Annotated in this window: 45 protein-coding genes (1 of these 45 running past the window's edge); 14 read left to right on the top strand and 31 right to left on the bottom strand. The window is 57.7% G+C overall.

Annotated elements, in window-relative coordinates; genetic code table 11:
• A protein-coding gene (locus BBB56_RS18400; RefSeq protein WP_233593065.1) for an AAA family ATPase crosses the window boundary here: on the top strand, nt 1-850 show its 3' end. It extends 908 nt beyond the left edge of the window; the window shows 850 of its 1,758 coding nt (coding positions 909-1,758); the start codon falls outside the window, past its left edge; it ends in the stop codon at nt 848-850.
• Between the two features lie 67 nt (nt 851-917).
• Complete coding sequence (fabA, locus tag BBB56_RS18395) at nt 918-1,436, top strand: bifunctional 3-hydroxydecanoyl-ACP dehydratase/trans-2-decenoyl-ACP isomerase (protein WP_123802390.1); 519 nt, start codon at nt 918-920, stop codon at nt 1,434-1,436.
• A 57-nt stretch (nt 1,437-1,493) separates the two neighbouring features.
• On the opposite strand, the gene rmf is transcribed toward fabA, so the two are convergent.
• The 6 genes from rmf to rlmKL form a co-directional block, all read right to left on the bottom strand.
• Nucleotides 1,494-1,661 carry a ribosome modulation factor gene (gene rmf, locus BBB56_RS18390; protein ID WP_120451870.1) on the bottom strand — a complete coding sequence of 56 codons (168 nt, stop codon included), beginning with the start codon at nt 1,659-1,661 and terminating at the stop codon, nt 1,494-1,496.
• A gap of 276 nt (nt 1,662-1,937) precedes the next feature.
• Nucleotides 1,938-2,504, bottom strand: coding sequence for a membrane integrity-associated transporter subunit PqiC (gene pqiC, locus BBB56_RS18385; protein WP_123802389.1), 567 nt, complete (start codon nt 2,502-2,504; stop codon nt 1,938-1,940).
• Entirely contained in the window at nt 2,501-4,144 is a 1,644-nt protein-coding gene (gene pqiB / locus BBB56_RS18380) for an intermembrane transport protein PqiB (protein ID WP_123802388.1), read from the bottom strand. The genes pqiC and pqiB overlap by 4 nt, the downstream gene beginning before the upstream one ends.
• Complete coding sequence (gene pqiA, locus BBB56_RS18375; protein WP_123802387.1) at nt 4,131-5,399, bottom strand: membrane integrity-associated transporter subunit PqiA; 1,269 nt, start codon at nt 5,397-5,399, stop codon at nt 4,131-4,133. Before pqiA ends, pqiB begins: the two co-directional genes overlap by 14 nt.
• Before the next feature lie 17 nt (nt 5,400-5,416).
• On the bottom strand, nt 5,417-7,333 hold the full coding sequence (locus BBB56_RS18370; protein ID WP_123802386.1) for an ABC transporter ATP-binding protein: 1,917 nt from the start codon (nt 7,331-7,333) through the stop codon (nt 5,417-5,419).
• Nucleotides 7,334-7,339: 6 nt separating this feature from the next.
• On the bottom strand, nt 7,340-9,454 hold the full coding sequence (gene rlmKL, locus BBB56_RS18365) for a bifunctional 23S rRNA (guanine(2069)-N(7))-methyltransferase RlmK/23S rRNA (guanine(2445)-N(2))-methyltransferase RlmL (protein ID WP_123802385.1): 2,115 nt from the start codon (nt 9,452-9,454) through the stop codon (nt 7,340-7,342).
• Between the two features lie 177 nt (nt 9,455-9,631).
• Here rlmKL and BBB56_RS18360 point away from each other — a divergent pair, with 177 nt between their 5' ends.
• Nucleotides 9,632-10,741, top strand: a complete 1,110-nt coding sequence (locus BBB56_RS18360; protein WP_123802384.1) for a YcbX family protein — start codon at nt 9,632-9,634, stop codon at nt 10,739-10,741.
• Nucleotides 10,742-10,743: 2 nt separating this feature from the next.
• On the opposite strand, the gene BBB56_RS18355 is transcribed toward BBB56_RS18360, so the two are convergent.
• The 5 genes from BBB56_RS18355 to BBB56_RS18335 form a co-directional block, all read right to left on the bottom strand.
• Complete coding sequence (locus tag BBB56_RS18355) at nt 10,744-11,286, bottom strand: cell division protein ZapC (protein ID WP_123802383.1); 543 nt, start codon at nt 11,284-11,286, stop codon at nt 10,744-10,746.
• A 158-nt stretch (nt 11,287-11,444) separates the two neighbouring features.
• The gene (gene pyrD, locus BBB56_RS18350) at nt 11,445-12,455 is read right to left on the bottom strand and encodes a quinone-dependent dihydroorotate dehydrogenase (protein WP_123802382.1); all 1,011 of its coding nucleotides are present in this window, start codon (nt 12,453-12,455) and stop codon (nt 11,445-11,447) included.
• A 120-nt stretch (nt 12,456-12,575) separates the two neighbouring features.
• Entirely contained in the window at nt 12,576-13,580 is a 1,005-nt protein-coding gene (locus BBB56_RS18345; protein ID WP_123802381.1) for a glycosyltransferase family 2 protein, read from the bottom strand.
• Complete coding sequence (locus BBB56_RS18340) at nt 13,577-15,103, bottom strand: lipopolysaccharide biosynthesis protein (protein WP_123802380.1); 1,527 nt, start codon at nt 15,101-15,103, stop codon at nt 13,577-13,579. Before BBB56_RS18340 ends, BBB56_RS18345 begins: the two co-directional genes overlap by 4 nt.
• A gap of 213 nt (nt 15,104-15,316) precedes the next feature.
• Nucleotides 15,317-16,297 carry a glycosyltransferase family 2 protein gene (locus BBB56_RS18335; protein ID WP_123802379.1) on the bottom strand — a complete coding sequence of 327 codons (981 nt, stop codon included), beginning with the start codon at nt 16,295-16,297 and terminating at the stop codon, nt 15,317-15,319.
• Between the two features lie 770 nt (nt 16,298-17,067).
• On the opposite strand from BBB56_RS18335, the gene ssuE reads away from it, so the two are divergent.
• From ssuE to ssuB, 5 genes are read left to right on the top strand one after another with little or no spacing between them, the layout of a single operon-like run.
• A complete protein-coding gene (gene ssuE, locus BBB56_RS18330) occupies nt 17,068-17,619 on the top strand; it encodes an NADPH-dependent FMN reductase (RefSeq protein ID WP_123802378.1) in 552 nt (183 codons plus the stop codon).
• Between the two features lie 13 nt (nt 17,620-17,632).
• Nucleotides 17,633-18,580 (top strand): sulfonate ABC transporter substrate-binding protein, encoded by a 948-nt coding sequence (locus BBB56_RS18325; RefSeq protein ID WP_123802377.1) that lies wholly within the window; start codon nt 17,633-17,635, stop codon nt 18,578-18,580.
• 10 nt (nt 18,581-18,590) lie between these two features.
• A complete protein-coding gene (gene ssuD, locus BBB56_RS18320) occupies nt 18,591-19,736 on the top strand; it encodes an FMNH2-dependent alkanesulfonate monooxygenase (RefSeq protein WP_123802376.1) in 1,146 nt (381 codons plus the stop codon).
• A 10-nt stretch (nt 19,737-19,746) separates the two neighbouring features.
• On the top strand, nt 19,747-20,538 hold the full coding sequence (ssuC, locus tag BBB56_RS18315) for an aliphatic sulfonate ABC transporter permease SsuC (protein WP_123802375.1): 792 nt from the start codon (nt 19,747-19,749) through the stop codon (nt 20,536-20,538).
• Nucleotides 20,535-21,323, top strand: a complete 789-nt coding sequence (gene ssuB, locus BBB56_RS18310; RefSeq protein WP_123802374.1) for an aliphatic sulfonates ABC transporter ATP-binding protein — start codon at nt 20,535-20,537, stop codon at nt 21,321-21,323. Before ssuC ends, ssuB begins: the two co-directional genes overlap by 4 nt.
• 38 nt (nt 21,324-21,361) lie before the next feature.
• On the opposite strand, the gene pepN is transcribed toward ssuB, so the two are convergent.
• Nucleotides 21,362-23,977, bottom strand: a complete 2,616-nt coding sequence (gene pepN, locus BBB56_RS18305; protein ID WP_123802373.1) for an aminopeptidase N — start codon at nt 23,975-23,977, stop codon at nt 21,362-21,364.
• Between the two features lie 226 nt (nt 23,978-24,203).
• On the opposite strand from pepN, the gene pncB reads away from it, so the two are divergent.
• From pncB to BBB56_RS18280, 4 genes are all read left to right on the top strand, one after another.
• Nucleotides 24,204-25,424, top strand: a complete 1,221-nt coding sequence (pncB, locus tag BBB56_RS18300) for a nicotinate phosphoribosyltransferase (protein ID WP_123802372.1) — start codon at nt 24,204-24,206, stop codon at nt 25,422-25,424.
• Nucleotides 25,425-25,583: 159 nt separating this feature from the next.
• Nucleotides 25,584-26,984 carry an asparagine--tRNA ligase gene (gene asnS / locus BBB56_RS18295; RefSeq protein ID WP_123802371.1) on the top strand — a complete coding sequence of 467 codons (1,401 nt, stop codon included), beginning with the start codon at nt 25,584-25,586 and terminating at the stop codon, nt 26,982-26,984.
• A gap of 301 nt (nt 26,985-27,285) precedes the next feature.
• Entirely contained in the window at nt 27,286-28,392 is a 1,107-nt protein-coding gene (ompF, locus tag BBB56_RS18285) for a porin OmpF (RefSeq protein ID WP_305036977.1), read from the top strand.
• Between the two features lie 206 nt (nt 28,393-28,598).
• Nucleotides 28,599-29,789 carry an amino acid aminotransferase gene (locus BBB56_RS18280; protein WP_123802369.1) on the top strand — a complete coding sequence of 397 codons (1,191 nt, stop codon included), beginning with the start codon at nt 28,599-28,601 and terminating at the stop codon, nt 29,787-29,789.
• Between the two features lie 43 nt (nt 29,790-29,832).
• Here BBB56_RS18280 and BBB56_RS18275 read toward each other — a convergent pair whose 3' ends face one another.
• The 7 genes from BBB56_RS18275 to cmoM all read right to left on the bottom strand — a co-directional run bounded on the left by BBB56_RS18275 (nt 29,833) and on the right by cmoM (nt 40,475).
• Nucleotides 29,833-30,462 (bottom strand): MBL fold metallo-hydrolase, encoded by a 630-nt coding sequence (locus BBB56_RS18275; RefSeq protein ID WP_123802368.1) that lies wholly within the window; start codon nt 30,460-30,462, stop codon nt 29,833-29,835.
• 39 nt (nt 30,463-30,501) lie between these two features.
• The gene (mepK, locus tag BBB56_RS18270) at nt 30,502-31,050 is read right to left on the bottom strand and encodes a peptidoglycan L,D-endopeptidase MepK (protein ID WP_123802367.1); all 549 of its coding nucleotides are present in this window, start codon (nt 31,048-31,050) and stop codon (nt 30,502-30,504) included.
• A gap of 188 nt (nt 31,051-31,238) precedes the next feature.
• Nucleotides 31,239-33,047 carry a L,D-transpeptidase gene (gene ldtD, locus BBB56_RS18265; protein WP_123802366.1) on the bottom strand — a complete coding sequence of 603 codons (1,809 nt, stop codon included), beginning with the start codon at nt 33,045-33,047 and terminating at the stop codon, nt 31,239-31,241.
• Nucleotides 33,048-33,201: 154 nt separating this feature from the next.
• Nucleotides 33,202-37,677 carry a chromosome partition protein MukB gene (gene mukB, locus BBB56_RS18260; RefSeq protein WP_123802365.1) on the bottom strand — a complete coding sequence of 1,492 codons (4,476 nt, stop codon included), beginning with the start codon at nt 37,675-37,677 and terminating at the stop codon, nt 33,202-33,204.
• The gene (gene mukE / locus BBB56_RS18255) at nt 37,674-38,390 is read right to left on the bottom strand and encodes a chromosome partition protein MukE (protein ID WP_123802364.1); all 717 of its coding nucleotides are present in this window, start codon (nt 38,388-38,390) and stop codon (nt 37,674-37,676) included. The genes mukB and mukE overlap by 4 nt, the downstream gene beginning before the upstream one ends.
• Nucleotides 38,371-39,693 carry a chromosome partition protein MukF gene (gene mukF / locus BBB56_RS18250; RefSeq protein WP_123802363.1) on the bottom strand — a complete coding sequence of 441 codons (1,323 nt, stop codon included), beginning with the start codon at nt 39,691-39,693 and terminating at the stop codon, nt 38,371-38,373. The genes mukE and mukF overlap by 20 nt, the downstream gene beginning before the upstream one ends.
• Nucleotides 39,690-40,475 (bottom strand): tRNA uridine 5-oxyacetic acid(34) methyltransferase CmoM, encoded by a 786-nt coding sequence (gene cmoM / locus BBB56_RS18245; RefSeq protein WP_123802362.1) that lies wholly within the window; start codon nt 40,473-40,475, stop codon nt 39,690-39,692. Before cmoM ends, mukF begins: the two co-directional genes overlap by 4 nt.
• A gap of 125 nt (nt 40,476-40,600) precedes the next feature.
• Here cmoM and elyC point away from each other — a divergent pair, with 125 nt between their 5' ends.
• Nucleotides 40,601-41,386 (top strand): envelope biogenesis factor ElyC, encoded by a 786-nt coding sequence (gene elyC, locus BBB56_RS18240; protein WP_123802361.1) that lies wholly within the window; start codon nt 40,601-40,603, stop codon nt 41,384-41,386.
• Here the strand turns inward: elyC and BBB56_RS18235 are convergent.
• From BBB56_RS18235 to serC, 12 genes are all read right to left on the bottom strand, one after another.
• The gene (locus BBB56_RS18235; RefSeq protein WP_123802360.1) at nt 41,366-42,259 is read right to left on the bottom strand and encodes a phosphotransferase; all 894 of its coding nucleotides are present in this window, start codon (nt 42,257-42,259) and stop codon (nt 41,366-41,368) included. The genes elyC and BBB56_RS18235 overlap by 21 nt on opposite strands.
• Before the next feature lie 100 nt (nt 42,260-42,359).
• Nucleotides 42,360-43,109, bottom strand: coding sequence for a 3-deoxy-manno-octulosonate cytidylyltransferase (gene kdsB / locus BBB56_RS18230; protein WP_123802359.1), 750 nt, complete (start codon nt 43,107-43,109; stop codon nt 42,360-42,362).
• Nucleotides 43,106-43,288 (bottom strand): Trm112 family protein, encoded by a 183-nt coding sequence (locus BBB56_RS18225; RefSeq protein WP_081135850.1) that lies wholly within the window; start codon nt 43,286-43,288, stop codon nt 43,106-43,108. Before BBB56_RS18225 ends, kdsB begins: the two co-directional genes overlap by 4 nt.
• 106 nt (nt 43,289-43,394) lie before the next feature.
• On the bottom strand, nt 43,395-44,612 hold the full coding sequence (locus BBB56_RS18220) for a winged helix-turn-helix domain-containing protein (RefSeq protein ID WP_123802358.1): 1,218 nt from the start codon (nt 44,610-44,612) through the stop codon (nt 43,395-43,397).
• A gap of 27 nt (nt 44,613-44,639) precedes the next feature.
• The gene (gene lpxK, locus BBB56_RS18215; protein ID WP_123802357.1) at nt 44,640-45,641 is read right to left on the bottom strand and encodes a tetraacyldisaccharide 4'-kinase; all 1,002 of its coding nucleotides are present in this window, start codon (nt 45,639-45,641) and stop codon (nt 44,640-44,642) included.
• Nucleotides 45,638-47,386, bottom strand: coding sequence for a lipid A ABC transporter ATP-binding protein/permease MsbA (gene msbA / locus BBB56_RS18210; protein ID WP_123802356.1), 1,749 nt, complete (start codon nt 47,384-47,386; stop codon nt 45,638-45,640). Before msbA ends, lpxK begins: the two co-directional genes overlap by 4 nt.
• Before the next feature lie 34 nt (nt 47,387-47,420).
• Nucleotides 47,421-49,676, bottom strand: coding sequence for a DNA internalization-related competence protein ComEC/Rec2 (locus tag BBB56_RS18205; RefSeq protein WP_123802355.1), 2,256 nt, complete (start codon nt 49,674-49,676; stop codon nt 47,421-47,423).
• A gap of 198 nt (nt 49,677-49,874) precedes the next feature.
• On the bottom strand, nt 49,875-50,159 hold the full coding sequence (gene ihfB / locus BBB56_RS18200) for an integration host factor subunit beta (RefSeq protein WP_033751281.1): 285 nt from the start codon (nt 50,157-50,159) through the stop codon (nt 49,875-49,877).
• Nucleotides 50,160-50,246: 87 nt separating this feature from the next.
• Nucleotides 50,247-51,920 carry a 30S ribosomal protein S1 gene (rpsA, locus tag BBB56_RS18195; RefSeq protein ID WP_123802443.1) on the bottom strand — a complete coding sequence of 558 codons (1,674 nt, stop codon included), beginning with the start codon at nt 51,918-51,920 and terminating at the stop codon, nt 50,247-50,249.
• 123 nt (nt 51,921-52,043) lie between these two features.
• A complete protein-coding gene (gene cmk, locus BBB56_RS18190) occupies nt 52,044-52,724 on the bottom strand; it encodes a (d)CMP kinase (RefSeq protein ID WP_123802354.1) in 681 nt (226 codons plus the stop codon).
• A gap of 200 nt (nt 52,725-52,924) precedes the next feature.
• Nucleotides 52,925-54,211: a 3-phosphoshikimate 1-carboxyvinyltransferase gene (gene aroA, locus BBB56_RS18185; protein WP_123802353.1), complete on the bottom strand. Its 1,287-nt coding sequence runs from the start codon at nt 54,209-54,211 to the stop codon at nt 52,925-52,927.
• Nucleotides 54,212-54,297: 86 nt separating this feature from the next.
• Nucleotides 54,298-55,383: a 3-phosphoserine/phosphohydroxythreonine transaminase gene (gene serC, locus BBB56_RS18180; protein WP_123802352.1), complete on the bottom strand. Its 1,086-nt coding sequence runs from the start codon at nt 55,381-55,383 to the stop codon at nt 54,298-54,300.
• A gap of 313 nt (nt 55,384-55,696) precedes the next feature.
• Here serC and ycaO point away from each other — a divergent pair, with 313 nt between their 5' ends.
• A complete protein-coding gene (gene ycaO / locus BBB56_RS18175; RefSeq protein WP_123802351.1) occupies nt 55,697-57,457 on the top strand; it encodes a 30S ribosomal protein S12 methylthiotransferase accessory factor YcaO in 1,761 nt (586 codons plus the stop codon).
• The last annotated feature ends 214 nt before the right edge of the window (nt 57,458-57,671 follow it).

The raw sequence follows: 57,671 nt of genomic DNA, 5'->3' as shown, positions 1-57,671 counted from the left end.
CGATGCCCTGAGCGAAGCGACATTGCTTAGCGCGTTCGAGGAGCGTAACTGGCGCGAAGCCTTCCTGGCGGAAAGAATGCGCGATGAGATCCTGCTCAATCAGATTCTGATTGAAACCGAGGGCGAAGTGGTAGGCCAGATTAATGGTCTCTCCGTAGTGGAGTTTCCCGGCCATCCGCGTCCCTGGGGCGAGCCTTCCCGCATTACCTGCGTGGTGCATCCCGGCGACGGCGAATTTAACGACGTAGAGCGCAAAGCCGAGCTGGGCGGAAACATCCATGCCAAAGGCATGATGATTATGCAGGCGTATCTGATTGCTGAACTGGAACTGGATCAGCAGCTGCCCTTCTCTGCCTCGCTGGTATTTGAACAATCCTATTCTGAAGTAGACGGCGACAGCGCCTCGCTGGCGGAGTTATGCGCCTTGATCAGCGCGCTGGCCAACCAGCCTGTCAACCAACAGATAGCCGTCACTGGCTCGGTCGATCAGTTTGGCAATGCGCAGCCGGTAGGCGGATTAAACGAGAAGATCGAAGGATTCTTCACGATTTGCAACGAGCGCGAGCTAACCGGCGAACAGGGCGTCATTATTCCGGCCGCCAACAAACGCCACCTGAGCCTGAGCCAGGAGGTGGTAGACGCCGTTGAGCAGGGTCGTTTCCATATCTGGGCTATCGATCGTGCCGATGAGGCGCTGCCGCTGTTAACCGGCGTTGTCTGGCGCAGCGATGATGATAACGGCGATTCGCTGTTGCGCCGGATTCAGGATCGTATTACCCAGTTCAATCAGCAGGAAGCGAGTCATCGCCCCTGGCCTTTACGCTGGCTAAACTGGTTTAACCAGCGCTGATTGAATTGCCCGGCGTACAGCTGTTCGCTAAACTTCGTGATTCACTAAAACAAGGCTTATTGAAAACATGGTTGATAAACGCGAATCCTATAGCAAAGAGGACCTGATTGCGTCAGGTCGCGGTGAACTGTTTGGCGAGAACGGTCCGCCGCTTCCGTCTGGCAACATGTTGATGATGGACCGCGTAGTCAAGATGACTGAAGACGGCGGTAAATATGACAAGGGCTTCGTGGAAGCCGAGCTGGATATTAATCCTGACCTGTGGTTCTTCGCCTGTCACTTTATCGGCGACCCGGTAATGCCTGGCTGCCTGGGGCTTGATGCGATGTGGCAGCTGGTTGGTTTCTATCTGGGCTGGCTGGGCGCGGAAGGCAAAGGCCGCGCGCTGGGCGTAGGCGAGGTCAAATTTACCGGTCAGGTGCTGCCGACGGCGAAAAAAGTCACCTACAAAATTCACTTTAAGCGCGTGATTAATCGCAAGCTGGTCATGGGCGTTGCCGATGGCGAAGTGTTCGTTGACGGCAACCTGATTTACTCCGCCAGCGATCTGAAAGTGGGTCTGTTTAAAGACACCAACGCGTTCTGATAGTGCATATGAAAACCTCCGCCTGTGCGGAGGTTTCTTCCTTTTCCTGACGGTCGATTACACCGTAACCGCCCTGTCCTCCATGGCTTGTCGCCAACCTCCCAACCAGTGAGACTTAGCCTCAATCATCTGATACGGACACATCTCTTTTGAGCGTCCTGTAATACCGGCCTGGTAGCCACGAGAATGGGCGCGTTCAAGGCGGTCTCGTTTCTGTCTCTTCATACCTCGTATCCCTCATATCAGGTCTGTGGAATCTGGTGGAAAGAAATAGAGTGGCGAAAATATGCTCAGCCACAGTTAAGTTTTACCCGCCGTACCTTAAAAGGTCAATGCGCAAATTTCACGCCAGTGTCATCATTCTGCCGTTAAATCGCCATTATTTTGCCTGCCCGCTCTCAGCTGGCCTCGCTTATCGCCTTGAAGCCAAATAAAAAAGCCCTCGATAGCGCCAGCATATTGCTGAGGCGATCGAGGGCGAAATTTAAGGCTTAGTAAATTTTATTCTGTAGTTATCGCGGCATTGGCAATCTGCTGTGCCGTTTGCTGCCAGCCGATAGCCAGCGTGCGCACCAGCGCGTCATAGCCATCCTCGTTCTGCGGCAGCGCCACATCGAAGCCCTGCTTTATGACGCGGTCGTTATGCTGGAGCACCCATTCGCCGCTGACGACGGCGCGCCCGTCATAGCGTCCCTGAAAGCCGGTTACCGTCACGCTCAGGGTGTCATGCTTTTCGCCCAGCGGCGAGCCGGATACCAGACGGCCCGGCAAGGCCTTACTCAGATTAGCCACCAGCGTCTGATGAAGCTGCTGATCGAGCGGACTGGCCCATAAGTTATTGGCGGCGATCACATATTTTACGTCGCTGGTCTGATAAACCAGCCCGTTGCCGGCCAGGTAATCCGGCACCGTAACCTGTTGTACCCATAGCGCAGGCGGCTGCGCTTCGCCGCCGCTGCGCACCTGCATCGCTGCCGGTTGCGACGGCAGCTGATAGTAGGTGTTGTCAATGGTGCTGCTGCACGCGCTGATCAACAGCGCGGCGCCTAACACGATTCCTTTTTTCACTGTTTCGCCCTCTTCGGCTGAGGATCCTGGCCCGGTTTGGCCTCAAACACCAGCGCGTTGCTTTTGGTATTCAGCGTTTTCAATACCGGTTGCAGTTCGCGCAGCACCTGATCGAGTCGCTGCATATCGCCCACCAGCTTGTTATAGGCTGGAGATCCAGGTTGCAGCCCTTTCATGCTGCGATTCAGCTCGCGCAGCGTTTGCTGCATATCGTCCGGCAGCGTTTTCATCGCCGGGCTGGCGGTGATCTGATTGAGGTTTTTCAGCGTGCCCTGCAATTCACGCAGCGTGCGCTGACTCTCTTTCAGCGTGCCCGTCGCTTCCGTCACCATGCCATTCAGCGGCAAGGCGTTGATCTTGTCGAGCGCCGCCACCAGCTTCTGCTGAATCTGGCTCAGACCGCCGCTGGTTGTCGGAATGATTTCATAGCCAGCCACTTTTTCCGGGCCTTTATAGGCCGGAACGTTGTCGTAGAAATCGAGATCGATATAGAGCGAACCAGAGAGCAGATTGCCGGTTTTCAGCGAGGCGCGCAGGCCGCGTTTCTTACCGTCCTGTAAATGCTGCTCCAGGTTAAAGTTTTCACCCAGGCGTTTAGCAAAGCGATCCGGCTCGATGCGAATTAATACCGGCACGCGATAGTCGTTGTTTAGCGCCTGATTCACGCCCTCAGTCATAAACGGCACTTCCGCCACGGTTCCCAGGCGAATGCCGCGGAACTCAACCGGCGCGCCGACCTGAAGGCCGCGAATCGAATCGGTGAAGAACATCAGGAAATCCACGTGATTAGTGTAGAGCGAATCCTGAATACTGCGCTGATCGTCAAACAGATGATAATCCGCATTGTTGGTCGCGGCCTGCCCTAACTCCCAGCCGTCTGGCACGTCGAAACTAACGCCGCCGCTAAACAGCGTGGTCAGCGATCCCATCTCGACGCGCATTCCCGATGCCGACATATCCACGGCAATACCGCTGTCTTTCCAGAAGCGGACATTGGTGGTCACCAGGCGATCGTAAGGGGCTGCAATGAACAGCTGATAGGTCATCATGCGCTTATCGGTGTCAAAGCTGCTGGTTTCCACCGTGCCCACCCGGTAGCCGCGAAACAGCACCGGATCGCCGGCGTTAAGCTGCCCGGCCTTTTTGCTGTCGAGGGTAATGCGAATACCTTTGGCGTCAGGCGGCGCCAGCGGCGGCGCATCCAGCAGCTGATAGCGATCTTTCGGCTCTTCTTTGGTGCCCGGTTGCAGCTCAATATAGGCGCCGGAAAGCAGCGTATTCAGCCCGGTCACGCCTTCACGGCCAATCTGCGGTTTAACGACCCAGAATACGCTGTCTTTGTGCAGCAGCTTTTCCATGCCGGAGTTAAGCCGCGCGGTAATTTCCACATGGTGCAAGTCGTCGGACAGCTCGGCTTTTTCCACGACGCCGACATCGACGCTGCGGCTTTTAATGGTGGTTTTACCCGCTTCGATTCCTTCCGCATTCTCCGTAATTAAAATGACCTGCGGGCCAAGATGACTAAAGTGATAGAACAGAATCCAGCCGCCAATTAACAGCGTGACAATAGGGACAATCCACACCGGCGACCAGCGTTTAATCTGGTCAACTTTGGCATGGCCGTGGTTACTTTCCGTCAAGGCGCGGCTCCTTTGTAGTGTGTTCCCGTACACGATCCCAGGTCAGGCGCGGGTCAAACGTCATGGCGGCGATCATGGTCAGGATCACCACCAGCGCAAATAGCAGCGCGCCGACTGCGGGATAAACATTCATCAGTTGCCCCATGCGCACCAGCGCAGAGAGCACGGCAATAACAAATACGTCGATCATCGACCAGCGGCCAACAAATTCGACCACTTCATAAATCAGGTGCATCTTTTCGCTGTCGCGGTGTCCGCGCCCGCTGGCGTCCCAGCAGAGCCAGCCAATCGCCAGCATTTTTAGCGACGGCACCATGATACTGGCGATAAAAATCACCAGCGCGACCGGATAAGAGCCGTCGCTCCACAGCAGGATGACCCCGGCCATGATGTTTGAGGGATAGGGCGTACCCAGACTTTCCGTCACCATAATGGGCAGCAGATTCGCCGGGATATAAATGATTAGCGAGGTAAACAGCAGCGCCAGCGTCCACTGCAAACTGTGTTTACGCCGCGGCGCGGCCACCACGCCGCAGCGCGAACAGTCAGGCCGATCCGCCGGTAAGATCGCAGTGCAGCACGGACAGGATCGCAGTCCCTGCCTGATCCCGCTGATCCCTTTTTCCGGCGCGTGCGGCAGCGGCGGCAGCGGCGCGATCTGACTCCACAGCCAGCGGCGGTCGACGCACTGAAAAGCGCGCAGCTGTAGCAGGCAGAACAGGCACCAGGGCCAGAAGCTGGTTTCCAGACCGACATCGCCGTAGGCCATCAGCTTCACAAAGCTGACCAGCACGCCGGCCATAAAGATCTCCGCCATTCCCCAGCTGCGCAGCTGGAACAAAATCCGCGCCAGCCCAATACGCAGGCTGACCGGCATGCTGACGCGGTTGACCAGCAAAATAATGGTCAGCATGCAGAGTCCGGGAATAGCCTGGACAAACACCAGAAACAGCGTGGCGAGGCTGCTGTAATCTTCTGACACCATGACTTTCGGGATCTGCAACAGCGAGATCTGGCTGCTGAGACCGGCAACTTTCATGGTGACAAAGGGAAACAGATTCGCCAGCAGCAGCATAAACAACGCCGCCACCGCATAGCCGGTCGGACGCTTGCGCGGCTCCGTCCAGCTGGTGGTCAGCACCGTGTGGCAGCGCGGACAGGATGCGCGGCTCCCCTGCGGGACCTGCGGCAGTTTGACCATCAAATCGCACTGTGGACAGAGCATCCACGCCTGATTATCAGCGGCTGAACACATCCCGACTCCCTTATCGATTACGCGCCGTTTTTCAGCGCTTCAAGCTCTTCCCAACGCTCAAACGCCGCTTCCAGCTCTTGTTCCGCCTGCGCCAGCGCGTCCAGCACCGGCTGGGTCTGGTCGTGAGGCCGGCTAAAGAAATCTGGATGGCTCATCTGAGCCTGAAGTTCGCCGATACGCGACTCCAGCGACTCCAGCTTCTGCGGCAGCTGTTCCAGCTCCCGCATCAGGTTATAGCTTAGTTTGTTGCCGCCGCGTCTGGCGGCTTCATTTTTTTCCGCTGCCGGTTTCGCCGCGGCGACAGGCTTGCTCGCCTGCGCGCTTTTCTGCTGCTTATAGGCTGCGCGCTGCTGCTGCGCATCGTGATAGCCGCCTACGAAGCTGCCAATTTCCCCGTTGCCTTCAAAGATCCAGCATTCGGTGACGGTGTTATCAACGAACTGACGGTCGTGACTGACCAGCAGCACGGTGCCCTGATAGCCGTCAATCAGCTCTTCCAGCAGCTCCAGCGTTTCGACGTCGAGGTCGTTGGTAGGTTCATCGAGGATCATCAGGTTGCTGGGACGCAGGAACAGACGCGCCAGCAGCAGGCGATTGCGTTCCCCTCCCGAAAGCGCGCGAACCGGGGTCATGGCGCGTTTCGGATGAAACAGGAAGTCCTGCAGGTAGCCAAGCACGTGGCGCGGCTTGCCGTTGACCATCACTTCCTGTTTGCCTTCCGCGAGGTTATCCATCACGGTCCGGTCCGGATCCAGTTCCGCACGGTGCTGGTCGAAGTAGGCCACTTCCAGCTTAGTGCCGCTGTGCACGCGTCCGCTGTCGGCCTTCAGCTGTTGCAGCATCAGGCGCAGCAGCGTGGTCTTGCCGCAGCCGTTCGGGCCGATAAGAGCGATTTTGTCGCCGCGCTGTACCTGCGCGGAGAAATCATGCACCAGCGTCTTGCCGCCGACGCCATAGTTGACGTGCTCCAGCTCAAAGACAATCTTGCCGGAGCGTGAGGCTTCGCCGACCTGCATATTGGCCTTGCCCATCACTTCGCGACGCTCGGAGCGTTCGCGGCGCAGCGCTTTCAGCGCGCGCACGCGGCCCTCGTTGCGGGTGCGGCGCGCCTTGATGCCCTGACGGATCCACACCTCTTCCTGCGCCAGCTTGCGGTCAAACTCCGCGTTCTGCATCTCTTCGACGCGCAGCGCCTCCTCTTTGCCTTCGAGGTAGAGGTCGTAATTGCCCGGCCAGGAGACCAGCTTGCCGCGGTCCAGATCGACGATACGCGTCGCCATATTGCGGATAAAGGAACGGTCATGCGAAATAAAGACAATGCTGCCACTAAAGGTTTTGAGGAAGGTTTCCAGCCAGTCGATCGTTTCAATATCGAGGTGGTTGGTCGGCTCATCCAGCAGCAGCACGCGCGGATTGCTCACCAGCGCGCGGCCCAGCGCCGCTTTACGCAGCCAGCCGCCCGACAGGGACGACAGCTCGGTATCCGGCTGCAACCCAATCTGCTGGAGCACATCGTTGATACGGCTCTCCAGCTGCCACAGATTATGGTGGTCGAGAATGGCTTGCAGGCGTCCCATCTCATTGAGATTTTTTTCGCTCGGATCGAGCATCACCGCATGAGAAATGGCGTGGTAAGCCTTGAGATGCTCGGCCTGCTCTTCTACTCCCTCGGCGACAAAGTCATACACCGAGCCGGTAATATTGCGCGGCGGATCCTGTTGCAGACGCGCCACCACCAGATCCTGCTCAAAGATGATACGGCCGTCATCCAGCGGCTGTTCGCCGTTGATGATCTTCATCAGGGTGGATTTACCTGCGCCGTTGCGACCGACCAGACAGACGCGCTCATTCTCTTCGATATGCAGCTCGGTGTTGTCGAGCAGCGGCGCGTCGCTGAAAGAGAGATAAGCGCCGTGAATACTGATTAATGACATCTGAACTTATTCCTTACCGGCGTGGGTAATCAGCCAGCAGTTGTGGATTTGACGGTTACGGGCGAAATCCTGCGACAGGGTTTTCTGCGTGATGTCCTGCGCCTTCAGGCCCAGCGACGCCAGCCCTTCAAGATCCATTTTGAAGCCGCGCTTGTTGTTAGAGAACATAATGGTGCCGCCCGCACGCAGTAGGCGCTTCAGGTTGCGCATCAGCATAATGTGATCGCGCTGCACGTCGAAGTCCTCTTCCATGCGTTTGGAGTTAGAGAAGGTCGGCGGATCGATAAAAATCAGATCGAAGGTTTCGTCGCTTTCGCGCAGCCACCCCAGACAGTCGGCCTGCATCAGACGATGCTGGCGACCGGTCAGACCGTTAAGGCGCAGGTTGCGCTCGGCCCACTCAAGATAGGTGCGCGACATATCCACCGTGGTGGTACTGCGCGCGCCGCCCAGGCCGGCGTGTACGCTTGCGCTGCCGGTGTAGGAGAACAGGTTAAGGAAGTCTTTATCCTTGCTCATCTTGCCGAGCATATGGCGCGCGATACGGTGATCGAGGAACAGCCCGGTATCCAGGTAGTCCGTCAGGTTGACCCACAGGCGCGCGTTGTACTCCCGCACCTCCATGAAGTCCCCTTTCTCGCCGAGCTTCTGATACTGATTCTTGCCTTTCTGGCGCTCGCGCGTTTTCAGCACCAGCCGGTTGGCGGGCAGTTCCAGCACGCTAAGCGTTGCGCCGATCACGTCGAACAGGCGCTGGCGCGCTTTCGCCGCGTCGATGGTTTTTGGCGGCGCATACTCCTGAACCACGACCCACTCGCCGTAGCGATCCACCGCCACGTTATATTCCGGCAGATCGGCGTCATAGAGGCGATAGCATTCGATGCCTTCCTGGCGCGCCCATTTCTCCAGCTTCTTGAGATTTTTGCGCAGGCGATTAGCGTAATCTTCCGCAATCTGCGCGCCCTTTTCGCTGCTGTTTTCCGCCAGCTGATAGTTCTTCTGCACGCATTCGATGGGGCCGTTCTTCGCTTTAAACTGGCGTTCTGCACGCAGTTGCAGGCAGCTCAGCAGCTCGGGCGAGCCGCTAAACAGCGACAGCGTCCAGCCGCCGAAGTGCTGTTTCATAATCCGGCCCAGCTGGCTGTGCAGCGCAATCAGCGCCGGTTCGCTCTCCAGACGCTCGCCGTAAGGCGGGTTGCTCAGCACGGTGCCGTGCTGATGGTCGGGTAGCGGATTTTTCAGCTGTAGTACATCCTGACGGGCGAATGAGAAGAGATCCGCAACTCCGGCGCGGCGCGCGTTGGCCTGCGCCCACTCCAGTATGCGTCCGTCGCTGTCATAGCCAAAGAAGCGCGCCTGCGCAGCGGCTGTACCGGCGCGCGCGCGCTGCTGCGCCTCGCTTTTCACCTCGCGCCACAGCGCGTCGTTGTGCTGACGCCAGTGGGTAAAGCCCCAGCGGCTGCGCAGCAGGCCAGGTGCGCGATCGCAGGCGATCAGCGCGGCCTCGATCAGCAGCGTGCCGGAGCCGCACATCGGATCGAGCAGCGGGGTTGTCGGCTGCCAGCCCGATCGCAGCACAATCGCCGCCGCCAGGTTCTCCTTGAGCGGAGCCTGTCCGGTCTGCTGACGGTAGCCGCGCTGGTGCAGCGCGTCGCCGCTCAGATCGAGCGCGATACTGGCGCGATCTTTATTTAGCCAGACGTTGATGCGAATATCCGGCTGTTCGCGATCGACATTGGGACGCGGCAGTTTCTGGCGGGTAAAGCTATCGACAATCGCGTCTTTAACCTTCAGCGCGCCAAACTGGCTGTTACGGATCGATTCATTGGTGCCGCTAAAGTGCACCACAAAGGTATGCTGACTGCCAAACAGTTCGGTCCAGTCAATGCTCTGTACGCCAACGTAGAGGTCGAGATCGCTGTAAACGCCAAATTCGCCGAGCGGCAGCAGAATGCGCGACGCCAGACGGCTCCACAGCAGGCTCTGGTACATCACACGGTCATCGGCCTCAAAATGAACGCCTCCCTGTACCACCTGCAAATCCTGCGCGCCCAGCGCGTCCAGCTCACTTTTCAACAGCTCTTCGAGCCCACGCGCCGTACTGGCAAAGAGAGAATTCATATCGTCACTATTACTCTTGAGAAAATTGCTGCGTATTATACCCTAAATCGCCCTGTTTGTTGGAAAGCTACACGCTGGCGACGGCTACCTGCCGGAGAGAAGGCTGTAGCGTCCTGAGACCAGGTATCATAAAGTGAGTTTCTTTTATCGCGCCCGCCTGTTTCTCTGGAGATCGCCATGCCAACGCTGTCCCGTCTGTTTATTCACCCGGTTAAATCAATGCGAGGTTTACACCTTTCTCATGCGCAGGTCTTAGAGAGCGGCATGGCGTTTGACCGTATTTTTATGGTGACCGAGCCGGACGGTACCTTTATCACCGCGCGGCAATATCCTGACATGGTGCGTTTTACGCCAGCGCTGCTGACAGACGGCCTGTTTCTTCAGGCGCCCGATGGCAGCCAGGCCACCATCCGCTTCGATGATTTCGCCGCGCAGGAGCATCCCACTGAAGTCTGGGGCAATCACTTTACCGCGCGCATCGCGCCCGAGGCGATTAACGCCTGGCTGAGCGAATTTTTCCCGCGTCCGGTTCAGCTGCGCTGGGTCGGCCCGCAGCCGTCGCGCCGGGTAAAGCGCTTCACCGAGGTGCCGCTGGGTTTTGCCGACGGCTACCCTTTTCTGCTGATTAACAACGCCTCGCTACAGGATTTGCAACAGCGCTGCCCGGCCAGCGTGCGCGCCGAGCAGTTTCGCGCCAACCTGATCGTAAGCGGCGCGCCGGCCTGGGACGAAGACAGCTGGGCCAGCGTGCAGATTGGCGGCGTGATTTTCGATGTGCCGAAGCCCTGTAGCCGCTGCGTCTTTACCACCGTTGGCACCGAAAGCGGCCGTAAGCACCCGGACGGCGAACCGCTGAAAACGCTGCAAGGTTTTCGCAGCGCGCAGGACGACAGCGGCGACATCGATTTCGGGCTTAATTTGATTGCGCGCAGCAGCGGCATTGTGCGCGTCGGCGACGAAGTCGTGGTGCTGGCGCGCCACAGGCCGCGCGCATATGGGCCGGGCGCGGTAGTCGAGACCCTGAAGCCGCAGCAACAGCAGTCCGCTCAGGTATCAATTGCCTATCAGGGGCAGGCGTTTCAGGGAGATAATCAGCAGGTGCTGCTGGAGCAGCTGGAGATGCAGGGAGTTAAAATCCCCTACTCCTGCCGTGCGGGCCTGTGCGGCAGCTGCAAGGTGACGCTGGTGTCGGGCGAGGTAAAAGCGCTGAAGAAAAGCGCCATTCGCAGCGACGGCACCATTTTGAGCTGTAGCTGTATTCCCGCCGGCGATATTGAACTGGCGTAACCTCAGACCGCGTAAGCGAAGCGCGGCGTGCTTTCAGCGTGGTGCGGCAGCAGACGGTCATTCATGATTTTGATGGCATCGCCCAGCACCATCTGTTTGCCCGCCAGCGTCAGGGTGGGCTGCGCCAGTAGACAGAGCGTGGCGTTGCCGCCGCTTTCAATCGCCAGCAGACGCGCCTGCTCGCCATTTTCCGCCAGCGTCACTTCCACCATATCGCCGGATTCCGGCTGCAACACACAGGTCCAGGCGGTGAAATGCCAGCTTTTCGGCATCAGCGGCTTCAGAAAGCGGCTTGCGACCAGCGCGTTTAGCGTCAGCTCAGCGCGTTGACTGGCGCTCAGCGAACTCTGGCGGCAGCGTTCATCGAAGGTGTAATAGAGCGCAGCATCGTCAACGCTGAATCCTGTCTGGCGAAAAGCGTCTGGCGTCAGCATTTTGCGGGGAAAGCGAGAGCGGAAAAGCATACCGTCAGCCAGATCCAGCATCATCCGGTCATGGTCGGCGTCAAAATACCAGCGCCAGTTGTCATCAGGTTTGATTTTCATAGAGTGCCTTGTCATTAACCGCCGCGCTACACTCGCGCAGACTCAGCGAAGCGTTGCATTGCTTCTGAGGAAAAAGCTGAAAAAAGGTAGAACTGGGAAAAATATAAACGAGCCGAAGAGAGAAATAAACCCCCCGGCCCCGTTTTGTCGGAAATGTCTTAGAGATGAGTCACGATGTCTTTAATTAACCCCGGCCCTTTATAAATAAAGCCTGAGTAAATCTGGATTAGCGAGGCTCCCGCAGCCATTTTTTCGCGCGCCGCGGTTAATGAATCAATACCGCCTACGCCGATAATCGGCAGTGCGCCGTTTAACTCCTGCGCCAGCCGTTTAATTACCGCCGTGCTGCGCGACTGCACCGGACGTCCGCTCAGGCCGCCGCTTTCGCTGCTGTGCTTCAGGCCGCTGACCAGCGAGCGATCCAGCGTAGTATTGGTGGCGATCACGCCGTCAATATGGTGCCGCACCAGACTGTCGGCAATTTGAATTAATTCCTCTTCAGAGAGGTCGGGCGCAATTTTTACCGCCACTGGAACATATTTCAAATGGCGTTGTTCCAGCTCTTTCTGTTTTGCTTTAACCGACGCCAGGAGATCGTCCAGCGCCTCGCCATATTGCAGCGTGCGTAATCCCGGCGTATTCGGCGAGGAGATATTTATCGCGATATAACCGGCATCGGCGTAAACCTTCTCCATGCAAATCAGGTAATCTTCTTTACCATTTTCAACCGCAGTGTCTTTATTTTTGCCGATATTAATGCCGAGGATGCCTTTAAAGCGCGCCTTTTTCACATTTTCAACCAGGTGATCGACGCCGAGATTATTAAATCCCATACGGTTAATAATGCCCTCAGCCTCCACCAGCCGGAACATACGCGGCTTATCGTTACCCGCCTGGGCGCGGGGCGTCACGGTGCCGACTTCAACGAAGCCAAAACCCATCGCCCCGAAGGCGTCAATACATTCCGCATTTTTATCCAGTCCGGCCGCCAGCCCCAGCGCATTATCAAAGCGTAAGCCCATGCAGGTCACAGGACGTGATGGCAGCCGTTGACGGATAAGCGCCTCCAGCGGCGTGCCGCTGATAAAACGCAGTTGCTGAAAGGTCAGTTCGTGAGCGCGCTCAGGGTCGAGCTTAAACAACGCGGGTCGGACGATAGGATAAAGCATGCACTCTCCTGGTTATCGGATGCGATGAGTTGTCAGGGTGCACAGGAAAATGTGCGCCAGAATGGTAAAGGCCTCTGACGCAAAAGTAAATTACTGAACGGGCGAGAATATTGATCGCGATCAGCGCTTGCTGGCATAGCGCGCCAGACGTCGACACGCCTGGAGTCCGCTGTAAAGCGTCGGATAATACCAGAGCAGCTTCAGGCGCTTACTTTCCCGCGTCACCTTGCGCACCAGCTGATCGATGGTGGGGTGCCACGAGGGGGGAACCTGAATATTGTTTTTGCGGATCTCAATCAGACAGCCATACATCACCGGCTGATAATAGCGGTCCAGCAGCGTCTCTTCCGGCGGCAATCCCTGGTCGCGCAAAAAGCTTTCGCTGCTGCGGCGCGCGATATAGTAGTTCTCTACCCAGGAAAAGGTTGGCTTGCTCTGCGAGAGCGACGTCGGCATAAAGCGTTTGTTGTAGTAACTCTTACGCGTAAAGCCGATTTGTCGCGCTGACATATAGAGCGCAAACATATAGGGCGCATCTTCATGGTTCTGGATAGGCAGGAACTGCACGCCGGTCCGCGCAATAAGCTGACGCGAGAGGATGCTGCTCCACAGCACGCGATGCGCTGAACGCTGCGGGATCATGCTGCGCAGCGTGTCGCCGCCGCCCGGCCAGACGCCCTCAGCGTGGCGCTGATGGAAGGGTGTATAGTCACGCTCCGCAACCGGCTTATCGGTAAACATGCGCGCGCCGAAACAGAACATCTCCATGTCAGGATGCTGCGCCAGCGTGCGGCGAAAATCCGCGAAGAGATCTTTTTCGACAAAGTCGTCGGCGTCCATAAAGTAGATAAAGTCGCCGGTGGCGATCTCCAGCCCTTTCGTCCGCGCCGCGCTGACGCCGCCGCGTTCGCCGCGCAGCAGCCTGAGCTGGGGATGGCGCGCGGCCAGCCCCTCCAGCAGTTCGATGCTGTTATCGGTCGAACCGTCGTCGATGACGATCACCTGCTCCGGCGGCGATGACTGCCCCAGCAGCGAATCGATCGCTTCCGGCAGCCAGGGCGCGCAGTTCCAGTTCGGCACAATCACCGAGAGGGTGGAGTGACTGTCAGGTTTCCGTGTGCTCATTCTCTTTCCTCAATATTGAAACCTTTGGCGCGAGCAGGCAGCAGACGCTTGATCACCAGGCTGTGCAGCAGGCAGCAGACCGAGAGGTTGGCCAGGCCGATCAGGCCAAGCCACAGCAGATTCAGCCAGCGATTCTGGTTCCACTCTACAGGCAGGAAACTGCATAGCCAGGCCACCAGCGCCGCCACCGCCCAGATAAGCAGCACATCGCGCGTCAGCCAGGTAAAGTGAATGCCTGGCGCGAAGCGGCGATGCACCAGCCAGGCCCACCCCGCCAGATAGAAGATATTCTGCCCCAGCCACAGCCAGCCGGTGCCCTGCGCGCCATAGTGGATCGCCGCCCAGATATTCAACGGCACCAGAATGATGGCAAAGCAGGTGAAGCCTTTGAGATGCAGTTTAAGGTTGCCGTTGACATATTGCAGATGGTAGAGCAGACCGCAAATCGCCTGCACGCCGCTGCCCAGCGCATAGAGGCTGAGCACAAAAGACATGTCCGTGACGACCTGCTCATTCTGCGTCCAGGCCCACAGCAGCGGCGTGGCGAACATAGCGATAGTGATGCTCAGCGGCGCCATAAAAATCGCCACCGCCTGTGTGGTATAGCGATAGAGCGTCAGCGATTCGGCGTCGCCCTCTTTGCGCGTTTTAATGCCGGTCATGCGCGGCACAATGGCCTGCATAATGGGGCTGCTGAGCAGAATAATCCCGGTTGCCGCCGTCGCGACCACGGTAAAGGAGCCATAGGCGCTGAGCGGCAGCGTTTTCGACAGCACCAGTCGGTCAATTTGCGAAATAAAGGTCCAGATGGCGCTGGCGAACGCGGCACTCAGCGCAAAGCGGATAAACGGCTTGAGTATGCTTTTAAGATCCTCATGCTTCTGTTTGCGCGCCTCTGCGGGTACCAGCTGGTAGCACTTCGCGATCAGGCAGACCGCTTCCGCTATCGACACCAGCAGCTGCCAGATAAAGAAGCTCAGCACGGGATTGGAGAACAGCTGGATGACCAGCACCGCGCCGAAGGTTCGCAGCGTGACGATCGCCAGGTTAACGCCGTTGAGCCAGACCTGATGCTCAAAGCCGACAATGACGCTACGGTAAGGGCTGGTGCGCCAGCGGATAGCCGCCGTGATCACCATAATGGCGACGGCAAGGGTCACGTCAGAGGAAGGCAGATGACGCGCATCCAGCCAGTTATGCGCGATCCACGGCGTCGCCAGCCAGCCAATCACCACCAGAACCAGCGTGGAAATAAGGAAGAATTTAGAGAGCGCGGAGAAAAGCGCGGGAAACCAGATAAATTCGGTCTGGCTGGCGCGATAGCGCGCCGCTTCCCGCATCAGGGTCGTCGAGACGCCCGCATCCAGCAGCTGAAGCCAGGTTAACAGAATCGAGAAAAACCCGACTAATCCGTAAGCTTCCATCCCTAAATGTTGAATATATAGCGGTACTACCAGGATGCCTGACAGCGTCAGGTAAATCTGACCGACATAGTTGGCGATCGCATTACGTTTGATTGACATAAGTATGATGAGGTCTGGGCAATTTTCTTGGAGGCCACAAGCGTGGCACACATCTTTTGACCTGCCTACCAGACTTAGTCTTAAATTTATCGCTGGCGCTACGGGCCAGATTAAATCTGACGTCTGCGCTTATAAGATAAAAAGTAAAAAAGCATTTATCAGCGATAAATATCGCTGACAGCCGGTAGACGAGTCGGGCGCAGATAAAATTCGTCAGGCGATTTTTTTCTGCTCTTTATCCACTTTATATTTTTGCAGCCTGATAAACATCCGTGGACGATTAATCAGCAGCCACTCTTTGACGCCAACAGGCTTATGCTGGCTTCCCATAAACTGGATGGCGTGAATGACATATTCCGGCACCGGCGTTCCGTTATAAAGCGACAGGTAAATCATCAGGCGGAACGAATGCAGTAAATAGGCTTTTTCCAGCTCGTTTTTTAGCGGGGATTTATCCATACCCTGCTTCAGCAAGCCGTAGGTTTGCATAAAAGCATTGTAGCGCTGCATAAAATAGTCATCGTTTTTACGGCTGTTGGTCAGCGAGCCGCTGCGTACGCGCTGGCTATAGTAGACGTGCTGACTGACCCATGCCTGACGGGCATAAATAAACACCGACAGCGTAAATTTATGATCTTCATGCACGCGTTCGACAAAACGCAGGCCGCGCTGCATAACGAGGCTTTTTTTAACCGCATAATTCCAGGCCGCCGAGGTGTAAGAACCATTACGCAGCAAACGCGACAGCACCTGCTGCGGAGAATGCAGGCCGAACTGCTCATGCCGGACTTTGGGCCGGGTATTATTTTCGTGGCCGTCTTCAAACATCTGCGAGCTAAAGCAAAAAAGATCGACCTCAGGATGCGCGTCGGTGACCTGTTGCAGCTCGGCGACAAAGCCGTCCGGCACGATATCGTCCGGGTCGCAAAAAAACAGAAATTCGCCCTGAGCCGCTTCGATACCGACGTCACGCGCCTTACCCGCTCCCCCGTTGGGCGTGGTAATAATGCGCACCTGCGGCTGATGGCCGTAGGTTTGCTGCACCAGCGCCAGGGTACCGTCAGTGGAGCCGTCATTGACGATAATAATTTCCGCTGGCGCGGTGATCTGACGTAACAAGGAGTCGACACAGTCGACAATGTACTTTTCCACGTTGTACGTGGGAATAATGACTGACAGCAGTGTCTTTGCCATACATCTTTCTCTGGATAAATGAGAGGAAAAAAGCGCAAAGGTTACACAATCATAAAATTTGCGTTAAATCGTTGAGTAAAACAATCAAACAATAGTTAGACCGCTATGACAGAAGCGGAAGATAAGTATAGGCAGAAGCATTTTTATATTAACAGGACCATTCGCTGCTCAAGACATATGCCATGACGTCGACCTATCACCCGTCATAAAGTATTCGGTTGAAAAGCCTGACGTCGCATTACCCCCCTTAACCTTTACGCGCCATTTGTCATACTTAGAAACGTTATAAAAGTGACAAAACATTTCAAAGCCGCGCATTTTTTATATTTTAAGCGTAACGGTGTTCTTTTTTTTATATCGCTACTATAGCCTTTATCTGATAAAGCCCCCTTCTTGCGAAACAATTTTGCGCCATATTGTTACTAAGGGCATAGCTATGTTGCGCCTGAGCAAAGAATAGACAATTAATAATCTGCTCTCTTCCCGTTAAACTTTTTTCATTTATCCTCCTTAAGCAGCAGAATGCTTTCTCTGCTATTCATTCAGCATTCATGAACTATTGCGCTGGTACTGATGCGGTTTTTTAAGATTTTTCGCATCCGACAACAGCCGGCTTTATTCGCCCTTTTCCTTTACCTGTTCCGCCTTTTGCGCATTTCACCTTTGCATTGCTGGATAAATCATTTAAGCCCCTCTCTACGCTCTGTCAGGATGTGAGCATCAGTTCTCAACTTTAGCTAATCAATAACTTTCAGTTATAAGGAGTAACGATGCGAGTTATTACGCTAGCTGGCAGCCCGCGTTTCCCGTCACGGTCGACCTCACTGCTTATCCTGTGCCAGCACGCTCTGGAAGCGCGCGGCGTTGAAGTTATTCCGTGGAATATTCAAAACTTTCAGCCGGACGACTTGATCAACGCGCGTTTCGATGCCCCTGCGCTGCTGGCGCTACGCGAAGATTTACTCTCTGCAGACGGCGTTATCGTCGCCACGCCGGTTTATAAAGCCTCTTTCTCCGGCGCGCTAAAAACGCTGCTGGATTTACTGCCTGAGCGCGCGCTGGAGCACAAAGTCGTGCTGCCCCTCGCCAGCGGCGGCAGCGTCGCGCATATGCTGGCGGTCGATTATGCCCTGAAGCCAGTGCTGAATGCGCTCAAGGCGCAGGAGATCCTGCACGGCGTCTTCGCCGAAGACCACCAGATCACTCATTACGACCGCCAGCCAGAACTGCAACCTGAGCTGGCGCGCCGTCTGGATGAGGCGGTAGAGGCCTTCTGGCTGGCGCTAACCCGCCACCATAACCCCCTGGCTCAGGCTGTATAAAGGAAGAACATAAATGAAAAGGATAATCGGCTGGCTACTCGCCTCTTTCGCGCTGCTGAGCCTGCAAACGCAGGCGGCAGAGGCGCCCGCGCAGATTCGCATCGGCTATCAGAAAGGCTCCGTCAGTATGGTGCTGGCGAAATCGCATCGGCTGCTGGAGCAGCGTTTTCCCGCCACCCATATTCAGTGGATCGAATTTCCCGCCGGTCCGCAGATGCTGGAGGCGCTCAACGTCGACAGTATCGATCTGGGCAGCACCGGCGATATTCCGCCCCTGTTTGCCCAGGCGGCCGGCGCCGATCTGCTGTACGTCGGCTCAGAACCGCCTAAGCCCAAATCAGAAGTGATTCTGGTGGCGAAAAACAGCCCGCTGAACAGCGTTGCCGACCTGAAAGGAAAGAAAGTCGCGTTTCAGAAAGGCTCCAGCTCGCACAATCTTTTGCTGCGCGCCCTGCAACGCGAAGGGCTGAGCTTTAAAGATATTCAGCCGGTTTACCTGACGCCCGCCGATGCGCGCGCAGCCTTTCAGCAGGGGGACGTTGACGCCTGGGCTATCTGGGATCCCTACTACTCTGCCGCGCTCCAGCAGGGCAACGTGCGCGTGCTGGCCGACGGCAGTCAGCTCAATCTGACCGGATCCTTCTATCTGGCGACGCGAAAATTCGCCGAGCAAAACGGCGCGTTCGTCCAGCAGGTTCTCGACACCTTTAGCCAGGCCGATGCGCTGACGCTGAGCCAGCGCGAGCAAAGCATTACGCTGCTTGCAGGCGCGATGGGCCTGCCGAAACCGGTTATCGCCAGCTATCTCGATCATCGCCCGCCGACCCATATTTCACCGGTCAGCGCGCAAACCGCAGCGGCGCAGCAGCATACCGCCGACCTGTTTTACGCCAGTCACCTGGTGCCGGTAAAGCTGACCATCGCCGATCGCATCTGGCATCCCAGCGCCCCCATTCAGTAAGGAGTGAATAATGAGCTTATCCGTATTCTGGTTTCTCCCGACGCATGGCGACGGACACTATCTCGGCACCTCAGAAGGTGCGCGTCCTGTCGACCACGGCTATCTGCAACAGATTGCGCAGGCCGCTGATCGTCTGGGCTTTGGCGGCGTGCTGATCCCTACAGGCCGCTCATGCGAAGACGCCTGGCTGGTCGCCGCCTCGCTGATTCCGGTTACGCAACGCCTGCGCTTTCTGGTGGCGCTGCGTCCCGGTGTGATTTCGCCTACGCAGGCGGCGCGCCAGGCGGCGACGCTGGACCGCCTCTCTAACGGTCGCGCGCTGTTTAACCTGGTGACCGGCGGCGATCCGGAAGAGCTGGCGGGAGACGGCGTGTTCCTGGATCATCATGAGCGCTATGTGGAGTCAGCGGAGTTCACCCGCGTCTGGCGCCGCGTGCTGGAAGGCGAAACGGTCGACTACGAAGGAAAATATGTCAACGTGCGCGGCGCGCGTCTGCTGTTCGATCCGGTGCAGCAGCCGCGCCCGCCGCTCTGGTTCGGCGGCTCGTCTGAACCGGCGCAGGCGCTGGCCGCTGAGCAGGTTGACGTTTACCTGACCTGGGGCGAACCGCCTGCTCTGGTAAAAGAGAAAATTGAGCAGGTGCGTGCGAAAGCGGAAGCTCAGGGTCGTAAAGTGCGCTTTGGCATTCGCCTGCACGTTATTGTGCGCGAAACCAACGAGGAGGCGTGGCGCGCCGCCGATCGCCTGATCGCCCACCTGGATGACGCCACCATTGCGAAGGCCCAGGCGGCGTTCGCGCGTACCGACTCCGTTGGTCAGCAGCGCATGGCGGCGCTGCACAGCGGTCGCCGCGACCAGCTGGAGATCAGCCCTAACCTGTGGGCCGGCGTCGGCCTGGTGCGCGGCGGAGCAGGCACTGCGCTGGTGGGCGACGGCCCGACCGTTGCCGCGCGCATGCAGGAGTATGCCGACCTCGGCATCGAAACCTTTATTCTTTCCGGCTATCCGCATCTGGAAGAGGCCTACCGCGTCGGCGAGCTGCTGTTCCCGCATCTCGATCTGGAGGTGCCGCAGATTCCGCAACCGCGCAGCGTGAAGGCATTTGGCGAAACCGTCGCCAACGATTTCCGCCCGCAAAAAGTGTCGCAGAGCTGAGGAGGAGACGATGGCAAAAACGACAAAACGCATCACTAATCAGCTGGTGCCCTGGGTCTTCCCCGCCCTGCTGGTGGTGGTATGGCAAATCGCGTCGCAGACCGGTCTGCTCTCGACGCGCATTCTGCCGTCGCCGGAAAATATTGTTATCACCTTCTGGAATCTGGCGGCCAGCGGCGAGCTATGGCAGCACCTGGCGATCAGCGGCTGGCGCGCCCTGATCGGCTTCAGCATCGGCGGCTCTATCGGGCTGATACTGGGACTGATTACCGGCACCTCGCGCCTTGGCGAACGCCTGCTGGATACCTCGGTGCAGATGCTGCGCAACGTGCCGCACCTGGCGCTGATCCCGCTGGTGATCCTCTGGTTTGGCATTGACGAAGCGGCGAAGATTTTTCTGGTGGCGCTGGGGACGCTGTTCCCGATCTACCTCAATACCTATCACGGCATCCGCAATATCGATCGCGGTCTGGTCGAGATGGCGCGCAGCTATGGCCTGTCGGGCTGGAGCCTGTTTATTCAGGTGATCCTGCCCGGCGCGCTGCCTTCTATTATGGTTGGCGTGCGTTTCGCCCTCGGCCTGATGTGGCTGACGCTGATTGTTGCCGAAACTATCTCGGCCAACTCCGGCATCGGCTATCTGGCGATGAACGCGCGGGAATTTCTGCAAACCGACGTGGTGGTGGTCGCCATTATTCTTTACGCCCTGCTCGGCAAACTGGCGGATGTCGCCGCCCTGCTGCTGGAACGCGTCTGGCTGCGCTGGCATCCGGCTTATCAACTGAAGGAGGAGAACGCATGAGTAACTCACTCTCTCCGGCGCGCCTCAATACCGGCACGCCGGTCGGCGTCAACGGGGTGACCAAACAGTATGGCAACCGCACCATCCTCAATAATATCAACCTGCATATTCCTTCAGGTCAGTTTGTCGCGGTCGTGGGTCGCAGCGGCTGCGGCAAGAGTACGCTGCTGCGTCTGCTGGCCGGACTGGAGCAGACCACCCAGGGCGAACTGCTGGCGGGCAACGCCCCGCTGCAAACGGCGCGCGAAGAGACCCGCCTGATGTTTCAGGACGCGCGCCTGCTGCCGTGGAAGCGCGTCATCGATAACGTCGGCCTCGGCCTGAAAGGACGCGAATGGCGCAGCGCGGCGCAGGAAGCTCTCGACGCCGTCGGCCTGGCGGAGCGGGCGAACGAATGGCCCGCCGCGCTCTCTGGCGGGCAAAAGCAGCGTGTGGCTCTGGCGCGTGCGCTGATCCACCGTCCGGGGCTGCTGCTGCTCGACGAGCCGCTCGGCGCGCTGGATGCGCTGACGCGTATCGAAATGCAGGGGTTGATTGAGTCGCTCTGGCAGCAGCACCACTTTACCGTTCTGCTGGTGACCCACGACGTCAGCGAGGCCGTCGCGATGGCGGATCGCGTGCTGCTGATTGAAGAGGGTCAGATTGGACTGGATCTGCTGGTCGATCTGCCGCGCCCGCGTCGTCGCGGTTCGGCAAGGCTGGCGGAGCTGGAGGCGGAGGTGCTGGATCGGGTGATGCGGCGCAGTGAAAGCGAGCAGCCGGTGCGCTACGCGCACCAGCGTTAAGGCCAACATTAAAGGCGGGATTAACCCGCCTTTATTGTTTATGCGTTCAGCGCGCGGGTGATCTTCTCATAGAGATCGCCTGAAAGCTTATCCAGTCCCTGCAACTTCTCCAGCGCCTGACGCATCAGCGCCTGACGTCCGGCGTCGTAGCGCTTCAGGCGGATCAGCGGCTCAATCATCCGCGCCGCGACCTGCGGGTTGCGGGTGTTGAGATCGGTCAGCATCTCCACCAGGAACTGATAGCCGCTGCCGTCTTTCGCGTGGAACGCCGAAGGATTGCCGGAGACAAAAGCGCCAATCAGCGCGCGAATGCGGTTGGGGTTACTCATGGTGAACGAACGGTGATGCAGCAGCTCTCGCACCTTCTGCAATACATCCAGCGACGGGCTGGTGGCCTGCAACATAAACCACTTATCCATCACCAGACCATCCTGGTGCCAGCGCTGATCGTAATGGGCCAGCAGCGCGTCGCGGCACGGCAGCTGCGCCGCAACCGACGCCGCCAGCGCCGCCAGCGAGTCCGTCATATTGTTGGCCTGGTGATACTGCGTCTGCACCAGCCTGTCGGCCAGCTCAGCCTCGCCAAACGCCAGGTAGTACAGGCACACATTTTTCAGCGCGCGCTGTCCCATGGCATCATGCTCAATGCGGTATTCCTGCTGCTGAGTGGCGTTAAACACCGCATAGAACTCATCGGCCAGTTCGGCCGCCAGCGTACGCACCAGCGCTTCGCGCACCGTAGCGATCGCCTGCGGATCGATCACCTCAAACAGTTCGGCGATCTCGTTCTCTCCCGGCAGCGTGAGGATCAGCGCGGTCAGCGCCGGATCGCGGCCTTCGTCCAGCAGCACGGCGCGGAAGGCGTCGGCGACATGCAGCGGCAGCGACAGCGGCTGCCCCTGCTGATGGCGCGCCACGTTAAGGCGAATATAGGTCGCCAGTAGGCTCTGCGCGGCGTCCCAGCGGGCGAAATCGTTGCGCGCATGGCGCATCAGGAAGGTCAGCTGCGCATCGCTCCACTTGTAATCCAGCTTCACGGGCGCCGAAAACTCACGCAGCAGCGACGGCACCGGCTGGAAGTAGACGTTATCGAAAATAAAGGTCTGGAACTCTTCCGTCACGTTCAGAACGTGATGCACCGGATGACCGTTATGCTGCAACGGGATCACCTGGCCTTCATTGTCATAAAGTTCAATGTCGAGCGGAATATGCAGCGGCAGCTTCTCTTTCTGATCCGGCGTCGGCGGCGTGTGCTGCGTCACGTGCAGCGTATATTGCTCCAGCTCGGGGTTATAGTCGTCGCGCACCGTCAGTACCGGCGTGCCGCTCTGGCTGTACCAGCGGCGGAACTGCGACAGATCGACACTGGACGCATCTTCCATCGCCTGCACAAAATCGTCGCAGGTGGCGGCGCTGCCGTCATGACGCTCAAAATAGAGCTGCATGCCTTTCTGGAAGTTCTCTTCGCCAAGCAGGGTGTGCATCATGCGGATCACTTCCGAACCCTTTTCGTATACGGTCAGGGTATAGAAGTTGTTCATCTCCATGACCTGATCCGGGCGGATCGGGTGCGCCATCGGGCTGGCGTCTTCGGCGAACTGCGCGCCGCGCATGACGCGTACGTTATCAATGCGGTTTACCGCGCGCGACCCCAGATCGGAACTGAACTCCTGGTCGCGGAACACCGTCAGCCCCTCTTTCAGGCTAAGCTGGAACCAGTCGCGGCAGGTCACGCGGTTGCCGGTCCAGTTATGAAAATATTCATGGCCAATTACCGCCTCGATGCCGAGATAATCTTTATCGGTCGCGGTTTCCGCCTTCGCCAGCACATATTTTGAGTTAAAGACGTTCAGGCCTTTATTCTCCATCGCGCCCATATTGAAGAAATCAACGGCGACGATCATAAAGATGTCGAGGTCATACTCCAGGCCAAAGCGCTCCTCATCCCACTTCATGCTGTTCTTCAGCGAGGTCATGGCCCAGTCGGCGCGATCCAGATTGCCGCGATCGACAAAGATCTCCAGCGCCACGTCGCGGCCGGATCGCGTTCTGAAGCTATCGCGCAGCACGTCGAAGTCGCCCGCCACCAGCGCAAACAGGTAGCAGGGTTTCGGGAAGGGATCCTGCCATTTGACCCAGTGTTTGCCCTGCTCGGCTTTGCCGCCGTCGATGCGGTTTCCGTTAGAGAGCAGAAAGGGATAGCGCGCCTCATCGGCAATAATGGTGGTGGTAAAGCGCGCCAGCACGTCAGGGCGATCCAGATACCAGGTAATATGACGGAACCCTTCGGCTTCGCACTGGGTGCAGAGCGCTTCGCCGGACTGATACAGCCCTTCCAGCGCGGTATTTTTATCGGGATGGATGTCGTTCACAATCTTCAGGGTGAACTGCGCGGGCAGCTGGCTGAGGATCAGCGCGCCTTCTTCTTCGCGATACGCGGTCCAGGGCGCGCCATCGACTTCAAGGGCGATCAGGGTCAACGCTTCACCATCGAGACGCAGTTCGGCCTGCGCATCGCCGAGCCGTTTCACCTGGCTAACCGCCGTTACGCGCGTGGCGGCGGCGTCGAGCGCAAAGGTGAGATCGATGTCGGTGATGGTGTAATCCGGCGCACGATAGTCGTGGCGATATTTGATTTGGGGCTGTTGCGTCATATTCCGTCTCGCATTGTTATAGGTTTACCGCCAAAGTCTAAGCGTGTTGTCTGTAGCTTGCCATGCACAATGCACGCTGCGGCATAAATAGCTACAATTCATTAACAAGGGCACGTTTTACCCTCGACCTGCGGGCTTGAAATATGCTGTGATCAGCCGCAGTTACTGATTTATACTCCTGCGTCTTTATGACTTTCACACACCGGGCTCTGCGCCGCCGAACAGGATGCTGAAACGCACCATGACAGGACATGCTTCCCCGATACTGACTTCCCTGCTGGATACTGACGCCTACAAGCTTCATATGCAGCAAGCCGTTTTCCACCGTTATTATGATGTCACGGTGGCGGCTGAGTTTCGTTGCCGCGGCGACGATCTGCTCGGTCTCTACGCGAATGAGATTCGCGAGGCCATCAATGCCATGCAGACGCTTGCGCTGACCGATGACGAATATACGTATCTGTCCAGCCTGCCCTTCTTCCACGCCGATTACCTCAACTGGCTGCGCGACTTTCGCTATAACCCGGCGCAGGTACAGGTGCGCAACCATAACGGCCACCTTGATATTCGCATCGATGGTCCCTGGCGAGAGGTGATCCTGTGGGAGGTGCCGCTGCTGGCGCTGATCAGCGAAGTGGTGCATCGCCATCGCTCGCCGTTGGTCGGCGCGCAACAGGCGGTGGATCACCTTCAGCAGAAGCTGGGCGCCTTTCGCGCTGCGGTTGCCGACACCGATATGTCGCGCTTCCGCCTGATGGACTTTGGCACGCGCCGCCGCTTCTCACATGATGTGCAGCGCGCCATCGTCGCCACGCTGAAGCAGGATTTCCCCTGGCTTATCGGCACCAGTAATTACGACCTGGCGCGCCGCCTGGAGCTGACGCCGGTGGGAACTCAGGCGCATGAGTGGTTTCAGGCCTTTCAGCAGATTAGCCCGGTGCTGGCCAACAGCCAGCGCGCGGCGCTACAGGCCTGGCTGGATGAGTACGACAATCAGCTGGGCATCGCGCTAACAGACTGCATCGCGATGGATGCGTTTTTGCGCGACTTCGGCGTGAATTTCGCCAGCCGCTATCAGGGGCTGCGCCATGATTCAGGCGACCCGATCGAATGGGGCGAAAAAGCGCTGGCCCACTATGAAACACTCGGCATCGATCCGCTGAGCAAAACGCTGGTGTTCTCCGATAATCTGGATCTCGATAAGGCGCTGGCGCTCTATCGCTATTTTGGTCAGCGCACCCAGGTTGTTTTCGGCATTGGCACCCGTCTGACCTGCGATATTCCCGGCGTCACGCCGCTGAATATCGTGATCAAACTGATGGAGTGCAACGGCAAGCCCGTCGCGAAACTTTCCGACAGTCCGGGCAAGACGATCTGCCGGGATCCCGCCTTCGTTCGCGCGTTGCGCAAAGCCTTCGACCTGCCACTGGTGAAAAAAGCCAGCTAAGGCACGCTTTATCGGGGCGTTGCCGCGCCCCGCTTCTGGTGTAATTAATCTTGCCTGCCGCCTGATTTTGCTTGTTTCCTTGCGACTCGCAAGTAACATAGCAAAACCCCGGGTTGGGGGAACTGTATAAACTCACTTCTTCTATATAGAGAGATATTTATGAGCGTAGTGCCTGTAGCGGATGTACTGCACGGTCGCGTCGCGGTTGACAGTGAAGTCACCGTACGTGGTTGGGTGCGTACCCGAAGAGATTCAAAAGCCGGTCTTTCCTTCGTCGCCGTTTATGACGGTTCCTGCTTTAATCCCGTTCAGGCTGTCGTGAATAATTCTCTGAGTAATTATCAGGACGAGGTGCTGCACCTGACCACCGGCTGTTCCGTGATTATCACCGGCACCGTCGTGGCTTCGCCGGGCCAGGGCCAGGCGTTTGAAATTCAGGCGACCCGCGTTGAGGTGACGGGCTGGGTGGACGATCCCGATACCTACCCGATGGCGGCGAAGCGCCACAGCATTGAGTATCTGCGTGAAGTGGCGCATCTGCGTCCGCGCACTAACCTGATCGGCGCCGTCGCGCGCGTGCGCCATACCCTGGCGCAGGCGCTGCATCGCTTCTTCCACGAAAATGGCTATTTCTGGGTTTCTACCCCGCTGATCACCGCGTCGGATACCGAAGGCGCCGGAGAAATGTTCCGCGTTTCCACGCTGGACCTGGAAAACCTGCCGCGCACGCCGCAGGGCGCCGTGGACTTCAACGAAGATTTCTTTGGCAAAGAGGCGTTCCTGACGGTGTCTGGTCAGCTCAATGGCGAAACCTACGCCTGCGCGCTGTCGAAAATCTACACCTTCGGCCCGACCTTCCGCGCGGAAAACTCCAACACCAGCCGCCATCTGGCGGAGTTCTGGATGCTGGAGCCGGAGATCGCCTTCGCCACGCTGGATGATGCGGCGGCGCTGGCCGAAGCCATGCTGAAATACGTGTTCAAGGCGGTGCTGGAAGAGCGTGCAGACGATATGGCGTTCTTTGCCGAGCGCGTAGATAAAGACGCGGTTAATCGCCTTGAGCGCTTTGTCTCTACCGATTTCGCTCAGGTTGACTACACCGACGCTATTTCCATCCTGGAAAAGTGCGGGCAGACCTTTGAAAACCCGGTATCCTGGGGTATCGATCTCTCTTCGGAGCACGAGCGCTATCTGGCCGAGCAGCATTTTAAAGCGCCGGTGGTGGTGAAGAACTACCCGAAAGACATTAAAGCGTTCTATATGCGCCTGAACGAAGATAACAAAACCGTGGCGGCGATGGACGTGCTTGCGCCGGGTATCGGCGAGATCATCGGCGGCTCACAGCGCGAAGAGCGTCTCGACGTGCTGGACGCGCGTCTGGAAGAGATGGGGCTGAAGAAAGAAGATTACTGGTGGTATCGCGATCTGCGTCGTTACGGCACCGTTCCGCATTCTGGCTTCGGTCTGGGCTTTGAACGTTTGATCGCCTATGTCACCGGCGTACAAAATGTAAGAGACGTGATCCCTTTCCCACGCACGCCGCGTAACGCCAATTTCTAAAATTTCACATTAATTATAAGAAATTCATATATATAACAAGGTCGGCACAGCCGGCCTTTTTTTATTTTTGTAAAGTTAGAGTTCTCTCACAAAGTTCCCGATAATTTACATCCAGAAACACATTTTTGCTTTTTGAAACCAGATTACGAGTTTAGTAGCATTTTCAGGGTGGAATATCCCGCTTCGGGATGGAAAGATGCGTGCAGACACAGGAAGACACCAAACTTCTCTCAGGGTTCCGTAACGGTTTTCTGACGGCAGTGGCAGGTGTCCGAATAAACTCCAATGAGGGTAATAAATAATGATGAAGCGCAACATTCTTGCAGTGGTTATCCCTGCTCTGTTAGCAGCAGGTGCGGCCAACGCGGCGGAAATTTATAACAAAGACGGCAATAAACTGGATCTGTACGGTAAAGTTGACGGTCTGCACTATTTCTCTGATAGCGACGGCAACGACGGCGACAGAACTTACGTGCGTTTCGGCTTCAAGGGTGAAACTCAGATTAACGACCAGCTGACCGGTTACGGCCAGTGGGAATACAACATTCAGGCTAACAACTCTGAAGGCTCTGACGCGCAAGACGGCAACAAAACCCGTCTGGGCTTTGCCGGTCTGAAATTCGGCGACGCGGGTTCAATCGACTACGGTCGTAACTACGGCGTTGTATACGACGCAATCGGCTGGACCGATATGCTGCCAGAATTCGGCGGCGACTCTGGCTACTCAGACAACTTCATGAACGGTCGTAGCACCGGTCTGCTGACCTACCGCAACAAAAACTTCTTCGGCCTGGTTGATGGCTGGGACTTCGCGGTTCAGTATCAGGGCAAAAACGATCGTGACGAAATTCGTCGCTCAAACGGCGACGGCTGGGGCCTGTCAACCTCTTACACCTCGCCGATCGGCGTGGGTATCGTAGGCGCCTATAGCAGCAGCGATCGTACTGATGCACAGGCTGCTGGCGTTGCGGCTGCTGACGGTACTATCGTTGGCCAGGGCAAACGCGCTGAAAACTGGGCAACCGCGCTGAAATATGACGCGAACAATGTCTACCTGGCAGCAATGTATGGCGAGACCCGCAACTCTACGCCGTTCGATCTGACCACCGCTCCGGGCGTCACTACCACTGCTTTCGCTAACAAAGCTCAGAACATCGAGCTGGTTGCACAGTATCAGTTCGACTTCGGTCTGCGTCCGTCTATCGCCTATGTTCAGTCTAAAGGCAAAGACATCGACGGCGTGGGCGATGCTGACCTGGTTAAATACATCGACGTGGGCGCAACCTACTACTTCAACAAAAACATGTCGACCTATGTTGACTACCAGATCAACCAGCTGGACGACAACAACGCGCTGGGTCTGAACACCGACGACACCGTAGCTGTAGGCCTGGTTTACCAGTTCTAAGTTACCTGTCGCAGAAAAAACGGAGCCTCGGCTCCGTTTTTTTTTTGCCTGAAAATAGCCGTCCCACCCTGTTTCTCTCGCGGCGCCGTAACAGGCCTCATGCTCGTGTGCCGAGACGTTTTTTTACGTAAACGGTTGGCATTGAGCGGCGCTGACGTTAACCTGAAGGCTCATTTCGTTAAAGTTCACGCTACTGGACACGACTCATGTTTGAATCAATCTCTGCGGCACCCGCCGATCCTATTCTCGGACTGGCCGATCTGTTTCGTGCTGACGATCGTCCGCACAAAATTAACCTCGGTATCGGCGTCTATAAAGATGAAACCGGCAATACGCCAGTGCTGACCAGCGTTAAAAAAGCCGAGCAGTTTCTGCTGGAAAATGAAACCACGAAAAACTACCTCAGCATTGATGGCCTGGCCGATTTTGCCCGCTGCACGCAGGCATTGCTGTTTGGCGCAGAGAACCCGCTTATTGCCGCAGGTCGCGCGCGCACTGCGCAGACTCCTGGCGGAACCGGCGCGCTGCGCGTCGCCGCTGACTTCCTCGCTACCCAGACCAGCGTTAAGCGCGTCTGGGTCAGCAATCCCAGCTGGCCAAATCATCAGAACGTCTTTAACGCTGCGGGCCTGGAAGTGTGTGAATACGCCTACTATGACGCGGAAAACCACACCCTCGACTTCGACGGTATGCTGGCAGCCTTGCAGGAAGCCAAAGCAGGCGACGTGGTGCTGTTCCACGGCTGCTGTCATAACCCGACCGGCATCGACCCCACCGCAGAGCAGTGGAAGCAACTGGCTCAGCTCTCTCAGGCTAAAGGGTGGCTGCCGCTGTTCGACTTCGCCTATCAGGGCTTTGCTCGCGGTTTAGATGAGGATGCGGAAGGCCTGCGCGTTTTCGCCGCCTTACATCAGGAACTGATTGTCGCCAGCTCCTACTCGAAAAACTTCGGCCTGTACAACGAGCGCGTAGGCGCGATTACGCTGGTTGCCGCCGATGCTGCCACCGCAGACACCGCCTTTAGCCAGGTGAAGTATACCATCCGCGCTAACTACTCTAACCCGCCTGCTCACGGCGCGGCCGTTGTGGCGACGATTCTCAGCAATAGCGCGCTGCGCATTATCTGGGAGCAGGAGCTGACTGATATGCGTCAGCGCATCCAGCGCATGCGCCAGCTGTTTGTGAACACGCTGGCAGAAAAAGGCGCGACAAGGGATTTTAGCTTTATCATCCGTCAAAACGGCATGTTCTCCTTTAGCGGGCTGACTAAAGATCAGGTTATTCGCCTGCGTGAGGAGTTTGGTGTTTATGCGGTAAATTCAGGCCGCGTCAACGTGGCGGGCATGACGCCGGACAATATGTCGGCGCTGTGCGAAGCGATTGTTGCGGTGCTGTAAGCAGATCGCATCATAAAAAATGGGCCTCAGCGGCCCATTTTTTTTATTGCAGAAAAGGATTGCTGATGCGCTCGCGCCCCAGCGTCGAGATACCGCCGTGGCCGGGAACAAAGGTCACATCATCGCCCAGCGGCAACAGCTTCTCTTTAATGGACGCGATTAAATCCTGATGGCTGCCCTGCGGGAAATCAGTACGTCCTACGCCGCCCTGAAAAATCACGTCGCCGGAAATCAGCAACCGTCCCGCGCGATCAAAAAAGACGATATGGCCAGGCGTGTGGCCTGGGGTATGCAGAATCTCAAGCGTAATCTCTCCGACCTGCACGCTGTCGCCCTCTTCCAGCCAGCGATCCGGCGTCAGCGGCGCGCACTCCGCCAGACCAAACATTCGGCTCTGCGTGGGCAGCGCCTCCAGCCAGAAGGCGTCCTGCTTTTGCGGCCCGACAACCGGCACCTGAAAATGCGCAGCCAGCTCGGCCGCCGCGCCCACATGATCCAGGTGGCCGTGCGTCAGTAAAATCTGCGTGGGCGTAAGGGCGAGCTGCCGGAGCGTCTCGATAATAGTTGCCGCATCGCCGCCCGGATCGACCAGAGCGGCGTCACGTGTCGCCTCACACCAGATAACTGAACAGTTCTGCGCGAAAGCAGTAACAGGAATAATGTGGTAGTTCATAACGCTCCATGACCGGCGCACGCAGCGTTGCCGGCGTCGCTACCAGTGCCTGACCGGCCCGGTATCAATATGAACGAAGTTGCTGCGAGGATAATATCCTACACCACCCGCGCGCATTGTTAAGGCCGCTTTGCGGATGTTATTCAGCGCAATACCTTCAATATGAAAATCCATTGCCTGCCCTTTGGTGTGGTAGCTGTGCTTCGCCACGCCCGGGCCGCTTTCGCGCAGCATGTTATTGGTCGCGAGCGAGCGATAGCCTGATACCAGCTGAATGGGCTTGCGGGTTTCCAGCAGGGCCTGAAGGCGGTAAATCTGATCGAACAGATGAGGATCGATACTTTTTGTGAGGTTGGCACGATAATCGCGGAAAAAGTGGTTCAGACGAGCCAGCTCGCTCTTATCGTAGCTTTTCCCATTAAAAAACTCCGTTTTCAGGGTTTCACCGGTATGAAGATTGCTCAGCGTCAGCACGCGAGGACGTGATGTTGAAAGCGAAGCCAGAGCTGCGTCAGGCAGCAGCGCCATACCGGCCGCAGCCGTTCCGCCAATAAGCAATTTGCGACGTGTTAAATTAAAACTGGACATGAAAAACGGTTACCTGAGATTAAAGCCAACGAAATGTGCAAAAACCGCACAAGGCCGAACCATAACCGTCTGGCTGAGTCGCGTCAACCAGCCATAAACAAGTTTGCGCGGCGACCCCCACAGGGATCGCCGCGCTGAAGTGAATGATACGGAGAAGCGGAGAGATAACAGCGTTTGAAAATCAAGGATTAGAGCAGCAGCTGCCCCGCTCGCGTCAGCACCTGGCTGCCCGAACGCGCCGGATTATCATAATTGTAAATATCTGTTCGGAACTGCGGCTTGCCGTCATCGGCGACCCACGCGGTCAGATAGTACAAATTCACCGGGATGCGATGGCGGATCGGCACATAGCGCGTGTCTCCCTGTTTCAGCTGGTCTGAAATGCGTGAGTCATTCCATCCTGCATCCTGCAACAGCAGCCCCGCCAGCTCAGAGGCTTTGTTGACGCGCACGCAGCCAGAACTGAGCGCGCGAATATCGCGCTGGAACAGGGCGTGGTTGGGCGTGTCATGCAGATAGATCGCATCTGAGCTGGGCATATTGAATTTGTATCGTCCCAGCGAATTGCTGTTGCCCGGCGCCTGACGCAGGCGGTAGGGGAAAGATGACGCCGACACCATGCTCCAGTCAATCATGCTGGGATCGATCACTTCCGCGTCTGCGCTCCAGCCGGAAAGCAGCGTATAGCCGTGCTTGTAAAGATAATTCGGGTCCTGCTTCACCTTAGGAATAATGTCCTGACGTACCAGCGTAGTCGGCACGTTCCACGGCGGATTCAGCACGACATTATTCAGCGCGCTGCGCATTAACGGCGTTTTACGATCGGGCCGTCCCACGATGACGCGCGACGAGAGGATCTTGTTGCCGTTGTTGTAGTAGGTCAGCGAAAAGTTAGGAATATTGACCATGATGCCGTTATGCATATCGTCCGGCAGCAGGCGCAAACGCTGAATATTCAGCGCCAGCAGCGCGGCGCGCAGCTGCGGCGTAACGTTAAGCCACTCGCGGGTGCGCGGTCCAATGGCGCCATCGCTGCCTAATCCTTGCCACTGCTGGAAGCGCTTAACCGCCTCCACCAGCGCGGCGTCATAGACATTGTCGCTACCGGCCTCGGCTGTGCTGCTCTGGACGTTGCCTGCCGCCTCCGGCGTCTGCGCGGCAAGGTCGCCGACGCTGGCGGCGGAGGGACTCACCGCGGCAGGCTGCGCGCTCTGGCTGACCGGCACGCGAGCGGTCGGCACCGCATCGTCCGCAGGGGTCGGCGCCGCTGTCTGAGCGGTCAGCATGCCGGTGCGCTGCAAAATTTCCCGCAGCGCAGGCACGTCGTCGCTCACCTGGCCAGGCCGCAGCGTTTCGCTGTTTTTCAACTGGGGCCACGGACGGGAGTCCGTCAGCAGCTGTTTAAGGGCGGCGTGCATCGGCGCGTATTGCGGATGCTGCGGCACCAGCGACGAGACAAAGGTCGCGGTAGCGCCCGCCAGCACCGCGTTTTGCCACTGATTGATCACCGCCACCGATGGCAGCGTAAGCTTGTAAGGCACATTGCTATACAGCCAGCTTTCACCCTGAGTCGGCACGCTGGAGACGAATTGCAGATAGCCCAGCATGGCGTCGCTGAGCACCACGTCCCGCGCAAAGCCGCTAATGGCCGGATCGGTCAGGCGGTCAACCCAGCGGGTGAACTGCGGCTGTACGCCTGACATCGCCACTTCCGCCAGCTGCTGCTGAAACTGCTGCACCGCCGCGCGGTCCTGCCACATCGGCTGCATATTATGCGACGCGTAAAGTGAAGCCAGCGAAGCCAGATAAAAAGGCGGCGCTTTACCGGCAAAAGCCTGGAGTATGCGCTGCTGACTGTCGCTCACGGAAATCGCTGCATGTGTAGTGCCAGGCAAGGCTGCAATAACCGCCGCCTGTGTAAGCTGAAACGGCGTTAACGCCAGCGCAAGCGCCAGTGTTGAAAGAACCTGTTTTTTTGTTTTACTGGCCAGCAACATCCCTGCCCCCTCATTCGTTTACCACGCAGCGTGTCCCGGATACGCTGCAACTGGGCTGTTACTCATTTTCTGAGTATACAAATAAAAAACGGCATTTGCCTCACAGGACAAATGCCGTTTACAGATTACTTAAAGCGGTAAAAGTTGACCAGATTTAGCTCTGGGAGTTTTCCGCCTCCAGGCTCGCTTCAGCCTCACTGTCGCGACGCGCCGGGGTCGGGTCGGCGGAGAATCCGCGCAGGCCGACCACATGGACGTGTTCCGTATTATTGAACACTTTTCGCACCAGTTTATAGGTTGTGCCTTTTTCCGGACTGATATTTTCCGGCGCGGCGATCACCAGCTGCATTTCCAGTCGTTCGCAAAGCTCAAACAGGGTGGCGATCGAGCGGGCATCCAGACGCGCTGCCTCATCAAGGAACAGCAGACGACAAGGAGAAATATCCTTACCGCGCAGGCGGCGCGACTCCTCTTCCCAGCTCTGTACCACCATCACCAGAATCGACATCCCGGTGCCGATCGCCTCACCGGTGGAGAGCGCCCCGCTCTCGGCGCGCAGCCAGCCGTCAGAGCCGCGATTAACCTCGACTTCCATCTCCAGATAGTTGCGGTAGTCCAGCAGCTCTTCACCGATGGTTTGCGGCGTGCGCTGACCCATATCGATCTGCGGATTCAGGCGCTGATAGAGTTTTGCCAGCGCTTCCGAGAAGGTCAGGCGATTGCTGTTAAACAGATCCTGATGCTGTTCGTGCTCTTCCGACAGCGTGTCCAGCAGCGTCGCATGGGCCTCACGCACGTTAACGTTAAGACGCACGCTGCGTACCTGACCAAAGCTCACCATTTGCAGTCCCTGGTTGAGCTGGCGAATACGGTTTTGCTCGCGCTGAATGGTTTTGCGAATGATATTGGCCGCGCTGCGCGAGCTGATCGCCAGCGTCTGCTCGCGCGCCGTCAGCTCTTCCGTCAGGCGGTTCAGCTCAATCTCCATCTGCTCAATCGCCTCGACCGGATCGTCAGTGCGAATGATGTCCTGGCGAATACGCTCGCGCAGATGTTGATAAACGGCGATAAAGAACTGGATCTTACGCTCAGGCCGTTTCGGATCTTCCGACAGGCGCAGAACATCGCGCAGATGTTCGTTATCCGCCACCGCCAGACGCAGCGCGCCCAGCGCCTTATCCGACATAGAACGCAGCTCGTCGCCGCTCAGATAAGCCAGCTCGCGACGATGCAGACGGCGCTCCACGCCGTTTTCCTTCACCAGCCGCAGCACGGCGCACCAGCCCGCTTTGGCGCTGACCACCTGCTCGCGAATACGGTGGTAATCACGCTCCAGCACGCGCAGCCGTTTTTGCAGGTTCTCCATCTCCGCTTCGCAGAAGGTAAGCTGCTTCTCCAGCTGATTGCGACGGGCGCGATTGTGGCTCAGGGCCGCATAAAGCTCGTCGCGGCGAATGCGCGCGCGCTCTTCCGCGCTGGCGTCGGCCTGGACGCCAATGTCCTGCATCTCCTGCTGAAGTTCTTTCAGCATGTCGCGTTTGGTGTCGTGCGAACTCTTCAGCGACGCCAGCACCTGGCTGTACTGCGTCAGCTGCGCCCGATGTTCGCGCAGGCGTTCGCGCGCACGGCTGCGCTCCGCTTCCGCCTGCTCCAGCTGACGACGCAGTTTGTCGCTGAGATCGTTATTGCCGTTCAGCATGCCGGCAGAATCGCCGTAGCTGAAGTGGGCGCGACGCTGCACGACCTCAGTCAGCGCGAACGCCTGCTGGCGCGCGGTGCGCTGCTGCTGCTGCGCCTGCTGGTAATCGGCCTGAAGTTGCTCATGCTGTTCGGGATCGCTTTGCAGGACGCTAATCAGCGACTCCAGCTTCGTGAGCTTCGCGCCGTGCTGATGCAGGAAGCGCGCGGCATCCTGCGCCACTTCGACCTGCTCGCGGATTTCATCGCAGCGATCGGCCAGCGTATCGTCGAGCAGCAGGCTGACGCGCGGCAGCAGGCGGTTAAGCTGCGCGACGCCCTCTTTGGCCTGCTCATACTGCTGGCGCTGCTGCTGGTTGTCGCTTTCATGCTGACTCAGCGCGCGCTCCAGCTCGGTGCGGCGCGCGTTCAGCTGGCGAATCTGCGCTTCCGGATCCTCTTCAAAGGCGACCGCCAGATGGCTGCCGATAAAGCGGCTAAAGGACTGATGCAGACGCTGCGTTTTTTGCACGTCGAACGACAGCGTGGCGTAGCGTTCCGCCAGGCGATCGCGCTCGTTGTGCAACAGCTCCAGCTGGTTCTCACGCGCGGCACGGCCAAACAGCGGCACCTTCGGAAAGCGAGAGTAGCGCCACTGACGCTCCGCGACTTTCACCACGACCGCGTTTTGTAGCTCTTCCACCGCAAAAACGCTGTCGTCGAACGACTGCGGATCGCCCTCGATCAGGTAAAGATCTTCCGGGCACTCTTCCAGGCCGTCGAGCATCTCCCGCACCAGCGACAGATCCGGCACCACAATCGCATGACGCGACGGGCCGTAGAGCGCCGAGAAGTAAGGCGCGTCTTCCAGCGTCACATCGTCATAGATTTCAGAGAGCAGAACGCCGCCGAAGCGTTCGGCCAGCTGCGTCAGGCGCGCATCTTCCGCGCCGCCGGGCTGACTGAGACGTTCAATCTTGCGCTCGACGCTGCGTTTGCGCGCCGCAATCTCATCGCGCTCTACCGTGGTTTCGCGCTCGCGCTCCAGCAGCTGTTGCATAAATTCGGTGATCTGCTGACTGTTTTCCAGCGCCTCGCCGGTCTGCTCGCTAAGCTGGGTTAAAATTTCCTGCGCGGCCAGCCAGTGCGGTGCGCGCGCGGTCAGAGTAGCGATACGCTCGCGCAGCGATTCCAGTTCCTGACGCATCGTCATGCGCCGTTCGCCTGCATCGGCGACGCTGGCGGTGAGCTGCTCGATCTGCGCTTCCAGCTCCTGGTGCAATCCTTCCAGCGCGTCTGCGTCGTAGTGGGCGCCCTGCCGCTTGCAGAAGTCCGCCAGCATGCGCTCGGCCTCGTGCTGTTCGCGCAGGCGCTGTTCCAGTTCGTTAAGACGCAGGCGCAGCGATGAGAGCTGTTCAGCATAATGACGCTGATTGGCTGCGTCGCGCAGCAGTTCGCGGCCGGTTTGCCAGGCTTCCTGGCGCGGCACCGCGCCAGCGATGCTGGTCACCAGCGCCAGCGCCTGCTCGAACTGGCTATGGGCCGCTTCCGCCACGCTGAGCTTCTGCTCCAGCCGCAGCAGGGTTTCCGTTGCCTCTTCTTCGGTCGCCTGGAAGCGCGCCTGCCACTCATCGGCGTTGTCGATGGTCAAATCGGGAAGCTGGCACAGCGAGCGGGCGCGCTCCAGCGCCTGCAGCGCCTGCTGATACTGAATCGCGCGCGTCTGCTGCACATCAAGCGCCTGCTGAAAATCCGCCAGCTGGTTTTTCAGCTCGTCGACTTCCAGCTCTGCCGCTTCGGCACGCGCCTCATTCTCTTCCTGTACCTCGCGCGCTTCCGCCACCACTTCGTTCTGCTCTTCCAGACGAATGGTCAGCTCTTCAAGATCGGCGTCGTAGCGTTCGATTTTTTCCTGCTGGCGCATGGCGGTCTGCACCAGATTGAGATGATCGCTGGCCGCCTGATAATCTGCTTCCAGATCGCTCTCCGCGCCGCCGTGCTCCGCCAGTTCGCGCGCCATCTCAATATGGCGATACTGCTCCGACGCCAGCTGTTTGCGGCTGGTAAACAGATCGCTGCGCAGCTGCAACGCGCCGTCGAGGTGGATGCGGCGCTCGTTGGCGTGGCGCATATAGTCCGCCGACACATAGCTGGTCGCTTCGGAAATCAGATGCTTAAACAAATCGCGGTCGGACTGGGTAACGCGAATCGCCTCCAGCGTCATGCGGTTTTCGCGCAGCGCCGCCTCCATGTCCTGGAAGGCTTTACGCACTCCGCTGTTTTCCGGCAGCAGATAGTCGCGCAGCGAGCGCGTAATCGCGCTGGAGATACCACCGTAAAGCGATGCTTCGATCAGGCGATAGAATTTGCTGCGATCGCCCGCCGAACGCAGACGGCGCGGCACAATGCCGTGCTCAAACATCATGGCGTGGTAGTCGGTAACCGAGCTGAACTGGCGGAACTGCACGCCTTCCTGCGCCTCCACCCGTTCTTTGACTTCGCTCAGCGGCAGCACGCGCGCCTGACGGCTGTTTAAAATTTCGGTCAGCATATCGGTCGGCTGGCTGTCCATCGGCAGGCCGTGAATGCTGAAGGGTTTGATATCGACCTTTTTATCGCGGCCCGCCACCTGCTGTAGGCGAACGCCGGCGATGACGCGCTGATGGCGCGAATTAATCACGTCGAGCACGGCGTAGCAGACGCCCGCGCGTAGCTTGCCGTGCAGACCTTTATCGCGGGAGCCGCTGGTCGCGCCGGCCTCGGTGGTGTTGCGGAAGTGCAGCAGCGTCAGATCCGGGATCAGCGCGGTCACAAACGCGGCCATCGTGGTGGATTTACCCGCGCCGTTGCCGCCTGACAGGGTGGTCACCAGCTCGTCAAGATCAAAGGTTCGGGCAAAAAAGCCGTTCCAGTTGATTAGGGTAAGCGAACGAAATTTTCCGCGCTCAATCATGCCTGTTCTTCCTCCGCGCTTTCATTCGCGTCACTGTCACTCTCGTCCTGCTCTCTGGTGGCGCTGACGCTGTCGAGCGCCATGGCTTCGCCGTCGCGGATCAGCCGCAGCTGCGCCTCGCGCGGATCGTCGCCGCTGCGCACGTCGGCGCCAAAGCGAAATACCGACTCGGTTATGCGGAATTTGCTGCTGTCGTTACCCATAAACCACACCATGCCGAGACGACGCAGTCGGTTAAGCGACGCGCGCATTTTCTCCTGCAGTCTTGCCCGGTCGAGGTCGGAACCGGTTGAGCGCTGGTTCACCAGCTTGAGCAGTTTGCTCTCGTCGGCCAGCGTCAGCAGCTCGTCGTAGAGTTCCTGCTGGGTAAATATGCCCTCGTTCGCCAGCCGCTCCGGACTCAGGTAGAGGTAGCAAAGCAGCTTGCCGACCATCATATCCAGCTCAGAGAGCACCGAACGCGGGATCAGCGTGGTGGAGCGTGGGCGCAGGTAGAAGAATCCCTCCGGCGCGCGGATCAGCTCCACGTTGTAGCGAGCGTAAAACTCTTCCAGAAAGCTCTGGTAATCCATCAGAAAAGCGTGTTGATCCAGCTCTTCAATACCGATGTGACGGCCTGCGCGCAGCTGGCTGTCAAGCGCGGGAAAAATGGGATTCGCCAGTGCCTGCGCCAGCTTGAGCGGCATCACTTGTTCAATATTTGTCGATGACATGTGCCTGCACCTTGGCTCCGTAATCATTAATGGCCTGCCACTGTGCGGGCAAACCGGCTAAATCGGCTTCCGCCACGCCGAGACGCACCGCCTGATCGACAACGATGCGCGCCAGGTCGAAGTGGCGCGCACGCGGATACTGGGCGAGATAGTCGCGCATTACCGTGGCGAGGTTGAGCGGTTTTCGCTCAGATTTGTAGCTCAGCAGCGCCTCTTCAATCATCGCCGCCAGCTGTTCGCGGATTTCGTTAAACTCTTCATACTCCAGCTCGGCGGGCAGTTCGCCCATCACCTCGTCGTTGCGCAGCGTGAGATCCTCATCGCGCATATCGAACAGACGGTCGGCATTGGCATAGGTCAGCGCCCAGGGCTGGTCAAAGTAGTTCTGCACCGACTGACGCAAGCGCTGCGCAAAGACGCGGTTCTTGTCCATATCGATGGCGGTTCGAATAAATTTATGCACGTGGCGGTCATAGCCGATCCACAGGTCGATCGCCTGCTGCCCCCAGCTGATAATGCGGTCCAGCTTGTTTTGCAGATCGAAGACCAGCTTATCGACAAAGCCGAGATCCGGGCTGCTGAGCGTGGCGTCCTGAATGCGCAGCAGATTGGCCTGCAACTTATCGCCTGCGGCTTCCAGCGTATCCTGTAGCTCGCGCAGCGTGCCGGAGGTTTCAGACAGCAGCATTTCACAGCTGGAGATAGCGGCGCGCCAGTCTTTGTTCAGCAGATCGGCGATGTCATTCTTCACGGCCTGCTGCTGCTCATCCATCAGGCGCTGCGTCATGTCGATGCTGTCGAAAATTTCCGCCACGGAATATTTAAGCGGCGCGAAAACGTTGCGGTGCCAGTGAAATTCGTCGCCATCCTCTTCCGCCGCATCGGCGGCGCGCTTCAGCTCGCCCGCCACAATCGACAGCTGCATCGACAGGCGCAGCGTGGAAAATTCACGCTGGCGAATGTAGTAGTCAGTGATGCCGATAGCCAGCGGGGTCAGACGGTAAATGGCATGGCCTTCTGTCATTTCGCTGGTGAAACGGTTGATCAGGCGCTGGCGTACCATGTCGTTGATCGCATTGTTGGCGCGCACCACCACGGTTTCATGGGTTTGTTCAAAGGCTTTACTGACGTGGTGAAAGGCGTCAATCAACTCTCCTTCACTCATTTCGCCATCCATACGCTCACCGTTTAAGGTGGCGATAGCCAGCAAAAAAGCCAGACGATCGACCGGCAGCGCAAGCGAAAAGTCATTCTTGCGCGCCCAGCTGACCAGCTCAGGTACCGTCTGGGAAAATTCACTCATAATTCGTCCTTCTGCCCTGGTTTACGCGCGGTTACGTGAATGTAACGTCCCAGGCTTAAAAAGGGTTCCTGGCGACAGTAGCGTCGCTCCATCTCAAGAATGCTCACGTCGCCTCCGCCGTCCGCCGGCGGGGCTTTCATGTAGTCACTGAAGACGCGGACGCCCGTACGCTGTTCAATGTCGAAACCGCAGGCGGTCAGCCAGCGGTAGACATCCTCTGGATCGCGCGGGTAGTCCGGCGACAGAGAGCGTTTCTTTTGTTTCGCCATATTGACGCGCAGGTAACCGAAGTTTCCCAGCGTCAGGTTGCGAAATACCAGGCTATGGCGGTTAAAAAACATCAGCGACATTACGCCGCCTGGCCGTAACGCATCATAGAGCGCCTGGAGCGCTTTTTCAGGCTCCGCCACCCACTCAAGCACAGCGTGAAACAATACCAGATCCACAGGCGTATCCAAATGTTCACCCACCTGCTGTACCGCGATTTGTCTGAATTGCATGTTATGGCTCACATCCTGCGCCTCAGCATGCTGCTGCGCCCGACGCAGCATCTCCGACGAAAGGTCGCATAACAGGATCTGATGGCCGCGCTGAGCCAGGCCGCTGGAGATCTGTCCCAGCCCGCCGCCTGCATCCAGCACGCGCAGCGGCTCTGCGCCGAGCGTCGGCAGGATCGTTTCAAGCTCGTCCCACAGGATCGCCTGACGGACGATCCCCTTAGTGGTGCCGTAAATGTTTTGCGAAAATTTTTCCGCGAGATCGTCAAAGTTACGATCCTGCATGGCGTGGACTCCGGTATGCTGCGCTCAGACATGTGCTATTTTGTCACAGGCTCCATAAGAATGAACCTTTCATCCCCTTCTTCCTTTCCGGCTGCTGTTTTTTCGGACAACAAGGAGTTTTTTCGATGTTTTTTGGCCTGAAAAAACTGGTGGGCGGCCTGTTAATGCCTTTGCCGCTGCTGCTGCTGATGCTGGCAATGGGCATTTTGCTGCTTTGGTTTAGCCGCTGGCAGAAAAGCGGCAAAATTTTAGTCTCGCTCAGCGGCGCGCTTCTGCTGCTGTTGAGCCTGCAACCGGTCGCCGATCGCCTGCTACAGCCGCTGGAGTCGCACTATGCCACCTGGAACGGCGAAGAAAAAGTCGATTTTATTGTTGTGTTAGGGGGCGGTTATACTTTTAATCCTGCGTGGGCGCCCAGCTCGAATCTTATCGGCAACAGTTTGCCGCGTGTCGCTGAAGGCGTGCGCCAGTGGCGCCGCTATCCGCAGGCGACGATGATCTTTACCGGCGCCGCCGCGGGCAATAATCCCGTCAGCAATGGGCAGGTCGCCGCCTCGGTGGCGCTGAGCCTGGGCGTGCCGCCCGATCGCATCCGGGTACTGGATCAGCCGAAAGATACGGAGGAGGAGGCGCGCGCGGTTCGCAGCCTGATCCATCAGCAGCCTTTCCTGCTGGTCACCTCCGCCAACCATATGGTGCGCGCCGTCAATTTTTTTCATGCCGCTGGCTTAACCCCGATTGCTGCGCCCGCCAATCAGCTGGCCGTCACCTCGCCGCTAAACTGGTGGGAGCGCGCCATCCCCTCGCCGCTGTGGCTAAGCCACAGCGACCGTGTCGCCTATGAGATAATGGGTCAGGCGTGGCAGTGGCTAAAAGGCAGCGATGCGCCCTTAGCCGAGCCAGGGAAGTAGCTGAGCGCTGGCATGATCGAAGCGTGGCCGGTCGAAGTCGCCGGTCTGCACCATTTCGTCGATACAGTTCCACAGCTGATAGAGCCAGCGCCGCCAGAGAAACCCCTCTGAGACAGGCGCGCGGCGCAGATAATGCTCCATCAGCGCCTGCTCTGCCGGGCTTTCGCCCAGATGAATCAAATCATATTCGCGCGGCGCCCATAAAATGGTGCCGGGCTGCGTCATAGCCAGCAGCTGATCGCTGCGCGCGTTTTTGATCATGCTGTTGAGACGGACATTGCCGTGCACCATCACGCAGGGATCGTCAAAGTCGCGAAAAAGCCGCGTCAGCTGCTCGCGACTGCGGAACAACACCTGTCGGTCGGCAAAGGTAAAGGAAGGCGGCTGAAGATAGCTGAGCGTAGACCAGAGCACCTCTACGCGCTGTTGAAACCAGGCCGGCCAGCTGTTCTGCTGGGTGCTGTCTACGCTGCCGACCAGCCCATGACTGCTGATACGGTGCCAGGCCAGCAGTCCGTCGACGATGTCTTCACACAGCTGCCGCCAGCGCGCGGCATCGCGCGTTGGCGCTTCAGCAGAGACGCCGTTGATGCGCGCCATCAGCAGCATTTCATGCACCGGCGGCTGCTGACTGAGCACCAGACCATAGACCGCAGGGACCGCGATCAGCCCTTCATGACCCAGCAGCGCCAGCTTTTTGGCTTCGAGCGCGGCGCGCCCCTGATGACGAAAATATTTCGCAACCAGCGGCATCGGTTTGCCTTCGCGATCGTAGAGAGCATATAACCGCGTAGGCGACTGTTCGCTAATGGTTTCAAGGCGGCTAACCGGCTCGCCCAGCACCAGCGACAGCTCAGATTTTAGATTTTCCATGCATCCTCCTCTGGGAAAATGTCACATCATCCTGGAGGCCTCAGCGGGCAAAAATCATGCAGCAGATCAACAAAAGCATCGGGGACAGGCCCCGATGTTATTAACCCTGTAGCGCAGCGCGCACGCGAGCCAGATCTTCTGGCGTATCTACGCCCACGCCCGGCACGGTTTGCGCCACGGCGACGTGGATCTTTTCGCCATACCAGAGTACGCGAAGCTGCTCCAGCAGTTCGATACGCTCCAGCGGGCAAGGCGCCCAGGAGACGTAGCGACGGATAAAGCCCGCGCGGTAGGCGTAAATACCAATATGACGCAGCAGCGTATCGCCGATCTCGTCGCGGGAGGCGGCATAGCGTTCGCGATCCCAGGGGATAGTGGCTCGGGAGAAATAGAGCGCATAGCCCTGCGCGTCCATCACCACTTTCACCGCGTTAGGATTAAATGCTTCTTCTGCGTCATGGATCGGTACCGCCAGCGTCGCCATGCCCGCCTGCGCGCCAGCCAGGTTTGCGGCTACCTGACGCACGATTTCCGGCGGAATGAGCGGCTCGTCGCCCTGTACGTTTACGATAATTTCGTCATCGGCAAACTGACAGGTTTCAATCACTTCCGCCAGCCGTTCCGTGCCAGACTGATGATCGGCGCGGGTCATGCATACTTCGCCGCCTGCGGCCTCGACCGCCGCTTTTACGTCAGGATGATCCGTCGCCACAATAACGCGGCTGGCGCCGGATTCACGCGCGCGCTCCATAACGTGGATGACCATCGGCTTACCGGCGATATCTACCAGCGGTTTGCCGGGCAGGCGCGTTGAAGCGTAGCGCGCAGGAATAATCGCCGTGAAGCTCATGGATGGATCTCTTCAACAGAGAGCGTGCGCGCTTCATTTTCAAGCAGCACCGGGATACCGTCGCGAACGGGAAAAGCCAGCGCGTCGGGTTTACAGATCAATTCCTGCTGCGCGTTGTTGTAGTAGAGCTTGCCGTTGCACACCGGGCAGGCAACGATTTCAAGTAAACGGTGATCCATATGTCCTCCATCACGGACCGATTGCATAAGGCGCTAAGGATACCATAGCGCAGTGTCTCAGCGTGCGCGGAAAGCGCCAGGGAAACTGCGGCGCACACCGCAAAGCTCAGGAATCGAGCGTCCACTCAGCTGGCCAGTGCGGCTGAAGCGCGGCGGGCATCTGCTCGAACCGAACGCTTTCCGCGCCCTGCCACGCGGCAAAGCGACTAATGGCCTGACGAATATCTTTTACAAAGGCGACGGTGACGCGCGTATCCTGCTCCAGCCAGATATTTTTGATCGTCAGCCGTCGGGCCTGACGCAGCATGCGGGCATCCAGCCTGGCCTTAATCGCGCCGCGATGCAGCACGGGCAGCACGAAGTAGCCGTACTTGCGCTTCGCTTCCGGGGTATAGCATTCGATGCGGTAGTCAAAATCGAATAGCTCCAGCGCGCGCCGACGATCCCATACCACCGGATCGAACGGGGACAAAACAGCGCTGTGGGTGGCGTTAAGCGGCGTATCAAGCAGAGGCAGGAGATGGCGATGCAGCCACATCTCACCCAGCCCGGCGACGTCAACGGGCACAATCTCTCCAGCCTGCCGCGCCTCGTCCAGAAAAGGCTTCAGCGCCACGCGCTTCAGGCGATAGTAGTCTGGCAGCCAGGCCGCGCGAAAAATACCGAGACTGCGCGCGCTGTTGCGCAGCATCTCCCGCTGCGCGTCCGCCTCGCTGATGGCGTGCAGCGCATCCTGCCACTCCGGCAGCACACGCGAGCGCAGATCGTAGACGCGCTGAAAATTACGCCGTTCGCTCACCATCAGCTCACCCGCGCTGAACAGGTTTTCCAGATGGCGCTTGTGCGGTTTCCACGCCCACCAGCCCGCTTTGTGATCCTTGCCGCTCGCGAAATCGGCGGCGCGCACCGGCCCGCTTTCAGCGATGTGCTGTAGCAGCCCGGCAATCTCCTGCTGATGGTCGCGCACCCACTGCGCGTTATATTTCCAGCCGAGTCGCTCAGGCTCAAGCATGCGGTGGCGCAGTAACGCATAGTCTTCGCGCGGAATAAAGCAGGCTTCATGCGCCCAGTATTCAAACACTTCTCCCTGCGCCAGCGCCTGTTCCAGCCAGCTCTGCGGGTAGTTGCCGAGGCGACTGAATAACACCAGGTAAGGGCTGCGGGCGACCACATGGATAGTATCAATTTGCAGCAGCGACATGCGCCGGACGGTAGCGAGCAGATCCGCAAACCGGGCGCGCTTTGACGGCGGTCGCAGTAGTCCCTGCGCCGCCAGATGAAGGTTTCTTGCCTGTTGAAGCGAAAGCGAAAGCGTCGTATTCATTCCCTTCCTGCGTTCAGCGTTGTGGGTTTAGCCAGCAGAGACGTTTCTTTGTCGGCGCGCCAGCTGCGCAATGTCGTCCAGCAGCGGCGCGACCGCGCTGCCGCTAAGCGCCGCGTCAACCGGCACATACCACCAGTCGGGCTGGGCGAAGGCGCGACATTTCACCGCGTCTTTTTCGGTCATCAGCAGACTCTGTCCCCTGGACAGCAAGCCGGCGATGTCGTCTTTGCTGTAAGCATGATGGTCGGCGAAAGCGATCTCGCCGACTGGCGTTACGCCATGCTGTTTGAGCGTGTTGAAAAAACGCGGCGGGTGACCAATACCTGCCATCGCCACGACGTTTTTTAGCGAGGCAAGCGGCATTGTCTGATGAGTTTGCAGATTGACGGCTTCGCCTGCCTGTAGCGACATGGCGATCTCATCTGACTCTGCGCGGCCGCCGTTAACGATAACCGCATCCACCGTGCTCAGGCGCGACGCCCGTTCCCGCATTGGCCCAGCGGGTAGCCACCAGCCATTGCCAAAGCGACGCAGCCCGTCAACGACGACAATTTCTCTGTCGCGCTGAAGCGCATAGTGCTGAAGTCCGTCATCGGTAACGATAAGGTCAATGTCGCCGCTGTCGAGCAGCGCCTCGACAGCGGCGCGACGTTGCGGCGCCACGGCCACAGGCGCACCTGTACGCTGAGCAATCAGCACCGGTTCGTCGCCGGCCTGGGCCGTTGGCGTATCCGCCGTAACCCGCAGCGGATAGCGCTCCGCTTTGCCGCCGTAGCCGCGCGATACCACCCCGACCTTCAGGCCGCGCTGCTGCAACGCCTGCACCAGCCAGATAACCACCGGCGTTTTACCATTGCCGCCTGCGGTGAGATTGCCCACCACCACAACCGGTACCGGCGCGCGCCAGCTTTTTCGCCAGCCGCGCTGATAGCTGATGCGTATCAGAGTAGACACCGCGCCATAAAGCAGCGACAGCGGCCATAACAGCCGCCAGAGCGGCGAGCGCCCGCTCCAGATACGCTCAATCATTGACCGAACTGCATCTTGTGCAGCTGGGCATAGGCCCCCTGCTTAGCAAGCAGCACCGTATGCGTACCGCGTTCAACAATGCGTCCATCTTCCACCACCACGATCTCGTCGGCTTTTTCGATGGTTGACAGGCGGTGCGCAATCACCAGTGAGGTTCGGTTTTTTTGCAGTTCATCCAGCGCGGACTGGATAGCGCGTTCCGATTCAGTGTCCAGCGCGGAGGTCGCTTCGTCGAGGATCAGGATGGGACAGTCGCGCAGCAGCGCGCGCGCAATGGCGATACGCTGACGCTGACCGCCGGAGAGCAGCACGCCATTTTCGCCGATCACCGTATCCAGCCCGTTATCCATCTTGCTGATGAAATCCATGGCGTGCGCCATGGTAGCGGCTTTCTCGATCTCTTCGCGGCTGTACTGCTCGCTGCGCGCATAGGCGATGTTATTGGCGATAGTATCGTTAAACAGATGGACGTTTTGCGAAACCAGCGCAACCTGGTTACGCAGCGAACGCAGCGTATATTCACGCAGATCGTGTCCGTCGAGCAGAATTTCACCCTGCTGAATATCGTAGAAACGCGTAAGCAGGCTGGCCATGGTTGATTTGCCCGAACCTGAACGTCCGACCAGCGCCACGGTTTTGCCTTCCGGCAGCGAAAGATTGATGTTGCGCAGCGCAGGAATTTCGCGCCCCGGATAGGTAAAGGTCACATCGCGGAACTCAATATTGCCTTTCGCTCGGGTAATTTCACGGGTGCCGTTATCGGTTTCCTGTTCACTGTCGAGAATAGCGAACAGGGTCTGACACGCCGCCATGCCGCGCTGGAACTGCGCGTTGACATTCGTCAGGGATTTCAGCGGACGCATCAGCGCAATCATCGACGAGAAAACCACGGTGATCGTTCCTGCGGTCAGCGTTTCCATCACGCTCGGAAAACTGGCGGCATAGAGCACAAAGGCCAGCGCCAGCGAGGCGATAAGCTGAATGATGGGATCGGAGATAGAGGACGCGGATACCAGCTTCATGCCCTGCTGGCGCATACGGTTGCTGACGCGAGCGAAGCGCTCGGTCTCAACCGCCTGACCGCCAAAAATCAGCACCTCTTTATGCCCTTTAAGCATCTGCTCCGCGCTGGTCGTTACCTGCCCCATGGTGTTCTGCATGGATTTGCTGATATTACGAAAGCGCTTTGACACAGAGCGGATAGCAAATGAAACCACAGGCGCCAGTACAATCAGGATTAATGACAGCTGCCAGCTGTAGTAAAACATCATGATAAACAGGCCGATAATTGACGCCCCTTCGCGCACTACGGTGACCAGCGCGCCGGAAGAGGAGGAGGCGACCTGCTCGGAATCGTAGGTGATGCGCGACAACAGCGTTCCGGTGGATTGCTGGTCGAAGAACGCAACCGGCATTCCCATCATCTGGGAGAACAGGCGACGACGCATGTTCATGACCACGTTGCCGGAAACCCAGGAGATACAGTAGCTGGAGATATAGCTCGTGATGCCACGGATGAGCATCAGGCCAATCACTGCTAACGGCATCCAGACCAGTACGGATTTATCGGCTTTACCAAACCCATCATCCAGTAAAGGTTTCAACAGGGAGAGCATGAGCGCGTCGCCAGCGGCGTTCAGGATTAAGGCTACAGAAGCCACAAATAAACCTGTTTTGTACGGCGTAATCATCGGCTTCAGCCGACGAAACGTCTGCCATGTTGAGAGATCTTTATCTTGATGCATTATTTATTCACGCTGTTTGAAATAGCCGCTCATTCTACCTGGATTCCTGTTTTACGCCAAACCGCTGATGATACCAGCGGGGAAAAATTTGCTCTCTCAGAGAAAAAACGTTTATTTTTCCATCAGCCACACAGAGACTTAGCTGGCCCGACCGCGCCGTGTCATACCACCTGTAACCGGCGCGACGGTAGTTTTCTACCACGCTTGCCACCGGCATTCGCCAGGCGTTATAGCGTGCAGCCGACGCAAGCGCGATTTGACCGGCCACGTTGCGCAGCAGCAGCGGCGTAGAGGAGGTGCGGCTGCCGTGATGCGGAACCTGAATAATCGCCGCGTGAAGTCGATGCTTTTCCAGCGCCACTAACTGCCGCTCCGCCGAGGCCTCCAGATCCCCCGTCAGCAACAGGCGCGTAACGCCGTCGTCCACGCTCAGCACGCAGGAGTCGTTATTATTGCTGACGTCCGACAGCCTGAGCGGCCACAGCACGCTGATATTCAACCGCCCCCAGCGCCAGCGCGTGCCGCGAACGCAGGGTTGATGGCGAGCATCCAGCGTGGCGCTGCGTATCGGGACCTCAGGCCAGCGCCTGACGATGGCGTCAAGTCCGCCGCTGTGGTCGAGATGGCGATGGCTGAGGACGATATGCTGAAGGTTAAGATGCTTACGGGACAGCCAGGGAATAATGTGGCGCGTCCCGGCATCGCCGTTTTCCCAGCGGGGACCGGTGTCGTAGAGCAGCGCGTTTTTACCCTGGCGAATGACCACGCTGAGTCCCTGCCCGACATCCAGCATATCGATTCGCCAGCCCGGCTCTTCACGCGGCCATCGCCAGACCAGCAGCGCCAGAACCAGAGCCATCCAGCTGACCGGCGCGGCATAAGCCAGGGCACAGCGCCAGACTATCAGGCCGCCCCATACAAGGAGCGCCAGGCTGGCGGCATCGTAAAAAGGCCACCAGCCCGCAGGCAGAATCTTTAGCGCGGCCATCAGCCATACCACAGACCGATCGGCCAGCCACCATAACCCTGCGCACAGGCTGCCGACCGGCATCAGCATCGCCAGTAAAATAAGGGGTACGCTGATAAAGGTAATAACGGGTATCGCCAGCATATTCGCCGCCAGCGCCGACAGGCTTATTCCTTCAAACAGCACGACCTGAAGGGGGGCCATCAGCAGCAGCATGCCAAGCTGAAGATGAAACAGCTGGACCGGAAACCAGAACCAGCCGTGGCGGCAGCGCGCGGGTAAAGGAAACCAGTGATACCAGGTAAGCAGAATGGCAACCGCCAGCGCTGAAAGCCAGAAACTTTCAGAGAGCACGTTCATGGGATCAAACAGCAGCAGCCCGCCCACGCAAAAGGTCCAGACCTGCCAGCCGCTGAGCTGCGCGCCCCGGATGCGCAATATCATCCACAGGGTCAATGCGATCAGCGCGCGCTGAGCCGGCGCGTTGCTGCCGGAAAGCCAGCTATAGAGCGCCGCAAATAGCCAGCTCATCGCCAGTGGAAACAGATAGCTGATATAGCGCACCGGCAGCAGGAGCTGAACAGCTCGCGCGATAAGCCAGCCGCAGCTGGCAGCAAGCGCAATGTGCATACCGGAGATCGCCATCAGATGCGCCGTACCGGTTTCCCGTAGCAGCTGGCGCAGCGCATTGCTCATCTCCGCGCGTTCGCCAAACGCCAGCGCCATCAGAATTGCGCCCTGAGGCAACGCGCCAATCACCGGCCGATCGCGCTCAATACGCTGCCAGCGCCAGCTACAGCGCAGCGATTCCGGCTGCTGTCGCAGGATCCGTCCGCTCACGCCCGTATGGTTAGCCAGCGCGAAACGCTGCGCGTCGAACTCCCCCTCATTGAGTTTCGCATGCACAGGTCGCAGGCTAAGCAGCATTGACCAGCGTTCCCCTGGACAATAGCTTTGCTGGTTGTTACGCAGCGACAGCCAGGCAAAACGCGGCGGAAACAGATACCGCCCTTCCCGCCTGACTAACTGTACTCTGATTTGCTGCCTGTCGGGACGCACCTCCGCAATCCGCACGCTGTAGCTGGCAGGAGCTGCGCTGGCCGTTTCTATGGCGGCAACGGTTGACCGCGCGGCGCTCAGCATCCAGGCCAGCATCAGCAGCGCGACGCCTGCCGCAGGCAGCCAGGCTATTTTTGTCCACAGCAGCAGCATGCCCGCTATCGCCATAAGCAGAATGGCTAAAGCGGATGGCAGCCGAGGCAGAAAGAGCAGCGGCAGCGCGGATATAAGGGCGATTCTTGCGAGTAGCGTTCCTGTCATCATTTCATCCCTGGTTAACAGACCCAGTATGCTGATAAACAACGGAAGGCGAAGAGGCTGTTTTGCCCTTTTGAAGCGGCTTCGCAACTTAATAACGGCGTTTCAGAAGAGGTACAGAGAGGTTCGGGCGGGGTCGCAGAGATAAATCAGAGACGAAAAAAAACGACACCCTGAGATGTCGTTTCTACGTTCAGTTACGGATTAGCCGTAAATGTTTGCACGGTCTCGCAGCTCTTTACCCGGTTTAAAGTGGGGAACGTATTTACCTTCCAGTTCCACTTTATCGCCCGTTTTCGGGTTACGACCCGTACGCGGTGCGCGGTAATGCAAAGAAAAGCTGCCGAATCCCCGGATTTCAATGCGTTCGCCCTGTGCCAGCGTTGTGGCCATGTGCTCCAGCATCTCTTTTACAGCATCCTCAACGACTTTCGCCGGAATATGAGTTTGCTGGCCAGCAAGTCTTTCAATCAGTTCTGACTTGGTCATGTAACCTCCGGTTAATCCTTGTGGGAAAGGTATGACAGCTTGCTACCGTAACCGGGCAGATTGCTCTGCCCGGTTGCTACAGGTCGATTACTCGCCTTTAGCTGCTTTGAACGCTTCAGCCATAGCGTTAGAGAAGTTGCCTTCTTCCTGCTTGTTGTTCACAGTCGCGATGGCATCTTTCTCGTCAGCTTCGTCTTTCGCACGGACAGACAGGCTAACAACGCGGTTTTTACGGTCAACACCGGTGAATTTGGCTTCAACATCGTCGCCAACATTCAGAACCAGCGTGGCGTCTTCAACGCGGTCACGTGAAGCTTCAGAAGCGCGCAGGTAACCTTCAACGCCGTCTGCCAGTTCAACTGTAGCACCTTTAGCGTCAACTGCGGTTACTTTACCAGTAACGATAGCGCCTTTCTTGTTCAGGGTGATGTAGTTGTTGAACGGATCTTCCGCCAGCTGTTTCACACCCAGAGAGATGCGCTCACGCTCTGCGTCAACCTGAAGTACAACGGCAGCGATTTCGTCGCCTTTTTTATACTCACGAACGGCTTCTTCGCCAGTCGCGTTCCAGGAGATGTCAGACAGGTGAACCAGACCGTCGATGCCGCCGTCCAGGCCGATGAAGATACCGAAGTCAGTGATTGACTTGATTTTACCTTCAACGCGATCGCCCTTGTTGTGGGTCTCAGCGAACTGCTGCCACGGGTTGGCTTTGCACTGCTTCAGGCCCAGGGAGATACGACGACGTTCTTCGTCGATGTCCAGAACCATAACTTCAACCACGTCGCCCACGTTAACAACTTTAGACGGGTGGATGTTTTTGTTGGTCCAGTCCATTTCAGAAACGTGTACCAGACCTTCAACGCCTTCTTCGATTTCTACGAAGCAGCCGTAATCAGTCAGGTTGGTTACACGACCAGTCAGGCGAGTGCCTTCCGGGTAACGTTTAGCGATAGCCACCCACGGATCTTCGCCCAGCTGTTTCAGGCCCAGAGATACACGGGTACGCTCGCGGTCGAATTTCAGCACTTTAACAGTGATTTCGTCGCCCACGTTGACGATTTCGCTCGGATGCTTAACGCGTTTCCACGCCATGTCGGTGATGTGCAGCAGGCCATCGACGCCGCCCAGATCAACGAATGCGCCGTAGTCAGTGAGGTTCTTAACGATACCTTTGACTTCCATGCCTTCCTGCAGGTTTTCCAGCAGCTGATCGCGCTCAGCGCTGTTCTCAGATTCGATAACGGCACGACGTGAAACCACGACGTTGTTACGTTTCTGATCAAGCTTGATTACTTTGAATTCAAGCTCTTTGCCTTCCAGGTGCAGGGTGTCGCGAACCGGACGCACGTCAACCAGTGAACCTGGCAGGAACGCACGAATACCGTTCAGCTCAACTGTGAAGCCACCTTTAACTTTGCCGTTGATAACACCGGTAACAGTTTCAGCGTCTTCGTAAGCTTTTTCCAGCGTAATCCAGGCTTCGTGACGTTTAGCTTTCTCACGGGACAGCAGGGTTTCACCGAAGCCGTCTTCCACTGCATCCAGGGCAACGTCAACTTCGTCACCAACCTGGATTTCCAGTTCGCCGGCTGCGTTCTTGAACTGCTCTGCCGGGATGGCAGATTCAGATTTCAGACCCGCATCAACCAGAACGACGTCTTTGTCGATAGCAACAACGACGCCACGAACGATGGAACCCGGGCGGGTTTCGATTTCTTTCAGGGACTCTTCAAAGAGTTGAGCAAAAGATTCAGTCATATTGATAATCTTAGGATTCTTCAATTTAACGTCCACCTGACGTCATTGTCGGATGGGGTTGTTTCACATGCCCTGCGCGCTTTCCCTGGCACAGGGTTACTGCAATTCGTTACGCCGAAAATATTAAATGCCCAGCTGCGTGCGGGCATATTCCAGTGCCTTTTCAATGACTTGCTCAATGGATAGCTCAGTGGAATCCAGAAGCAGCGCATCGGTGGCAGGCACTAAAGGGGCAATGGCGCGGTTGCGATCGCGATCATCACGCTCTTTTATCTCGGCTAAAAGGCGATCAAAGTTAACACTAAAGCCGCTCTCCTGCAACTGTAGCATACGGCGCTGAGCACGCTCTTCCGGGCTGGCATCAAGGAAGATTTTTACCGGCGCGTCAGGGAAAACCACCGTGCCCATATCGCGGCCATCGGCAATTAAACCAGGCGCGTCGCGGAACGCGCGCTGACGACGCAGAAGCGCCTCACGCACGCGCGGGAAGGCGGCCACGCGAGATGCCGTATTGCTCACTTCCTGGGTGCGAATTTCACCCGTAACCTCTTCGCCTTCCAGAATGACCTGAAGCTCGCCGTCCTGCGAAACGAAGCGCACGTCAAGATGAGCGGCCAGCGGCACCAGCGCCTCTTCGGATTCAATATCGACCTGATGATGCAGCGCAGCCAGCGCCAGAACGCGATAGATCGCACCTGAATCGAGCAGATGCCATTGCAGCGCCTCTGCCATCGCTTTACACAGCGTGCCTTTGCCTGCGCCGCTGGGTCCATCGACAGTTATAACCGGGGCAGTTGCCGTCATTATTCTCTCCTGTTGCTGCGCGTAAAAGTCCAGCCTTCAGGCTGTTCACAATGCGATGCATTATACGCTGAGGAAGCTGATGGCGTTACCTTTTAGCGGAGACATCGCTAAAAATTGCAGCACATTCAGAAGATTTCTTGGGCAGTAAGGCCAGATGCAGTGAGAATGCCGGAGAAGACGCCTCTCCGGCAGAACGTGACTCAGGCGCTATGGCTGATTTTCGCCAGCTGCTCGAAATAGTCCGGGAAGGTTTTCGCGGTGCAGCCAGGATCAAGGATAGTCACCGGCGTATCGGAAAGCGCCACCAGCGAGAAGCACATGGCCATACGGTGATCGTTGTAGGTTCCGATGTCAGCGTGCGTTAATTTTTCCGGCGGCGTAATGCGGATAAAGTCATGCCCCTCTTCGACTTCAGCCCCTACTTTGCGCAGCTCGGTCGCCATCGCGGCCAGGCGGTCCGTCTCTTTAACGCGCCAGTTATAGATGTTGCGCATCAGCGTCGTGCCTTTGGCAAACAGCGCGGTGGTGGCGATGGTCATCGCCGCGTCGGGAATATGGTTCATATCCATATCAATGGCGTTTAGTTCGCCAGCGGTGCAGGCAATATAGTCGCTGCCCCACTCTACGCGCGCGCCCATTTTTTCCAGCACGTCAGCAAAGCGAATATCGCCCTGCACGCTGTCGCGCCCGATGCCGGTGACGCGCACGGTTCCGCCTTTGATCGCCGCCGCCGCCAGGAAGTAAGATGCGGAAGACGCATCGCCTTCCACCAGATAATCGCCCGGCGAAACATACTGCTGCTGGCCCTTAATCACGAAGCGCTGATAGTGCTGGTTCTCGACCTCAACGCCAAAACAGCGCATCAGGTGCAGCGTAATGTCGATGTAGGGCTTCGACACCAGCTCGCCTTTAATGGTGATAGCGGTGTCCTGCTGCGCCAGCGGCGCGGTCATCAGCAGCGCGGTAAGAAACTGGCTAGAGACGCTGCCGTCCACGCTAACGTCGCCCCCGACAAACCCGCCTTTAAGGCGCAGCGGCGGATAGTCGCTGTTTTCCAGATACTCAATCTGCGCGCCGCCCTGACGGAGCGCGTCGACCAGATGCCCGATTGGGCGCTCTTTCATGCGCGGTTCGCCGGTCAGCACGATGTCCTGCTCGCCCAGGCAGAGCGCGGCGGCCAGCGGGCGCATCGCCGTTCCGGCATTGCCGAGAAACAGCTCCAGCGGCTGAGAGGCGCGCAGCGCGCCGGCCTGACCGATCACCTCGCACCGGGTGCGATCGGCGGAAAGGGTGTAATTAACGCCCAACGCCTTCAGAGCGTTCAGCATATGCTTAACATCATCGCTGTCCAGCAGGTTCGTCAGACGCGTGGTGCCTTTCGCCAGCGCCGCCAGCAGCAACGCGCGGTTAGATACGCTTTTTGAACCCGGCAGGTTAACGGTGCCGTCCACGCGTGCAATCGGTTGTAAGGTCAGGGAGTCCTGCATGTGAAACGTAATCTCCAAAAAAGAACAAAACCCCATCGCAGGATGGGGTCTGAAGTCGGCGCCAGCGCCGACGCTACAGCCAGGGTTTAGCCATGTCGACGTGCGAAGTCAGCCATGAAGTCAGTTAACGCCTTAACGCCTTCCAGCGGCATCGCATTGTAGATCGACGCGCGCATGCCGCCTACTACGCGATGGCCTTTCAGCGCGTGCAGCCCCGCCTTGAATGACTCTTCCAGGAAGAGCTTGTCCAGCGCGGCGTCCGCCAGCTGGAAAGGCACGTTCATACGCGAACGGTTTTCCGTGGCCACATCGTTGCGGTAGAACGCGTTCTGATCGATCAAGCCGTAGAGCAGATCGGCTTTAGCCTGATTGATTTTATCGATTTCGCCTACGCCGCCCTTCTCTTTCAGCCATTTAAACACCAGGCCGGAGAGATACCAGGCGAATGTGGGCGGGGTGTTGAACATGGAGTCGTTCTCCGCCAGCACCTGGTAGTCGAGAATAGAAGGAACAGACTTATGGGCTTTACCCAGCAGATCGTCGCGAACAATAACGATGGTTAAGCCTGCCGGACCGATATTTTTTTGCGCGCCGGCGTAAATGACGCCATAGCGGCTAATGTCCAGCGGGCGGGACAGAATGGTAGAGGAGAGGTCCGCGACGACAATTTTGTCGCCGAAATCGGGCTGCTCGTCAATGGCGATGCCATCAATGGTTTCGTTCGGGCAGTAGTGCACATAAGCCGCATCGTCGCTCAGCTGCCACTGGCTCATCGGCAGAATAGCGCGCTTGCCGTCACGCGTGGTTTTGACGTCCAGCGTACGCGGCGTGCAATACTTTTCCGCTTCTTTGATGGCGCTGTGCGCCCAGTAGCCGCCATCCGCATAGTCCGCCGAGGTTTTTTCGCCCAGCAGATTGCCCGGCACCGCGGCAAACTGCGCGCGCGCGCCGCCGTGGCAGAATAAAACTTTGTAGTTCGCCGGGATTTTCAGAAGATCGCGTAAATCCTGCTCGGCCTCTGCCGCTACCTGAAGAAACTCTTTACTGCGATGGCTGATCTCCATGACGGAGGTTCCCAGACCGTGCCAGTTTGTCAATTCTTGTTCTGCACGACGGAGCACTTCAACCGGCAGCATCGCTGGACCGGAACTAAAATTATAAATCTGCGTCATTTCCCCTCACCACGGTTATCCAGAACGGTTATGAATTGCTTACCGGTTTTATCACTGCCTTATGGAGCCTGCAATGATAAATCGGGAAGGGATCACATTTTCTGAATCTGCCGCCCCGCAGCTTATGTTACAAATGGAACGCTCAGCAAAATTTTGTGAGGTGTCCCGTTTAAGACGGCCACCGCCTCGTTATCGCCAGCCTGTTTGCAGAAACGCAGCGGGCAGAAATTTATGGCGTCTTCATAGCACAGCGACGGCAAAATCCGTATCATTGCGCGCTTTACGCCCACGATAAAATTAAGAGAGCGGTCTTATGACGCAAACGTTTATTCCCGGTAAAGACGCAGCACTGGAAGATTCCATCGCGCGCTTCCAGCAAAAGCTGACCGACCTTGGCTTTAATATTGAAGAAGCCTCCTGGCTAAACCCGGTCCCTCACGTCTGGTCCGTGCATATTCGCGACCGTGATTGCCCGCTCTGCTTTACCAACGGTAAAGGCGCCAGCAAGAAAGCCGCGCTGGCCTCCGCGCTGGGCGAATATTTCGAGCGCCTTTCCACCAACTATTTCTTCGCCGATTTCTGGCTGGGCAAAGCCATCGCCAACGGCGATTTTGTGCATTATCCCAATGAGAAATGGTTCCCGCTGCCTGCGGACGGCTCGCTGCCGGAAGGCATTCTGGATGCGCGGCTGCGTGCGTTTTACGATCCGGAAAACGCCCTGACCGCGCCGGAGCTGGTGGATTTGCAGTCCGGCAACGCCGAGCGCGGCATCTGCGGCCTGCCGTTTACCCGTCAGTCCGACCAGCAGACCGTGTATATTCCGATGAACATTATCGGCAACCTGTATGTGTCTAACGGCATGTCGGCAGGCAACACCGCCAGCGAAGCGCGCGTGCAGGGGCTGTCGGAGGTGTTCGAACGCTATATCAAGAACCGCATCATTGCCGAGGCGATTAGCCTGCCGACCATTCCTGACAGCGTTATGCAGCGTTACCCTGGCGTGGTCGAAGCGATTGCGCGTCTTGAGGCGGAGGGCTTCCCGATTTTCGCCTACGATGCGTCGCTCGGCGGTAAATATCCGGTGATTTGCGTGGTGCTGTTTAACCCGCAAAACGGCACCTGCTTTGCGTCCTTTGGCGCGCATCCTGACTTCGGCGTTGCCCTTGAGCGTACCGTTACGGAGCTGCTTCAGGGCCGCAGCCTGAAAGATCTCGACGTGTTTACGCCCCCGACCTTTGATGACGAAGAAGTGGCTGAGCACGCCAATCTGGAAACGCACTTTATCGACTCCAGCGGCCTGATCTCCTGGGATATGTTCAAAGAGCAGGCTGACTATCCCTTTGTCGACTGGTCGTTCAGCGGGACGACTCAGGAAGAGTTCGCCACCCTGATGGCGATCTTCCGCGAGGAAGATAAAGAAGTTTATATCGCTGACTACGATCATCTGGGCGTTTATGCCTGCCGCATTATCGTTCCGGGCATGTCGGATATTTATCCTGCGGAAGATCTGCTGCTGGCAAACAACAATATGGGCGCGAACCTGCGCGATACGCTGCTGTCGCTCCCGGCCAGCAACTGGAATCCGGAAGAGTATCTGGATCTGATCGCCCAGCTGGATGAAGAAGGCCATGACGACTTCACGCGCGTGCGCGAACTGCTGGGCCTGGCAAGCGGCAAAGACAACGGCTGGTATACGCTGCGCATTGGCGAGCTGAAAGCAATGCTGGCGCTGGCCGGGGGCGATCTCGATCAGGCGCTGATCTGGACAGAGTGGACGATGGAATTTAACGGTTCGGTGTTCTCGCCTGAGCGCGCTAACTACTACCGTTGCCTCCAGACGCTGCTGCTGCTGGCGATGGAAGATGAGCGCGACCCGCTGCAATACCATCACGCCTTTACGCGCATGTACGGCGCGCAAGCGCTGGAAGCGGCTTCAGCCGCCATCAGCGGCGAAGCCCCCTTCTATGGTTTGCAGGCCGTAGACGAGGATCTGAAAGCCTTCCCGGCGCACCAGGCGCTGTTGCAGGCCTACGAAAAGCTTCAGACGGCTAAACGCCAGTACTGGAAAAAATAACCGGCTTGCCGCGCCGGTAATCAGCATTAATGGCACCGATTCTGGTGCCATTTTTTTTAACAGCGATATATAACGCCTTTTAACCCTAATAAGCGCTGCTCCCTCGCCTGATATTTAACAATACAATTTCAATTTATTAGATTCTCTAACAAACAAGCCGCCCCGCCCACCGCTACTTAAACTTATGCTGTATTTTTTAAAAAAAATTTAAATT

It is taken from the genome of Candidatus Pantoea deserta, from assembly GCF_003813865.1.
In the GTDB taxonomy this organism is placed as follows: Bacteria; Pseudomonadota; Gammaproteobacteria; order Enterobacterales; family Enterobacteriaceae; genus Pantoea; species Pantoea deserta.
The sequence above is the reverse complement of the archived record's forward strand: the minus strand, read 5'-3'. Positions and strand labels throughout refer to the sequence as shown.

Bases quoted from the DNA above. Each gene is read 5' to 3' on its own strand.
- BBB56_RS18360 (WP_123802384.1), top strand. From the start codon at position 9,632: ATGCCAACGCTGTCCCGTCTGTTTATTCACCCGGTTAAATCAATGCGA.
- pncB (WP_123802372.1), top strand. From the start codon at position 24,204: ATGCTGAAACGCACCATGACAGGACATGCTTCCCCGATACTGACTTCC.
- ssuD (WP_123802376.1), top strand. From the start codon at position 18,591: ATGAGCTTATCCGTATTCTGGTTTCTCCCGACGCATGGCGACGGACAC.
- BBB56_RS18235 (WP_123802360.1), bottom strand. From the start codon at position 42,259: ATGGAAAATCTAAAATCTGAGCTGTCGCTGGTGCTGGGCGAGCCGGTT.
- BBB56_RS18340 (WP_123802380.1), bottom strand. From the start codon at position 15,103: ATGTCAATCAAACGTAATGCGATCGCCAACTATGTCGGTCAGATTTAC.
- pepN (WP_123802373.1), bottom strand. From the start codon at position 23,977: ATGACGCAACAGCCCCAAATCAAATATCGCCACGACTATCGTGCGCCG.
- mukF (WP_123802363.1), bottom strand. From the start codon at position 39,693: ATGAGTGAATTTTCCCAGACGGTACCTGAGCTGGTCAGCTGGGCGCGC.
- pqiA (WP_123802387.1), bottom strand. From the start codon at position 5,399: ATGTGTTCAGCCGCTGATAATCAGGCGTGGATGCTCTGTCCACAGTGC.
- ssuE (WP_123802378.1), top strand. From the start codon at position 17,068: ATGCGAGTTATTACGCTAGCTGGCAGCCCGCGTTTCCCGTCACGGTCG.
- mukE (WP_123802364.1), bottom strand. From the start codon at position 38,390: ATGTCATCGACAAATATTGAACAAGTGATGCCGCTCAAGCTGGCGCAG.
- BBB56_RS18220 (WP_123802358.1), bottom strand. From the start codon at position 44,612: ATGAATACGACGCTTTCGCTTTCGCTTCAACAGGCAAGAAACCTTCAT.
- BBB56_RS18280 (WP_123802369.1), top strand. From the start codon at position 28,599: ATGTTTGAATCAATCTCTGCGGCACCCGCCGATCCTATTCTCGGACTG.
- kdsB (WP_123802359.1), bottom strand. From the start codon at position 43,109: ATGAGCTTCACGGCGATTATTCCTGCGCGCTACGCTTCAACGCGCCTG.
- BBB56_RS18355 (WP_123802383.1), bottom strand. From the start codon at position 11,286: ATGAAAATCAAACCTGATGACAACTGGCGCTGGTATTTTGACGCCGAC.
- asnS (WP_123802371.1), top strand. From the start codon at position 25,584: ATGAGCGTAGTGCCTGTAGCGGATGTACTGCACGGTCGCGTCGCGGTT.
- mukB (WP_123802365.1), bottom strand. From the start codon at position 37,677: ATGATTGAGCGCGGAAAATTTCGTTCGCTTACCCTAATCAACTGGAAC.
- ssuC (WP_123802375.1), top strand. From the start codon at position 19,747: ATGGCAAAAACGACAAAACGCATCACTAATCAGCTGGTGCCCTGGGTC.
- rmf (WP_120451870.1), bottom strand. From the start codon at position 1,661: ATGAAGAGACAGAAACGAGACCGCCTTGAACGCGCCCATTCTCGTGGC.
- rpsA (WP_123802443.1), bottom strand. From the start codon at position 51,920: ATGACTGAATCTTTTGCTCAACTCTTTGAAGAGTCCCTGAAAGAAATC.
- serC (WP_123802352.1), bottom strand. From the start codon at position 55,383: ATGACGCAGATTTATAATTTTAGTTCCGGTCCAGCGATGCTGCCGGTT.
- BBB56_RS18225 (WP_081135850.1), bottom strand. From the start codon at position 43,288: ATGGATCACCGTTTACTTGAAATCGTTGCCTGCCCGGTGTGCAACGGC.
- ldtD (WP_123802366.1), bottom strand. From the start codon at position 33,047: ATGTTGCTGGCCAGTAAAACAAAAAAACAGGTTCTTTCAACACTGGCG.
- BBB56_RS18370 (WP_123802386.1), bottom strand. From the start codon at position 7,333: ATGTCATTAATCAGTATTCACGGCGCTTATCTCTCTTTCAGCGACGCG.
- ycaO (WP_123802351.1), top strand. From the start codon at position 55,697: ATGACGCAAACGTTTATTCCCGGTAAAGACGCAGCACTGGAAGATTCC.
- BBB56_RS18205 (WP_123802355.1), bottom strand. From the start codon at position 49,676: ATGATGACAGGAACGCTACTCGCAAGAATCGCCCTTATATCCGCGCTG.
- pyrD (WP_123802382.1), bottom strand. From the start codon at position 12,455: ATGCTTTATCCTATCGTCCGACCCGCGTTGTTTAAGCTCGACCCTGAG.
- cmoM (WP_123802362.1), bottom strand. From the start codon at position 40,475: ATGCAGGATCGTAACTTTGACGATCTCGCGGAAAAATTTTCGCAAAAC.
- fabA (WP_123802390.1), top strand. From the start codon at position 918: ATGGTTGATAAACGCGAATCCTATAGCAAAGAGGACCTGATTGCGTCA.
- lpxK (WP_123802357.1), bottom strand. From the start codon at position 45,641: ATGATTGAGCGTATCTGGAGCGGGCGCTCGCCGCTCTGGCGGCTGTTA.
- BBB56_RS18345 (WP_123802381.1), bottom strand. From the start codon at position 13,580: ATGAGCACACGGAAACCTGACAGTCACTCCACCCTCTCGGTGATTGTG.
- elyC (WP_123802361.1), top strand. From the start codon at position 40,601: ATGTTTTTTGGCCTGAAAAAACTGGTGGGCGGCCTGTTAATGCCTTTG.
- rlmKL (WP_123802385.1), bottom strand. From the start codon at position 9,454: ATGAATTCTCTCTTTGCCAGTACGGCGCGTGGGCTCGAAGAGCTGTTG.
- BBB56_RS18335 (WP_123802379.1), bottom strand. From the start codon at position 16,297: ATGGCAAAGACACTGCTGTCAGTCATTATTCCCACGTACAACGTGGAA.
- msbA (WP_123802356.1), bottom strand. From the start codon at position 47,386: ATGCATCAAGATAAAGATCTCTCAACATGGCAGACGTTTCGTCGGCTG.
- BBB56_RS18325 (WP_123802377.1), top strand. From the start codon at position 17,633: ATGAAAAGGATAATCGGCTGGCTACTCGCCTCTTTCGCGCTGCTGAGC.
- mepK (WP_123802367.1), bottom strand. From the start codon at position 31,050: ATGTCCAGTTTTAATTTAACACGTCGCAAATTGCTTATTGGCGGAACG.
- ompF (WP_305036977.1), top strand. From the start codon at position 27,286: ATGATGAAGCGCAACATTCTTGCAGTGGTTATCCCTGCTCTGTTAGCA.
- cmk (WP_123802354.1), bottom strand. From the start codon at position 52,724: ATGACGGCAACTGCCCCGGTTATAACTGTCGATGGACCCAGCGGCGCA.
- ssuB (WP_123802374.1), top strand. From the start codon at position 20,535: ATGAGTAACTCACTCTCTCCGGCGCGCCTCAATACCGGCACGCCGGTC.
- ihfB (WP_033751281.1), bottom strand. From the start codon at position 50,159: ATGACCAAGTCAGAACTGATTGAAAGACTTGCTGGCCAGCAAACTCAT.
- BBB56_RS18275 (WP_123802368.1), bottom strand. From the start codon at position 30,462: ATGAACTACCACATTATTCCTGTTACTGCTTTCGCGCAGAACTGTTCA.
- aroA (WP_123802353.1), bottom strand. From the start codon at position 54,211: ATGCAGGACTCCCTGACCTTACAACCGATTGCACGCGTGGACGGCACC.